This is a genomic window from Agrobacterium sp. 22-210-1, from assembly GCF_053522525.1.
In genome coordinates this window covers 55,282-112,413 of record NZ_JBNWCI010000001.1, presented here as the reverse complement: position 1 = coordinate 112,413, position 57,132 = coordinate 55,282, and the positions used below count along the sequence as shown (strand labels likewise).

The 57,132-nt window shown below is 59.9% G+C and carries 53 protein-coding genes and 1 tRNA gene (2 of these 54 cut by a window edge); 31 read left to right on the top strand and 23 right to left on the bottom strand.

What is annotated here, in order from left to right; genetic code table 11:
- From ACQZ5F_RS00565 to dps, 7 genes are all read left to right on the top strand, one after another.
- Positions 1–1,202, top strand: the 3' portion of a protein-coding gene (locus ACQZ5F_RS00565) for a tripartite tricarboxylate transporter permease (protein ID WP_046801526.1). It extends 316 nt beyond the left edge of the window; the window shows 1,202 of its 1,518 coding nt (coding positions 317–1,518); its start codon lies off the left edge, out of view; the stop codon is at positions 1,200–1,202.
- Between the two features lie 128 nt (positions 1,203–1,330).
- Positions 1,331–1,591: a hypothetical protein gene (locus ACQZ5F_RS00560; RefSeq protein WP_448731039.1), complete on the top strand. Its 261-nt coding sequence runs from the start codon at positions 1,331–1,333 to the stop codon at positions 1,589–1,591.
- A gap of 319 nt (positions 1,592–1,910) precedes the next feature.
- Entirely contained in the window at positions 1,911–2,849 is a 939-nt protein-coding gene (locus ACQZ5F_RS00555) for a siderophore ABC transporter substrate-binding protein (RefSeq protein WP_225246360.1), read from the top strand.
- A 192-nt stretch (positions 2,850–3,041) separates the two neighbouring features.
- Positions 3,042–4,007, top strand: coding sequence for an ABC transporter permease (locus ACQZ5F_RS00550; protein WP_225246359.1), 966 nt, complete (start codon positions 3,042–3,044; stop codon positions 4,005–4,007).
- Positions 4,000–4,968 carry an iron chelate uptake ABC transporter family permease subunit gene (locus ACQZ5F_RS00545; protein WP_225339290.1) on the top strand — a complete coding sequence of 323 codons (969 nt, stop codon included), beginning with the start codon at positions 4,000–4,002 and terminating at the stop codon, positions 4,966–4,968. Before ACQZ5F_RS00550 ends, ACQZ5F_RS00545 begins: the two co-directional genes overlap by 8 nt.
- The gene (locus ACQZ5F_RS00540) at positions 4,965–5,723 is read left to right on the top strand and encodes an iron ABC transporter ATP-binding protein (protein ID WP_225339291.1); all 759 of its coding nucleotides are present in this window, start codon (positions 4,965–4,967) and stop codon (positions 5,721–5,723) included. The genes ACQZ5F_RS00545 and ACQZ5F_RS00540 overlap by 4 nt, the downstream gene beginning before the upstream one ends.
- 122 nt (positions 5,724–5,845) lie before the next feature.
- The gene (gene dps, locus ACQZ5F_RS00535) at positions 5,846–6,334 is read left to right on the top strand and encodes a DNA starvation/stationary phase protection protein Dps (protein ID WP_006312098.1); all 489 of its coding nucleotides are present in this window, start codon (positions 5,846–5,848) and stop codon (positions 6,332–6,334) included.
- A gap of 78 nt (positions 6,335–6,412) precedes the next feature.
- Here the strand turns inward: dps and ACQZ5F_RS00530 are convergent, their stop codons facing one another.
- Positions 6,413–6,634: a hypothetical protein gene (locus tag ACQZ5F_RS00530; RefSeq protein WP_161991265.1), complete on the bottom strand. Its 222-nt coding sequence runs from the start codon at positions 6,632–6,634 to the stop codon at positions 6,413–6,415.
- 373 nt (positions 6,635–7,007) lie between these two features.
- On the opposite strand from ACQZ5F_RS00530, the gene ACQZ5F_RS00525 reads away from it, so the two are divergent.
- Positions 7,008–7,082 (top strand) — tRNA-Gly (locus tag ACQZ5F_RS00525).
- A 151-nt stretch (positions 7,083–7,233) separates the two neighbouring features.
- Here the strand turns inward: ACQZ5F_RS00525 and ACQZ5F_RS00520 are convergent.
- Positions 7,234–8,067 (bottom strand): aldo/keto reductase, encoded by an 834-nt coding sequence (locus ACQZ5F_RS00520; protein ID WP_225339292.1) that lies wholly within the window; start codon positions 8,065–8,067, stop codon positions 7,234–7,236.
- 66 nt (positions 8,068–8,133) lie between these two features.
- The gene (locus ACQZ5F_RS00515; RefSeq protein ID WP_046801533.1) at positions 8,134–9,315 is read right to left on the bottom strand and encodes an MFS transporter; all 1,182 of its coding nucleotides are present in this window, start codon (positions 9,313–9,315) and stop codon (positions 8,134–8,136) included.
- Between ACQZ5F_RS00515 and ACQZ5F_RS00510 the strand changes: the two genes are divergently transcribed.
- Positions 9,314–9,586: a hypothetical protein gene (locus ACQZ5F_RS00510; protein ID WP_225339351.1), complete on the top strand. Its 273-nt coding sequence runs from the start codon at positions 9,314–9,316 to the stop codon at positions 9,584–9,586. The genes ACQZ5F_RS00515 and ACQZ5F_RS00510 overlap by 2 nt on opposite strands.
- Complete coding sequence (locus ACQZ5F_RS00505) at positions 9,505–10,404, top strand: LysR family transcriptional regulator (protein WP_046801609.1); 900 nt, start codon at positions 9,505–9,507, stop codon at positions 10,402–10,404. Before ACQZ5F_RS00510 ends, ACQZ5F_RS00505 begins: the two co-directional genes overlap by 82 nt.
- A 9-nt stretch (positions 10,405–10,413) precedes the next feature.
- Here the strand turns inward: ACQZ5F_RS00505 and ACQZ5F_RS00500 are convergent, their stop codons facing one another.
- On the bottom strand, positions 10,414–11,313 hold the full coding sequence (locus ACQZ5F_RS00500) for a LysR family transcriptional regulator (protein ID WP_225339293.1): 900 nt from the start codon (positions 11,311–11,313) through the stop codon (positions 10,414–10,416).
- Positions 11,314–11,447: 134 nt separating this feature from the next.
- Here ACQZ5F_RS00500 and ACQZ5F_RS00495 point away from each other — a divergent pair, with 134 nt between their 5' ends.
- The 4 genes from ACQZ5F_RS00495 (at position 11,448) to ACQZ5F_RS00480 (ending at position 17,312) form a co-directional block, all read left to right on the top strand.
- Positions 11,448–12,245 carry an alpha/beta hydrolase fold domain-containing protein gene (locus tag ACQZ5F_RS00495; RefSeq protein WP_046801535.1) on the top strand — a complete coding sequence of 266 codons (798 nt, stop codon included), beginning with the start codon at positions 11,448–11,450 and terminating at the stop codon, positions 12,243–12,245.
- Between the two features lie 55 nt (positions 12,246–12,300).
- Positions 12,301–13,491 (top strand): efflux RND transporter periplasmic adaptor subunit, encoded by a 1,191-nt coding sequence (locus ACQZ5F_RS00490; RefSeq protein WP_046801536.1) that lies wholly within the window; start codon positions 12,301–12,303, stop codon positions 13,489–13,491.
- A gap of 131 nt (positions 13,492–13,622) precedes the next feature.
- Positions 13,623–16,817: an efflux RND transporter permease subunit gene (locus tag ACQZ5F_RS00485; RefSeq protein ID WP_046801537.1), complete on the top strand. Its 3,195-nt coding sequence runs from the start codon at positions 13,623–13,625 to the stop codon at positions 16,815–16,817.
- Positions 16,818–17,108: 291 nt separating this feature from the next.
- Positions 17,109–17,312, top strand: a complete 204-nt coding sequence (locus ACQZ5F_RS00480; protein WP_046801538.1) for a hypothetical protein — start codon at positions 17,109–17,111, stop codon at positions 17,310–17,312.
- 49 nt (positions 17,313–17,361) lie between these two features.
- On the opposite strand, the gene ACQZ5F_RS00475 is transcribed toward ACQZ5F_RS00480, so the two are convergent.
- Positions 17,362–18,207, bottom strand: coding sequence for an endonuclease/exonuclease/phosphatase family protein (locus ACQZ5F_RS00475; protein WP_046801539.1), 846 nt, complete (start codon positions 18,205–18,207; stop codon positions 17,362–17,364).
- Between the two features lie 28 nt (positions 18,208–18,235).
- Complete coding sequence (locus ACQZ5F_RS00470) at positions 18,236–19,696, bottom strand: phospholipase D-like domain-containing protein (protein WP_052818253.1); 1,461 nt, start codon at positions 19,694–19,696, stop codon at positions 18,236–18,238.
- Positions 19,697–19,964: 268 nt separating this feature from the next.
- Here ACQZ5F_RS00470 and pdxY point away from each other — a divergent pair, with 268 nt between their 5' ends.
- Positions 19,965–20,840, top strand: a complete 876-nt coding sequence (gene pdxY, locus ACQZ5F_RS00465) for a pyridoxal kinase PdxY (RefSeq protein ID WP_046801610.1) — start codon at positions 19,965–19,967, stop codon at positions 20,838–20,840.
- Positions 20,841–21,014: 174 nt separating this feature from the next.
- A complete protein-coding gene (locus ACQZ5F_RS00460) occupies positions 21,015–21,656 on the top strand; it encodes a carbonic anhydrase (RefSeq protein ID WP_046801541.1) in 642 nt (213 codons plus the stop codon).
- A 190-nt stretch (positions 21,657–21,846) separates the two neighbouring features.
- Here the strand turns inward: ACQZ5F_RS00460 and ACQZ5F_RS00455 are convergent, their stop codons facing one another.
- Positions 21,847–22,662 (bottom strand): lytic murein transglycosylase, encoded by an 816-nt coding sequence (locus ACQZ5F_RS00455; RefSeq protein ID WP_052818254.1) that lies wholly within the window; start codon positions 22,660–22,662, stop codon positions 21,847–21,849.
- Between the two features lie 214 nt (positions 22,663–22,876).
- Positions 22,877–23,911, bottom strand: a complete 1,035-nt coding sequence (locus ACQZ5F_RS00450; RefSeq protein ID WP_046801543.1) for an aspartate-semialdehyde dehydrogenase — start codon at positions 23,909–23,911, stop codon at positions 22,877–22,879.
- Positions 23,912–24,421: 510 nt separating this feature from the next.
- Here ACQZ5F_RS00450 and ACQZ5F_RS00445 point away from each other — a divergent pair.
- The 3 genes from ACQZ5F_RS00445 to ACQZ5F_RS00435 all read left to right on the top strand — a co-directional run bounded on the left by ACQZ5F_RS00445 (position 24,422) and on the right by ACQZ5F_RS00435 (position 29,531).
- The gene (locus ACQZ5F_RS00445) at positions 24,422–26,305 is read left to right on the top strand and encodes an MFS transporter (protein WP_046801545.1); all 1,884 of its coding nucleotides are present in this window, start codon (positions 24,422–24,424) and stop codon (positions 26,303–26,305) included.
- A 197-nt stretch (positions 26,306–26,502) separates the two neighbouring features.
- Complete coding sequence (locus tag ACQZ5F_RS00440) at positions 26,503–28,077, top strand: Re/Si-specific NAD(P)(+) transhydrogenase subunit alpha (protein ID WP_052818257.1); 1,575 nt, start codon at positions 26,503–26,505, stop codon at positions 28,075–28,077.
- Positions 28,078–28,097: 20 nt separating this feature from the next.
- A complete protein-coding gene (locus ACQZ5F_RS00435) occupies positions 28,098–29,531 on the top strand; it encodes an NAD(P)(+) transhydrogenase (Re/Si-specific) subunit beta (RefSeq protein WP_046801547.1) in 1,434 nt (477 codons plus the stop codon).
- 246 nt (positions 29,532–29,777) lie between these two features.
- On the opposite strand, the gene rutF is transcribed toward ACQZ5F_RS00435, so the two are convergent.
- The 7 genes from rutF to ACQZ5F_RS00400 all read right to left on the bottom strand — a co-directional run bounded on the left by rutF (position 29,778) and on the right by ACQZ5F_RS00400 (position 34,998).
- The gene (rutF, locus tag ACQZ5F_RS00430; protein WP_225339294.1) at positions 29,778–30,302 is read right to left on the bottom strand and encodes an NADH-dependent FMN reductase RutF; all 525 of its coding nucleotides are present in this window, start codon (positions 30,300–30,302) and stop codon (positions 29,778–29,780) included.
- A 26-nt stretch (positions 30,303–30,328) separates the two neighbouring features.
- Positions 30,329–30,919, bottom strand: coding sequence for a malonic semialdehyde reductase (locus tag ACQZ5F_RS00425; RefSeq protein ID WP_225339295.1), 591 nt, complete (start codon positions 30,917–30,919; stop codon positions 30,329–30,331).
- 17 nt (positions 30,920–30,936) lie between these two features.
- Positions 30,937–31,728 carry a pyrimidine utilization protein D gene (gene rutD, locus ACQZ5F_RS00420; protein ID WP_225246350.1) on the bottom strand — a complete coding sequence of 264 codons (792 nt, stop codon included), beginning with the start codon at positions 31,726–31,728 and terminating at the stop codon, positions 30,937–30,939.
- A gap of 14 nt (positions 31,729–31,742) precedes the next feature.
- Complete coding sequence (gene rutC, locus ACQZ5F_RS00415; RefSeq protein ID WP_045023399.1) at positions 31,743–32,129, bottom strand: pyrimidine utilization protein C; 387 nt, start codon at positions 32,127–32,129, stop codon at positions 31,743–31,745.
- Between the two features lie 26 nt (positions 32,130–32,155).
- Positions 32,156–32,896: a pyrimidine utilization protein B gene (gene rutB, locus ACQZ5F_RS00410; protein WP_003492071.1), complete on the bottom strand. Its 741-nt coding sequence runs from the start codon at positions 32,894–32,896 to the stop codon at positions 32,156–32,158.
- Positions 32,893–33,984, bottom strand: coding sequence for a pyrimidine utilization protein A (gene rutA / locus ACQZ5F_RS00405; RefSeq protein WP_046801552.1), 1,092 nt, complete (start codon positions 33,982–33,984; stop codon positions 32,893–32,895). Before rutA ends, rutB begins: the two co-directional genes overlap by 4 nt.
- 402 nt (positions 33,985–34,386) lie before the next feature.
- The gene (locus ACQZ5F_RS00400; protein ID WP_225339297.1) at positions 34,387–34,998 is read right to left on the bottom strand and encodes a biliverdin-producing heme oxygenase; all 612 of its coding nucleotides are present in this window, start codon (positions 34,996–34,998) and stop codon (positions 34,387–34,389) included.
- Positions 34,999–35,312: 314 nt separating this feature from the next.
- Here ACQZ5F_RS00400 and ACQZ5F_RS00395 point away from each other — a divergent pair, with 314 nt between their 5' ends.
- From ACQZ5F_RS00395 to ACQZ5F_RS00355, 9 genes are all read left to right on the top strand, one after another.
- Entirely contained in the window at positions 35,313–36,197 is an 885-nt protein-coding gene (locus ACQZ5F_RS00395; protein WP_046801554.1) for a dihydrodipicolinate synthase family protein, read from the top strand.
- Positions 36,198–36,218: 21 nt separating this feature from the next.
- On the top strand, positions 36,219–36,875 hold the full coding sequence (locus ACQZ5F_RS00390; protein WP_225246348.1) for a GntR family transcriptional regulator: 657 nt from the start codon (positions 36,219–36,221) through the stop codon (positions 36,873–36,875).
- Positions 36,876–36,979: 104 nt separating this feature from the next.
- Positions 36,980–38,311 (top strand): ABC transporter substrate-binding protein, encoded by a 1,332-nt coding sequence (locus tag ACQZ5F_RS00385; protein WP_046801556.1) that lies wholly within the window; start codon positions 36,980–36,982, stop codon positions 38,309–38,311.
- Positions 38,311–39,249 (top strand): carbohydrate ABC transporter permease, encoded by a 939-nt coding sequence (locus ACQZ5F_RS00380; protein ID WP_046801557.1) that lies wholly within the window; start codon positions 38,311–38,313, stop codon positions 39,247–39,249. Before ACQZ5F_RS00385 ends, ACQZ5F_RS00380 begins: the two co-directional genes overlap by 1 nt.
- Positions 39,250–39,263: 14 nt before the next feature.
- Positions 39,264–40,085 carry a carbohydrate ABC transporter permease gene (locus ACQZ5F_RS00375; RefSeq protein WP_175414563.1) on the top strand — a complete coding sequence of 274 codons (822 nt, stop codon included), beginning with the start codon at positions 39,264–39,266 and terminating at the stop codon, positions 40,083–40,085.
- Positions 40,086–40,188: 103 nt separating this feature from the next.
- Positions 40,189–41,247: an ABC transporter ATP-binding protein gene (locus ACQZ5F_RS00370; RefSeq protein WP_225339298.1), complete on the top strand. Its 1,059-nt coding sequence runs from the start codon at positions 40,189–40,191 to the stop codon at positions 41,245–41,247.
- Positions 41,248–41,267: 20 nt separating this feature from the next.
- Positions 41,268–42,227 (top strand): sugar kinase, encoded by a 960-nt coding sequence (locus ACQZ5F_RS00365; RefSeq protein ID WP_225339299.1) that lies wholly within the window; start codon positions 41,268–41,270, stop codon positions 42,225–42,227.
- Positions 42,228–42,369: 142 nt separating this feature from the next.
- Positions 42,370–43,428 (top strand): P1 family peptidase, encoded by a 1,059-nt coding sequence (locus tag ACQZ5F_RS00360; protein WP_225339300.1) that lies wholly within the window; start codon positions 42,370–42,372, stop codon positions 43,426–43,428.
- A gap of 20 nt (positions 43,429–43,448) precedes the next feature.
- On the top strand, positions 43,449–44,315 hold the full coding sequence (locus ACQZ5F_RS00355) for a D-amino-acid transaminase (RefSeq protein WP_225339301.1): 867 nt from the start codon (positions 43,449–43,451) through the stop codon (positions 44,313–44,315).
- Positions 44,316–44,322: 7 nt separating this feature from the next.
- Here the strand turns inward: ACQZ5F_RS00355 and ACQZ5F_RS00350 are convergent, their stop codons facing one another.
- The 7 genes from ACQZ5F_RS00350 to ACQZ5F_RS00320 all read right to left on the bottom strand — a co-directional run bounded on the left by ACQZ5F_RS00350 (position 44,323) and on the right by ACQZ5F_RS00320 (position 52,273).
- Positions 44,323–45,219 (bottom strand): LysR substrate-binding domain-containing protein, encoded by an 897-nt coding sequence (locus ACQZ5F_RS00350; protein ID WP_225339302.1) that lies wholly within the window; start codon positions 45,217–45,219, stop codon positions 44,323–44,325.
- A 247-nt stretch (positions 45,220–45,466) separates the two neighbouring features.
- The gene (locus ACQZ5F_RS00345) at positions 45,467–46,978 is read right to left on the bottom strand and encodes a serine hydrolase domain-containing protein (RefSeq protein ID WP_225339303.1); all 1,512 of its coding nucleotides are present in this window, start codon (positions 46,976–46,978) and stop codon (positions 45,467–45,469) included.
- Between the two features lie 213 nt (positions 46,979–47,191).
- Positions 47,192–47,932, bottom strand: a complete 741-nt coding sequence (locus ACQZ5F_RS00340) for an ABC transporter ATP-binding protein (RefSeq protein WP_052818271.1) — start codon at positions 47,930–47,932, stop codon at positions 47,192–47,194.
- Positions 47,929–48,759: an ABC transporter ATP-binding protein gene (locus ACQZ5F_RS00335; RefSeq protein WP_080850903.1), complete on the bottom strand. Its 831-nt coding sequence runs from the start codon at positions 48,757–48,759 to the stop codon at positions 47,929–47,931. The genes ACQZ5F_RS00340 and ACQZ5F_RS00335 overlap by 4 nt, the downstream gene beginning before the upstream one ends.
- 3 nt (positions 48,760–48,762) lie before the next feature.
- On the bottom strand, positions 48,763–49,665 hold the full coding sequence (locus ACQZ5F_RS00330) for an ABC transporter permease (RefSeq protein WP_225339304.1): 903 nt from the start codon (positions 49,663–49,665) through the stop codon (positions 48,763–48,765).
- Positions 49,662–50,675: an ABC transporter permease gene (locus ACQZ5F_RS00325; protein ID WP_046801566.1), complete on the bottom strand. Its 1,014-nt coding sequence runs from the start codon at positions 50,673–50,675 to the stop codon at positions 49,662–49,664. The genes ACQZ5F_RS00330 and ACQZ5F_RS00325 overlap by 4 nt, the downstream gene beginning before the upstream one ends.
- Positions 50,676–50,677: 2 nt before the next feature.
- Entirely contained in the window at positions 50,678–52,273 is a 1,596-nt protein-coding gene (locus ACQZ5F_RS00320) for an ABC transporter substrate-binding protein (protein WP_052818273.1), read from the bottom strand.
- A gap of 234 nt (positions 52,274–52,507) precedes the next feature.
- Here ACQZ5F_RS00320 and ACQZ5F_RS00315 point away from each other — a divergent pair, with 234 nt between their 5' ends.
- Entirely contained in the window at positions 52,508–53,548 is a 1,041-nt protein-coding gene (locus ACQZ5F_RS00315; RefSeq protein ID WP_225339305.1) for a dipeptidase, read from the top strand.
- A gap of 58 nt (positions 53,549–53,606) precedes the next feature.
- Here ACQZ5F_RS00315 and ACQZ5F_RS00310 read toward each other — a convergent pair whose 3' ends face one another.
- Complete coding sequence (locus ACQZ5F_RS00310; protein WP_046801568.1) at positions 53,607–53,900, bottom strand: hypothetical protein; 294 nt, start codon at positions 53,898–53,900, stop codon at positions 53,607–53,609.
- Between the two features lie 277 nt (positions 53,901–54,177).
- On the opposite strand from ACQZ5F_RS00310, the gene mprF reads away from it, so the two are divergent.
- Positions 54,178–56,778: a bifunctional lysylphosphatidylglycerol flippase/synthetase MprF gene (mprF, locus tag ACQZ5F_RS00305; protein ID WP_448731040.1), complete on the top strand. Its 2,601-nt coding sequence runs from the start codon at positions 54,178–54,180 to the stop codon at positions 56,776–56,778.
- A protein-coding gene (locus tag ACQZ5F_RS00300) for a virulence factor (protein ID WP_225339307.1) crosses the window boundary here: on the top strand, positions 56,775–57,132 show its start. 1,013 nt of this gene lie beyond the right edge of the window; 358 of the gene's 1,371 nt are visible here — the first part of the coding sequence; the start codon lies at positions 56,775–56,777; its stop codon lies beyond the right edge, outside the window. The genes mprF and ACQZ5F_RS00300 overlap by 4 nt, the downstream gene beginning before the upstream one ends.

The window sequence follows — 57,132 nt, the reverse complement described above, 5'->3', positions numbered from 1 at the left end:
GCGGCCCGGCGCTGGCCACCGCCGCCATCGGCTCCTTCGTCGCCGGCCTCATCGCCACCATCGCGCTTGCCTTCGTTGCACCCTTTATCGTCAAGCTGGCGCTGGTCTTCGGCCCGCGCGAATATTTCGCGCTGATGGTGCTCGCCTTCGTCACCGTTTCCTCCGCTTTCGGAGATTCGGCGCTGCGCGGCCTCACCTCGCTGTTCATCGGTTTTGCACTTGCCATTGTCGGCATCGACCAGCTGACCGGCCAGACCCGCATGAGCTTCGGCATTCCCGACCTGCTCGACGGTGTGGAAGTGACGACGCTTGCGGTGGCCATGTTCGCCATCGGCGAAACACTGTTCATCGTCGCACAGGGCAATAGCGGCGACGAAAAGGTCGAGGCCGTCAAGGGTTCGGTCTGGATGAGTGCACAGGACTGGGCGCGCTCGTGGAAACCCTGGCTGCGCGGCACGTTGATCGGCTTCCCCATCGGCGCAATGCCTGCCGGTGGCGCTGAAATCGGCACCTTCCTTTCCTACGCCACCGAAAAGAAGCTGACCAAATATCCGGAAGAATTCGGCAACGGCGCCATTGAAGGTGTTGCCGGACCAGAGGCCGCCAACAACGCCTCGGCAGCCGGTACGCTCGTGCCGCTGCTGACGCTCGGCCTGCCGACGACGGCAACCGCCGCCATCATGCTCGCCGGTTTCCAACAGTTCGGCCTGCAGCCCGGCCCGCTGCTGTTCGCTACCAATCCGCAGCTCGTTTGGGGCCTGATCGCCAGCCTGTTCATCGCCAATCTGATGCTTCTGGTGCTCAACCTGCCGCTCGTCGGTCTCTGGGTGAAGCTGCTGACAATTCCGAAGCCCTGGCTCTACGCGGGTATCCTGCTGTTCGCCACGCTCGGCACCATCGGCGCCAACCCCTCAGTGTTCGAACTCGGCATGCTGCTCGCCTTCGGCATCCTCGGCTACATCATGCGTATCTTCGGTTATCCGATTGCGCCGGCTGTCGTCGGCCTGATCCTTGGCCCGCTTGCCGAACAGCAGCTTCGCCGCGCGCTCGCCATCGGCCAGGGCGATCCGACAGTGCTGCTCACCTCGCCCATCGCCGTCGGCCTGTTCGCTGTCGCAGCAGCCGCCTTCATCATCCCGCTGATCATGCGCATCCGCGGCCGTGGCGAGGTGCTGTCGCAGCTTGCCGCCAACGAGGACTGATAACAAAGAGCCTCCCAAGGCAACTGGCCCCGTATCCTCGGATGCGGGGCCTTTTTTATTCACGCCAACGGGATGTGTGGCGCGAACGCGGCCATGATATAACTCCTGTCCAAACGCAGGAGAAAAACATGCGCAAGATCGCGATGATGATGGTTCTGGCCCTTGCCGGCTGCTCCACCGCCGCTCCCGATGTGGAACCCATTCCCGGCAGCATCACCTATGGCGGGCAGCCTCGCACCAAACTCACCAAATCCCCCGTCGGCAGCGCGCTCAGCAACGAATTCGTCATGGATGACGGGCGGTTTGCAATGGAAACCTACCGCGTGCAGCCCGACCGGTCGCTGAAGCTGGAAAGACGCGAAATCATCGGCGACTGGCCGCCGAATTGAGGCGTGCGGACACGGACCGGGTTAGCGACGCGAGCGAAAACGGTGCTTCCGTCATCCTCGGGCTTGTCCCGAGGATCTGCTAACGCGTTGATTTTATTCGACGTGGTTAGATCCTCGGCACAGGGCCGAGGATGACGTCCGGAGAGATTGCAAGCCATGCTCTCCCACCCACACATTTCCCGCTCACCGCAATTCAGAACAATTCTAAAACATATTTTTGATTTCCGCCGACCTTGCCAATAAAGCTGATAGCGAACATCAAGTTAAGCCGACGGAGAGCTTTCCGCCGGTCCAGAACCATATTGCAAGGGACATATTCGTGGCCATCAACTTCACCTTCCCCGTTCGGCTGCTGGCGGCAGCGGCCTTCAGCCTTGGCGCAATGACCGCAGGTGCTGAGGAAATGACGATAAAGCACGCGCAGGGCGAAACCGTGCTGAAAGCGGCACCGAAGAAGGTTCTGGTTCTGGATATTCCCTCGCTCGACAATCTCGATGCGCTGGGCGTCGAGCCAACAGGCGTCGTTGGCTCCAACCTGCCAGCCTATCTGCAGAAATACGCCGACGGCAAATATCTGAAGGTCGGCACGCTGTTTGAGCCCGATTACGAGGCAATCAATGCAGCCGAGGCTGATCTCGTCATCGTCGGCGGCCGTTCGCGGGCGAAATATCCTGACGTTTCGAAGATCACGCCCGCCATCGACATGTCGATCGATTCCAAGGAATTCATCAACAGCGTCAAAGGCAACATCACCAAGCTCGGCGATATCTTCGGCAAGCAGGAAGAGGCAAAGAAGCTCGACGCCGCCCTCGACGAGAAAGTCGCCAGGCTGAAAGAGATCGCCCCGAATTCCGGCACGGCGATGATCCTCCTGACCAATGCCGGCAAGGTCGGCGTTTATGGCCCGAGCTCGCGCACCGGCTGGCTGCACACCGAAATCGGCTTCAAGCCGGTCGCCGCCGACATCGATGACCGCTTCGACCGCGGCGACGTCGTATCCTTCGAATATCTGGCCGAAGTCAATCCCGAGTGGCTGTTCGTGATCGACCGTGACGCCGGCGTCGGCCGTGCCACCGACCCAGGCAAGGCCGCCGCACAGGTGCTGGATAACGAACTGATCCACCAGACCAACGCCTGGAAGAAAAAGCAGATCGTCTATCTCGATCCGCAGGCGGCCTATATCGTCAGCAGCGGTTACACGGCGCTCAACACCCTGCTCGATCAGGTCTACAAGGCCGTCTCAGAGAAGAAATCGTAAAAGCCTCTAGGCATCCGCTTCTGAAGGCTGCTCCATACTCGACGTCATCCTCGGGCTTGACCCGAGGATCCATCGCGCGTCAGGTTGTGGATCCTCGGGTCAAGCCCGAGGATGACCAAGGAGAGGTCGGACACCTGTTCGGCAGCCTGCCAGGCCAGGGGGAGCTTTCACCATTTTCGAAAAACCGCCGACGTGAAATCCCTGTCCCTCATCCTTGCCCTTCTTCTGGCCTTGACGCTCGCCATCGTCAGCCTGTTCGTCGGCGTGAGCAACGTTTCGCTCACAACGCTTTTCGCACCTGATACGAGCGCGGATGCGCTGCGCGTGCTGCTTGTCAGCCGCATTCCGCGCACGCTGGCGCTCATCTTGGCCGGCAGCTCGATGGCGATTGCCGGTCTCATCATGCAGATGCTGGTGCGAAACCGTTTCGTGGAACCTTCAACGGCAGGCACGACCGAATCCGCCGGCCTCGGCCTTCTGGTCGTCACCCTGCTTGCGCCCGAAACGCCGATCTTCGGCAAGATGCTGGTGGCAGCCGTTTTCGCGCTTGCCGGAACAGCGCTTTTCCTGCGTATCCTGAGACAGGTGCCGCTGCGCGACGTACTCCTGGTGCCGCTGATCGGCATCATGCTGGGCGGCGTCATTTCCGCCGTCACCACATTCTTCGCCTATCGTTTCGACCTCCTGCAATCGCTCGGCGCATGGATGACCGGGGATTTTTCCGGCGTGCTGCGCGGCCGGTATGAATTGCTGTGGGTCGGCTTCATCTTCGCGATTGCCGCCTATCTCGCCGCCGACCGTTTTACGGTTGCGGGCATGGGCCGCGATTTCACCACCAATCTCGGTCTGAACTATCGCCGGGTAATGGCGCTCGGCCTCACCATCGTCTCGCTGGTCAGCGCCGTCGTCGTGGTCACCGTCGGCATGATCCCCTTTCTGGGGCTGATCGTGCCAAATGTCGTCAGCCTGATGATCGGCGACAATATGCGCCGCTCCGTGCCCTGGGTGGCAACACTTGGCGCGGTCTTCGTGCTTTCCTGCGACATCATCGGCCGGACGATACGCGCGCCTTACGAAATACCGATCGGAACCGTGGTCGGCGTCATCGGCAGCGCGTTGTTCCTCTATCTCCTGCTGCGGAAACGCCACCATGCGTGAGAGACATCCCGACCGGCGGGCAAAAACCGTTCTGCTCGTGCTTGCGGCATTCGCACTCATCTCCATGGCCGCCTTCATGACACTCGGCGCGAAGGGCAGCTGGAGTTTCGTGCTGAGCTTTCGCGGCATCAAGCTTCTGTCGCTGCTGCTGGTGGCCTATGCCATCGCCGTCTCCACCGTGCTGTTCCAGACGGTCACCAACAACCGCATCCTCACTCCATCAGTGATGGGTTTCGATTCGCTTTACGTGCTGATGCAGACCGGGCTGATCTTCGTCTTCGGTTCGGCAACGGTCGTCATGATCGATCCGCAGCTGAAGTTTCTCACTGAGACCGCCCTGCTCGTCGCCTTTTCCGCCCTGCTTTATCGCTGGCTTTTCGTCGGCGCGGAACGTAGCCTGCATCTCCTCGTACTGGTCGGCATCGTCTTCGGCGTCTTTTTCCGCAGCCTTTCGGGCTTCATGCAGCGCGTGCTCGATCCGAACGAATATACGGTGCTGCAGGATGTGCTCTTCGCCAGCTTCAACTCCATCGATCCGACGCTTCTTGCCGTCTCCGCCATCATCATCGGTGTGGTGACGGCGATCGGCCTCAGGCTGATGCACACGCTTGACGTCCTCTCCCTCGGCCGCGCGACAGCCATCAGCCTCGGCGTCGAATACAAGCGCACGGTCACCGTCATCCTCGTGCTGGTCTCCGTGCTCGTCGCCGTCTCCACAGCGCTCGTCGGCCCGGTCATGTTCTTCGGCCTGCTGGTCGCGGCGCTGGCCCATTATCTCACCGGCAACGGCAAACACGCCTATGTGCTGCCGGCGGCGATCCTCATCGCCGTGATCTGCCTCGTCGGCGGTCAGGTGGTGCTGGAGCGGGTCTTCGCCTTCGATACGGCGCTTTCCATCATCATCGAATTTCTGGGCGGTATCGTCTTTATCGGTCTTATTTTGAAGCGGGGTGCGCGATGATCATCGCCAGTCAGATCAGCAAATCCTATGGCGATAACCTCGTCGTCGATGGTGTCTCCGTCTCCATTCCGGCAGGCGGCGTCACCTCGATCATCGGCCCGAACGGGGCGGGAAAATCAACGCTGCTTTCCATCGTCGCACGGCTTATGTCCATGGACACAGGCACGGTGACGGTCGACGGGCTGGATGTGACCAAGACCGCTTCCGATACGCTGGCAAAGCGGCTCTCGATCCTGCGACAGGACAACCACATCTCCTCGCGCCTGACGGTACGCGATCTCGTCGGTTTCGGCCGTTACCCCTATTCCAAGGGGCGCCCCACCATCGAAGACAAGGTCCACATCGACCGGGCACTGGAATATCTCAATCTCGAACCGCTGGCTGACCGCTTTCTGGACGAACTTTCCGGCGGCCAGCGCCAGCGCGCCTTCGTGGCCATGGTTCTGTGTCAGGACACGGATTATGTGCTGCTCGACGAACCGCTCAACAATCTCGACATGAAACACGCCTCCGGCATGATGAAGATCATGCGCCGCGCCGCCGATGAACTGAAGAAGACCGTGGTTCTGGTGCTGCACGACATCAACTTCGCCTCCTGGTATTCCGACACCATCATCGCCATGCGCGAGGGTCGCATCTGCCATCAGGGACCGGCGCAAGAGATCATCCGCCCCGACATTCTCAAGGACATCTATGACATGCCGATCCGCGTCAATGAGATAGACGGCCGGCGCATCTGCCTGTTTTACGAATGACATGATGATTGTGCAGGATTTTTGCTGTCGCGTTCCCTAACATGGAACAGGGCCACAGGCCCGGACGTTAATCGACGGACTTTTCCAAAGCGGCATTCCGTCCGCAACTTCAGGAGACATCGATGAAGACGCACAAGACGAAGAACGACCTGCCTTCCAACGCCAAGTCGACCGTGATCGGCATTCTGAATGAATCGCTAGCCTCGGTGATCGACCTTGCGCTTGTGACCAAGCAGGCGCACTGGAACCTGAAAGGTCCGCAATTCATCGCCGTCCACGAGCTTCTCGACACCTTCCGCACCCAGCTCGACAATCACGGCGATACGATTGCCGAACGCGTCGTGCAGCTTGGCGGCACGGCCCTCGGCAGCCTGCAAGCCGTCTCTTCAACGACGAAGCTCAAGGCCTATCCGACCGATATCTATAAGATTCACGACCATCTCGACGCTCTGATCGAGCGTTATGGCGAGGTGGCGAACATGATCCGCAAGGCAATCGACGATTCCGACGAGGCCGGTGATCCGACGACGGCCGATATCTTCACCGCCGCCTCGCGCGATCTCGACAAATCGTTGTGGTTCCTCGAAGCACACGTACAGGAAAAGAGCTGAGCCAAAGGCATTTGCAGCCAGCCCATCACAGCAAAGCGCCCGAGAGATTCGGGCGCTTTTTTCGTAAAGATGATGCAATCAATGGCGGCGCAGAACCGCAAGCCCTATGTCGCGCAGCATTTCATGATCCAGAATGCCGCGCTGGGCGCTACGGATCAAAATTGCTGCACACTCATTGGCAACATGGCTGCTGCGATCTTGAAGGCACTCGAAACAAACACCATCGAAAATATTCTGCAGATCGGTGATTTGTTCTGGCGACAATTGTGCGCCGACTCTTTCAAAAGCTGCGTACGACAAGGCTCATCCTCCCGATGATGATATGCCAAGTATCGTTTCTTTTTTCGTGGGCATCAATTTTGTACACCCGAACGAATCACTTGTCGAATCAGATTTTAACCAAATGTAAACAGGTTATTTTCTGCACTGTCGGTTATCCGCGCGCCCTTTGTCGCTGGAATAAAGGTCAGCCGAAACAACGCTTTCGCCCGGCTATGACCGCGTCTGGCGCAGCCTTCGACGCGTGCTTTCGAATAAAGCCGTGACCGGAAGGATTTCCACCGAAACCGCAAAAGAAACTATTGCATTCTAAAATCGATTGAGCGATATAGCACCCGTCGCCGCACTTCGGCGGTCCGCAGTCCAGCGAACTACCCCGGACCAGCGGTTTTGAGCGGGTGTAGCTCAGGGGTAGAGCACAACCTTGCCAAGGTTGGGGTCGAGGGTTCAAATCCCTTCGCCCGCTCCAGTTTTCCAAGATCAACAAAAAAAGATTTGCGCAGGTTGCTGTGCCAGATGGTCATCTTGGCAAGCCCAACGTGCGACCATTTTTGGCATCGTGGCCGTTTCCCGCACATGCATGAAATCGGGAGGAGTTACCCCCTCCCGGCCCTCATGGTTCAGGCAGCTTCATCCCAGACGGGCGCCAGCCCATCCGGCGAAACAATGCGACCATCCGGCCTGGCGAGAGCGCGGATCGCCGCCATTTCATCAGCCGTCAGCGCAAAATCGAAAATCGCGAGGTTTTCATCAACGCGGGCTTCACTGACGGTTTTGGACAGGGCGACAACGCCCTCCTGCTGTACGAGCCAACGCAACACCACCTGCGCCACCGATTTGCCCCGGCTTGCGGCGATATCCTTCAGCACCGGATCGGCAAAGACCTTGCCGTCAGCCATGCCGTAATAACCGGTGACCGACATGCCCGCAGCTTTGGCGGCAGCCATCACCACGTCCTGATCGATATAGGGATGATATTCGATCTGGTTGGTGACGATCGGCGCTTTTGAGAGTTTCACAGCTTCGGCCATCAGTGCCGTATTGAAGTTGGAAACGCCGATATGGCGGACCTTGCCGGCTTGCCGGACCTCATTCAGCGCGCCGATCTGCTCGGAGAGCGCCACCGTCTCGTTCGGCCAGTGCAGAAGCAGCAGATCGACATAATCGGTCCTCAGCTTTTTCAGGCTCTCATCGACCGAGGCGAGGAAGGCATCGTGCCGATAATTCTCGACCCAAACCTTGGTGGTAAGGAAGATATCACCTCGCGCCACGCCGGAGCCGGCAATGGCCTCACCCACTTCGGCCTCATTGCCGTAAATCTGGGCGGTATCGATATGGCGGAAACCCGCTTTCAGCGCATGCGGAACGATGCGCAGGACATCCGGGCCAGGAATGCGGAAGGTGCCGAAGCCGAGCGCCGGAATGGAAGCGCCATTGGCGGTAACATCAAACATATATTTTCTCCTATGATATTGCCCGACCAGCCCGAGGGGAATGGCCGGGAATTGGGTGTGAAAAGCTTAAGCCGTCTTCAGCGTCAGCGCGGCGCGGCGATCAAGAGCGCTGCTCCAGAGGGTCAGGAGCAGGGCGACGGCAACGAGGATGGCGCCGACCCACGGGGTTGCGGCAAGGCCCATCGGCGATTCCACCACCAGACCGCCGAGCCATGCGCCGATGGCGATACCGAGATTGAAAGCGGCGATGTTGAGCGCCGATGCCACATCGACGGCACCGGGGCGATGTTCCTTGGCGAGCTGCACCACATAAAGCTGCAGGCCGGGAACATTGGCGAAGGACAGGAACCCGAGCGCGGCAAGCGTGATGAGCGTCAGCACCGGCGAGACGGCCGTGAAGGAAAAGACGAGCAACACGATGGATTGCGCCAGGAAGAGACCGATCAACGCCTTGACAGGGTTATGGTTGGCGATCTTGCCGCCGCCGATATTGCCGGCCGCAATGGCAATGCCGTAAAGCACCAGAATGAGGCTAACGCTCTTTTCCGAAAAGCCGGTGACATCCTGCAGGATGGGCGCGAGAAAGGTGAAGGCGACAAAGGTGCCGCCATAACCGAGCGCGGTCATGGCAAAGACGATGAGCAGACGGCCGGAACCGAGAACGCGGACCTGATCGAGCAGGCTGGCAGGCGGCGCCTTTTTGAGCGTGTTTGGCAGAAGGGCGGCAATGCCGAAGAAGGCGATGACGCCAAGCCCGGCAACGGCCCAGAAGGTAGCGCGCCAGCCGAACACCTGGCCGATATAGGTGCCGAGCGGAACGCCGGTAACGATGGCGACCGTCAACCCCATGAACATCATGGCAATCGCCGAGCCACGACGGTTTTCCGGCACGAGATCGGCGGCGATGGTCGCTCCGACCGAGAAGAACACGCCATGAGCAAAGGCGGCGATGACGCGGGCGACAAGCAGCATCTCATAACTGGGAGAAAGCGCTGCGGCGCTGTTGCCGATGATGAACAGGGCCATCAGGCCGAGCAGCAGCGGTTTCCTTTCGATCTTGCCGGTCAGCGCCGTCAGGATCGGCGCGCCGAAGGTGACACCCAGCGCGTAGACGCTGACGATGAGGCCGGCAAGCGGCAGGGTAATGTTGAGATCATTTGCCACCGTCGGCAGAAGGCCGACGATGACGAACTCCGTGGTGCCGATCGCATAGGCCGCGATCGTCAGGGCAAATATGGCCAATGGCATGACGAATACCTCTTCGCCCAGCGGGATCGCGGGCGTTCTGGACAGCGGTGCCGTCCGGTTGGATCATTTGAACAGCGGTGCTGTCCGGTTGGATCAAATCTATGGACGCAATATGGGCGAAGGGGACTTGCATGATAATCGGCAAGGTTGGATAAATACCTTTGAATTGATTTCACAGATGGTATGGCGATGGACAATCGGGCCGGAGAAATGGAAGTCTTTGTGGCGGCAGCTGAACTCGGCAGCTTTTCCGCCGCCGGACGTCGGCTGAAACTTTCGCCCTCGGCGGTGAGCAAGCTTGTCACCCGTATCGAAGACCGCCTCGGCACCCGGCTGCTTGCCCGCTCCACCCGGCTAGTCACGCTCACACCGGAAGGCGAAGTCTACCTTTTTCGGGCAAGGCGCATTCTGGCCGACATAGCCGAGACGGAGCAGATCGTGGCGAGCGGCGGCAAGGTGGTGCCGCGCGGCCTTTTGCGCGTCAACGCCACGCTGGGTTTCGGCGAACGTTATCTCCTGCCGCTGGCGCCTGAGTTCCTGTCGCTTTATCCCGAAATCGAGCTGGATATTTCGCTGACCGACGGTGTCATCAGTCTCATCGAGGAGCGCACAGATATCGCCATCCGCTCGGGCGCGATGGGAGATTCATCTCTGAAGGCGAGAAAGCTGAAAGAGGTGCGCCGGATCATCGTCGCCTCCCCCGCTTATATCGAAAAACATGGCATGCCGGAAACACCGCAGGATCTGGCGCAGCATAATTGCTTCAGTTTCAATTTCAGCCGCAGCCTCAACGAATGGCCATTTCGTGACCCCGGTTCGGCGGAAGTCTATCGCCTTCCCGTCACGGGCAATGTCGCGGTCAACAGCGGCATGGCGATGCGAAGGCTCTGCCTGACGGGGTTAGGGCTCGGAAGGGTCGGCGAATTTCATATCGAGCCGGATATAGAGGCGGGCCTGCTCGTGCCGGTGCTGGAAGACTATAATGCCGAGGAGATGGAAGTGATCCACGCGGTTTATGCCGGCCACGAACACCTGGCCGCCCGCGTGCGCGCCTTCATCGATTTTGTCGCCGCAAGGGTCGGGCGGTGATTGACCGCCTCAGACCATGCCGTGCACCAGCTTGGCGAGCCAGTCGACAAAAACCCGCACCTTGTTGGTGACATGCCGGGTCTGCGGATAAACGACATAGATCGGCATGGCTTCGCGCTGCCATTCCGAAAGGACCGGCACCAGTTCGCCACGCGCCAAGTGGTCTTTCACCATGAAGATAGGCAATTGCACGATACCCATGCCCGCCAGCGCGGCGTTGAGATAGGTGCGGCTGTCATTCACCGATACCACATAATTCGGGGTCAGCTCGACGCTGCGCACACCATTGTCGAAGGAGGCCGGCATGATCTGGCCGGTGGTGGCATTGAGGTAACCTACCGAATAGTGATCCTTCTCCAGATCCTCCGGTTCCCGCGGCATGCCGAAATTTTCGATGTAGGATGGCGAGGCAAATGTCTCGAACCGGAGTTCGCCCACTTTACGGGCAATCAGCGACTGATCACGCAGCACGCCGACCCGCAGCGCACAGTCGACATTCTCGGCAATATAGTCGACCAGCCGGTCGCCGACGCCGAGATCGAGACGGATTTGCGGATAACGCTGGTAAAATTCGCAAAGATGTGGGATAACCACGAGGTCCGCGAAGACACCGGCCATTTCCACCCGCAACCGGCCGGAAGGCTGCACCTGTGCGCTGGACATGCTACCGTCCAGTTCTTCTACTTCCGATAAAATCTGTGAGGCTCGCTCATAATAGAGAGCGCCGTCCGTCGTCAGCATCACCCGCCGCGTGGTGCGGTTGAGAAGCGTGGTCTGCAGATGCGCCTCCAGCGCCTGCACCATGTTGGTCACGGTAGTTTTGGGCATGTTCAGCGCGGTGGCGGCGCGGCTGAAATTGCCGGTCTCGACGACGCGCGTGAAGACCCGCATGGCGGAAAGCTGATCCATCTAGCTATTATCCACTTTTTTGGAATAGTGTTTTCATTTTGACGTACTTGATCGTTTTCTCTCGAACAATAATATGAATTTCAGATTTTGCAAATATGGTGAACTGCCGATGGCGGTACACGGGACCGGATCAAATGAAGGCGCATTGGGAAAACATCGAATGCTGTGGGGGCCCCGCATCCCAGCTTTCCGTGCGCCGTTATGAGAGCGCCGGCCTGTGCAGCCACCCGCCCGTGATCCTTTATCTGCGCGGCGGTTCGTTTCTGGAAAAGGGCGGCAATTGCCCGGAACTTCCGGTAGCCCAGGCCTTAGCGGAAAGCGGTGCCATCGTTGTCGAGGCTGACTATAGCAAGCCATCCGGCAACGAGTTTCCGATGGCGATGGATTGCGCTTTTGAGGCGCTCGACCATCTGAGCCGGGACCGCAAACATTATGGCAGCGCGAAATCGCTGCTGTTCGTGGCCGGCGAAGAGGCGGGCGGCAATGTGGCGGCGGGACTTGCCCTTAAGGCCCGTGACCGCATGCCCGGCAAACTCGCAGGTCAGATTCTTCTGTCGCCCATGATCGACCCGATGATGACGACGGAATCCTTTCGCGACGCGGACAGGATCGGCATGCGTGAGCGCTGGGCGGATGGCTGGAGCCACTATCTTGCCAAGGCGTGCGGGTTTTTCCACCCCTATGCCGCGCCCTGCCAGTGTACGCGGCTGAACCGGGTGGCGCCGGCGCTGATCTTTACCGCCGAGGACGACCCTCTGCGCGACGAAACGGTCGGTTATGCCGACAGGCTCATCGCCTCCGGTGTCAGCGTCCGCCAGCATGTTTTCCCCTCCGGCGTTGGCTGGACGGGGCTTTATCAAGGAGAGGGCGGCGGATGGGTCTCATCCGTCTGTTCGGAATTCAAGACCTTCGTTGACCAGTTGAAACACTGATACCGCATTTATTCAGAAACTGACCGGCTCCTGATCGGGAGCCAAGGAGAAACCCATGACGCTGAACACAAAGCGCCGGGCCCTGACGGGCGCCGGTATCGGACTTGCTATGTCCGTTGCAGCCGCAGCACTGTTTTTCGATCTCCCCACCAGCCGCGATGCCACGGCCGCCTCCACACCTGCCGAGACGCCGGCAATTCCGGTCACCGTCGCCAAGGTGGAAAGCCGTGACGTCATGCGCTGGGAAGAGTTTTCCGGCCGTCTCGAAGCCGTCGAGCGGGTGCAGATCCGCTCCCGCGTCGCAGGCCAGATCAAGGCTGTTCATTTCCGCGAAGGTGCGCTGGTGAAAGAAGGCGATCCCCTCTTCACCATCGACCCCGCCCCCTATCAGGCCGCCGTTGCGGGCGCTGAAGGACAGGTCGCCTCCGCTGAAGCCAAGGTTAGCCTTGCGAAGACGGAACTCGACCGTGGCCGCCGGCTTTCCGATAACCGCACCATCTCCCAGAGCGATCTCGACCAGCGTCAAAGCTCGTTTGCGGATGCGCAAGCCCAGCTTCGCGCCGCCCGCGCAGCCCTGACGACGGCTGAGCTCGATCTCGGTTATACCGAAATCCTCGCACCGGTTTCCGGTCGTGTCGGCCGCATCGAAATCACCGCCGGCAACCTCGTCGCCGCCGGCTCGACTTCGCCTGCACTGACGACGCTGGTTTCGGTCAACCCGATCTATGCCAGCTTCAATGCCAGCGAAGGCGTGGTGGCCAAGGCGCTTGCCGAACTGCCGCAGACGGACGGCGCCCTGCCGGCTCTCGAACAGATCCCAGTGGAAATCGGCACGCTTTCGGATGAGGGCACGCCGATCAAGGGCACGCTGCACCTGATCGACAACCAGGTGGATTCGGCAAGCGGCACCATCGGTGTCCGCGCCGTCTTCGAAAATCCTGATGGCAGGCTCATCCCCGGCCAGTTCGTGCGGGTGCGCATGGGTGAACCGAAGCCGGAAAACCGCATCGTCATCAGCGATCGCGCCATCGGCACGGATCAGGACAAGCGTTTCGTCTTCGTGGTCGATGCCGAAAACAAGGTGAGCTACCGCCAGATCAAGCCGGGCGCACCGGCCGATGGCCAGCGCATCATCGAAAGCGGCCTTGCCGCCGGTGATACGATCGTCGTCAACGGCCTGCAGCGTATTCGCCCCGGCGCAACCATCGCACCGCAGACGGAAGACAAGGTTGCTGCCTCGCAGTAACCCGCCTCTTTGATCAGTAAGCGTCCCGCGCTTTCGCGAGACGCCCCTTCAGACAGAACCGGCCTTCACCGGCGGCAGGATTGCCGCCGGAACGGCCTTCGCATTCCCAAAGACCCGGAGAGGGACTGGATATGAATATTTCCAGATTTTTTGTCGACCGGCCGGTATTTGCTGCCGTGCTTTCGGTCCTGATTGTGGTGGCAGGCCTTCTCGGCATGCGCGCCCTGCCGATTTCGGAATATCCCGAAGTCGTTCCGCCATCCGTCGTCGTGCGCGCCACCTATCCCGGCGCGAACCCGACCGTTATCGCCGAAACCGTCGCGACACCGCTGGAAGAACAGATCAACGGCGTCGAGGACATGCTCTATATGGGCAGCCAGGCGACGTCCGACGGCGTGCTGACGCTGACCGTGACCTTCAAGCTCGGCACCGACCCTGACAAGGCGCAGCAGCTGGTGCAGAACCGCGTATCGCAGGCCGAACCGCGCCTGCCGGCGGAAGTTCGCGCCCTCGGCATCACCACCGTCAAGAGCTCGCCCGACTTCATCATGGTCGTCAACCTCGTCTCGAAGACCGACGCCTATGACATCACCTATCTGCGTAACTACGCGACGCTGAACGTCAAGGATCGCCTCGCCCGCATCGAAGGTGTCGGCCAGGTGCAGGTCTTTGGCGCAGGTGACTATTCCATGCGCGTCTGGCTCGACCCGCAGAAGGTCGCCGAGCACGATCTGGCCGCCAGCGACGTTTCCGACGCCATCCGCCAGCAGAACGTGCAGGCCGCAGCCGGCGTCATCGGCGCTTCCCCAAGCCCTAATGGTGTCGACCTGCAGCTCAACGTCAATGCGCAGGGCCGTCTGACCACACCGGAAGAATTCGGCAACATCATCGTCAAGAGCGGCGCGAACGGTGAAATCACCCGCCTGCGTGACGTCGCCCGCATCGAGCTTGGCGCGGCCGATTACACGCTGCGTTCGCTGCTCGACGGTGAACCCGCCGTGGCTGTCGCCGTCCTCCAGGCACCCGGCTCCAACGCCATCGAAATCGCCGACAATGTCCGTGCCACGATGGACAATCTGCAGCTGGCAATGCCTGATGGCGTAAAATACGAGATCGTCTACGACACGACGAAATTCGTACGCTCCTCCATCGAGAAGGTTGTTGACACACTCCTCGAGGCCGTTGGCCTCGTGGTGCTTGTCGTCATCCTCTTCCTGCAGACCTGGCGCGCATCGATCATTCCGCTGATCGCCGTTCCGGTCTCGATCATCGGCACCTTCGCCGTCATGTATGCCTTCGGCTTCTCCATCAACGCCCTGACCCTGTTCGGCCTTGTGCTCGCCATCGGCATCGTGGTGGATGACGCCATCGTGGTTGTGGAAAACGTCGAGCGAAACATTGAAAACGGGCTCTCGCCGCGTGACGCCACCTACAAGGCGATGCGGGAAGTGTCCGGCCCGATCATCGCAATCGCGCTGGTTCTGGTCGCCGTTTTCGTGCCGCTTGCCTTCATCTCCGGCCTGTCGGGCCAGTTCTACCGGCAGTTCGCACTGACCATCGCCATCTCCACCGTCATTTCGGCCATCAACTCGCTGACGCTGTCGCCCGCTCTTGCAGCTCTGCTGCTGAAGGAACACGGCGCACCGAAAGACTGGCTGACCCGCTTCATGGACAAAATCCTTGGCTGGTTCTTCCGCGGCTTCAACCGCGCCTTCGGCGCCGCCTCCAACGGCTACGGCAAGACCGTCGGCGGGCTGGTGACGCGCAAGAGCCTTGTCATGATCGTCTATATGGCGCTGGTGGCCGCCACCTATGGCATGTTCACGACAGTGCCGAGCGGCTTCGTGCCGGCGCAGGACAAGCAATACCTGATCGGTTTTGCCCAGCTTCCTGATGGCGCGACGCTTGACCGCACGGAAAACGTCATCAAGCGCATGAGCGACATCGCCCTGGAAACACCCGGCGTCAGCCACGCCATCGCCTTCCCCGGCCTGTCGATCAATGGCTTCACCATCGGCTCCAATTCCGGCATCGTTTTTGCGGTTCTCGATGACTTCGAAAAGCGCAAGACGCCGGAACTGTCCGGCAATGCCATCGCCATGCAGCTGAACCAGAAATATGCGGGCATTCAGGATGCCTTCATCGCCATGTTCCCGCCGCCGCCGGTCAACGGTCTCGGCCAGACGGGCGGTTTCAAGCTGCAGATCGAAGACCGCGCCGGTTACGGCTACCAGACGCTCGATGAAGCGGCGAAAGCGGTGATCGGCAAGGCCTATCAGACGCCGGAGCTGGCGGGCATCTTCTCCAGCTACCAGATCAATGTGCCGCAGCTCTTCGCCGATCTCGACCGCGCCAAGGCGGAACAGCTGGGCGTCTCCGTCAGCGACGTCTTCCAGACGCTGCAGATTTATCTCGGCTCGCTCTATGTCAACGACTTCAATGCTTTCGGACGGACATACAGCGTTCGAGTGCAGGCAGATTCGCAGTTCCGCGCTCATGCGGAAGATATCGGCCGCCTGAAGGTTCGCTCCGCGACCGGCCAGATGATCCCGCTGTCGACACTGCTGAAGGTGGATGCAACGACAGGACCGGAGCGCACCAACCGTTACAACGGCTTCCTTGCCGCCGATATCAACGGCGGTCCGGCGCCGGGCTTCTCCTCTGGACAGGCACAGGCGGCCATGGAGAAAATCCTTGCCGAAACCCTGCCCGCGGGCGTCGACTACGAGTGGACCGACCTGACCTACCAGCAGATTCTCGCCGGCAATTCCAGCATCGTGGTATTCCCGCTGGCGCTGCTGCTCGTCTATCTCGTGCTCGCCGCGCAATATGAAAGCCTCACATTGCCGATTGCGATCATCCTGATCGTCCCGCTCGGTGTGCTTGCGGCCCTTACAGGCGTCTGGCTGACGGGAGGGGATAATAACATCTTTACGCAGATCGGCCTTGTCGTCCTTGTCGGTCTCTCGGCGAAGAACGCGATCCTGATCGTGGAATTCGCCCGGGAGCTGGAATTTGAAGGACGAACGCCGCTTCAGGCGGCCATCGAGGCAAGCCGGCTTCGCCTGCGCCCGATCCTGATGACCTCACTCGCCTTCATCATGGGCGTGGTGCCGCTGGTCGTCTCCACCGGTGCGGGTGCGGAAATGCGTGCGGCCATGGGTGTCGCGGTATTCTCCGGCATGATCGGCGTGACGTTCTTCGGCATCTTCATGACACCGGTATTCTATGTGCTGGTGCGCAAGCTGGCGGGCAACCGTCCGCTCATCCAGCACAAGCAGGAAGAACCGGCCAATTCGGACTACAAGCTCGAAAAGGCCGGCTGAAACCTTACCTCCCATCCACCGCCACCTTCGACGCAAGCCCGCCGCGCATCATCAGATGCGCGGCGTTTTTTATGGACGGAAATGTTTATGCAACCCTCCTGAAATGGAATCAGTTTCAAATGCTTAACTGGAATAAGCACCTATATTGCACCGCGTTAGAACTGAGAAAAATCAATATAGCTTCACCAATCGCCGGGAACCCGAAGAAACAATGCTGTTTTATGCTTTGTATTTTGTGGTAATTTCCAAGAACTGGGTGATTCGGACTAAATGATTTAGTTCAGGGGCGACATGATGGAGCAGGACTACGAAAACTGGGCAACAACCGTTGCCTATTCTATAGTGATGCATGAGGGTCTTGATCTCGCGCTTGCCGCGCAGAATCTCGACCGGTGCAAGACCAGAAACAATCGAGAGCGACTGATGGAAGCCATTCGCACGTCATTGCTGGAAGCGCGCTCGCGCAACCACATGGCGGCGGCGCAGCGGCTTTAACCCGACCCTGCCTCAGCCTCGGCGAGCGACGTGCCATGTCGTGGCGGGATCAGGCCTGAAGCAGGTCTGTCCGGACCGCGGCTTTCAGCGGCAGGTGATCTGAAGCGACACGCGCCAGCGCACTGTCATGCGCCTCCACCTGCTCGACCAGACCTTCCCGATTGGCGATGATCCTGTCGAGCGCCAGCACCGGCAGGTTGGAGGGAAAACTCGGCACCGCCGGCGGCAGCGCGCCGAAAGCATCCCGAAACGTGTTGAGCGACGAGCCGTTGCCGAGCCGCCATTCGTTCAGGTCTCCCATGAGGACGGTCGCGCATTCGTTGCGCGCTTCCAGAAGGCCGATCAATGCCTTCGCCTGCTGGGCACGGGAATGCCGCAGCAGGCCAAAATGGGCGGCGATGACGCGCAGCGTGCCGCCACTTTTCAGATCCAGCTCCACGACAAGCGCACCGCGTGGCTCCAGCCCCGGCAGTTTCAGCGTATGCACGTCCCTGACGGCACCTTCCCTGAACAGCACGACATTGCCGTGCCACCCGTGCGCCTTCACCCCTGCCTGCACCGGCACGGGAATAAGCCCGCTTTCCCGCTCCAGCCGGGCAAGATCAAGCAGGCCGGTGCGCTCGCCAAAACGGCTGTCCGCCTCCTGAAGGGCAATGATATCAGCACCGATTTCCTGAATGACGCGGCTGGTGCGATCAGGATCGAACTTGCGGTCGCGGCCGACGCATTTATGCACATTGTACGAAGCAATGACGGGGAAGGAATGATCTTTCGCCGCCTGCACCGCTTTCTGCCGCTGACGATGGTCGCGCAGCGACTGCATGACGAAGGCGGGCAAACTGCTATTTGCCGCCAGGGCCGTTTTTTCGCTGTTCAGCAAACCGTTTTTCTTCACGCGTCAATGTCTCCGCATATCCAAGGCTCTAAAGATAGGGCGAAGCGAGCCAGAGGACACGCTCCACGAAACGAACAACGAATGGCCGCCCATTCAGTTCGCTGAGCCGCACCGGCAAGGCGGTCGCACGCGCATCCCGGATGCGCGCCCCGATCACCCCGGCAAACGCCTCATCCATAACTTCGAGATCGATCTCGAAGTTCAATCGCAGCGAACGTGGATCGAGATTGGAGGAACCGATATAGGTCCAGCGCTCGTCGATCACCAGAAGCTTGGAATGATTGAAAGCCCCCGTCGCTCGCCAGATGCGGCAATAATTCTTCAGCATCTGGTCGAACTGCGCCGTCATCGCCCTGTCCACAAGCACCAGATTGTTGCTTTTGGGCACGATGATATCGACCACCACTCCCCGCCTTGCTGCGGTTATGAGTGCCGAAATAAGCTCCCGATCGGGGAGAAAATAGGGCGACATGATAAGAATGGAGGAACGGGCGACGGAAAACGCACCCATCAGCATCTTGTGACTGGTCTCGATGCTTTTATCCGGCCCCGAGGAGGAAACCCGGGCGACGATCTGCGAACCCGGCACACCGTCGGGAATGGCGATATCCCAGACCGGCGTGTCCAGAAGTTCTTTCGTGGTGAAACGCCAGTCCTCCGCCGCAATGGAGAAAAAATCCGAAACCACCGGCCCGGTAATCTTGAAATGGGTATCGTGCGACTGCTTCCCGCCACCGAATTCCAGCGTGAAACCCTCACGGATATTCATGCCGCCGCTAAAGGCGATGCGCCCGTCTACCACCAGGATCTTGCGGTGGGTGCGCAGATTGGCATAGGGCAGCCGAAGCCCCATGATGACATTGCCGTTGAAGACATCGGCGATGATGCCCTTGTCCCGGAGCGTCGGCAGGATGCTCGGCACGGAATATCGCGCCCCCACGGCATCGATGAGCACCCTCACTTCCACGCCGCGCAGTTTTGCCTGCTCGAGCGCCGCGACGAAGCGGGAACCGATCCTGTCATTGTCGAAAATATATGTTTCGAGAATGATCGACCGCTTCGCCTCGCCGATCGCCTCCAGCATGGCGGCATAGGCGACGTCACCCGTCACAAGCGGCTCGATGGCGTTGCCGGTCGTCAGCGCGTGGCGTGTCACCCGGTCGCCCAGCGTCTTCATCGCTTCAAAACGGCGGCCAAACCGCGTGGCGACCAGTTCTGCGTCCGCATCGAAACGAGCCACGCGATCCATGATCTCGTCCTGCATGAAGGACCGCTGCTGCGTGATGTTCGACCGGCGAATGCGGTTGATACCGGCAATGGCATAGATGACCGCGCCGACGATGGGCGACAGCACGATGACGCCCACCCAGCCCAGCGCGGAACGGACCTCCTCCTTCGTCATCGTGGCATGTACGGCCGCCACGGTTCCCATCAAAATGGAAAGGACGGCAAGGATATGGGGCCAATAGGCGATGACGAGATCGAGCATATTACAACTATAGGGCATCAGACCGAAAAGTGTAACGCGCTTTTCGGAGGACCCAGTGCGCCAATAAAACGCACCTCGCCCATCGCGCAATGACAGGAAGGCAACCCGGCAGCGCAAGAACGCCCGCCCCCGCCCATCCTTTTGCGGGACAGACCATTGCGGGATTAACGGTGGAAACCGGCCTTGCGATATGTCATGAGAGCGCATCTTGATCTCTAGGCAGGGGCACTTGCGCGCTTCTGCGACATTTGAAAGCAAGAAGGCCGTGATGCAGGAAAATACACAGGGCGCCGTCATCGTCATTTCCAGCCACGTCATGCGTGGATCGGTCGGCAATCGCGCCGCGGTCTTCGCGCTGGAAACCCTCGGTTATCCGGTATGGGCAGTGCCCACCATCGTCATGCCCTGGCATCCCGGTCATGGCCCATCCACGCGGATGCGCTTTCAGGACGACGACTTCGACAAGGCCATGAGCGACCTTGAGAACGCCAAATGGGTCGGCGAGGTCAAGGCTGTTCTCACCGGTTATTTCGGCAGTGCAGCACAGGTGCGCTCCGTCGCAAGGCTGATCCGCAACCTGAAGGAAAAGAACCCGTCGCTGATTTACGCCTGTGACCCGGTCATGGGCGATCTGGGCGGGCTTTACATTCCTCTTGAGACCGCCGAAGCCATTCGCGACCACCTCATCCCGCTTGCCACCGTCGCAACACCGAACCGCTATGAACTGGCCTGGATGAGCGGCGCCGAACTTGAAACCAACAATGCCATCATGGATGCGGCGCTGGCACTCGGCCCGCCGAAAATGCTGGTCACCTCCGCCGTGCCGATGATGGCGGGTGGCACCGGCAATCTTTATCTCAGCGGCCGGCACGCCCTGCTTGCCGAACATCGCGCCATCGAGAATGCGCCGAACGGGCTTGGCGACCTGATGTCGGCGCTGTTCCTCGCCCGCCTGCTGGAAGGCCTGGATGATGAAAAGGCGCTGCAGCTGGCCACCGCCAGCGTGTTTGAAATTCTGGCCCGCACGAAAAAACGCGAGATGAACGAACTGACGCTGGAGACCGATTCTTCAAGTCTTTCCACACCCATGGCCATGGTGCAGATGCGTCATCTCTTGCATCCTTCACGCAGCAAGCGCAAATAGCGGCTAGAGCATTTCCAGGAAAAGTGGCCCTCGGTTTTCCGTCCGGAAATGCGGCAACAGGAAGTTGGAGCGGTTTCGCGGTTCGAAGAAAAGCGAAAATGCTCTAAAGGATTGGTCTTCAACGCGCCAGGTTCGCCCCGTGATCTTGGTCCAAGCATAACGGTACTGCGATAGATGAAAGATTTTCCGGAAACTCTTCTGAACGGCTACAAGAACTTCATGAGCGGCCGCTATGTCGACGAGCGCGAAAGATACCGCGTTCTGGCCGATACCGGACAGAAACCGCAAACCCTGTTCATTGCCTGTTGTGACTCCCGTTCGGCGCCGGAAACCATTTTCGATTGCGGACCGGGAGAGCTTTTCGTTGTCCGCAACGTCGCCAACATGGTGCCGCCTTTCGAGCCTGACGGACAATACCACGCCACCTCGGCAGCCATCGAATATGCCGTGCAGGTTCTGAAGGTGAAGGACATCGTCGTCATGGGCCACGGCCGCTGCGGCGGCATTCAGGCAGCACTAGATCCCAATCTCGAGCCGCTGTCCCCCGGTGACTTCATCGGCAAATGGATGAACATGGTCAAATCAGCGGCCGAGCAAATCCAGAGCAACGATGTCATGACCGCCTCCGAGCGCCAGACCGCACTGGAACGCGTCTCCATCCGCACGTCCCTCGCCAACCTGCGCGGTTTCCCCTTCGTCAAGGCGCAGGAAACCGCCGGCAAGGTGAAGCTGCACGGCGCGTGGTTCGATATTTCGACCGGCGAATTGTGGGTGATGGACGGCAAAACCGGCGACTTTCGCCGCCCGGATTTGTGATTGAAGCGGGCTGTACTACTGGGCCCCTTTTGGGGGCCGCTCCGGTAACTCCCGTCATCCTCGGGCTTGTCCCGAGGATCTAACCACCTCGCACAAATCGGAACGTTGCAGATCCTCGGGACAAGCCCGAGGATGACGTCAAGAATGCGGATAAGGCCTTGTGATCACAAGGCCTGTCAAACCAACGACCTTATTGGCCGTCGATCGCCTTGCCGATGAAGGCAATGGCCTGCTGGTAGACGCTTGCGGCGTTCCAGCCCTGGATGGCGGCATAATTCGCCTGTCCCTGTTGATAACCTGCACCACGCTGCCAGCCATGGCCGACAAGGAAATTGGCGGTGGATGCCAGCGCATCGGCGCGCGAACCGACGAGATCGATGCGGCCGTCGCGGTCGAAATCCACGCCGTAACGCACGACGTTCAGCGGCAGGAACTGCGTCTGGCCGATTTCACCATGGGCGGCACCCTTGGCGTTGACGTTGAGCGAACCGCTGCCGACGAGCTTCAGCGCCGCATAAAGCTGCTCGGTGAAATAATCCGAACGGCGGCAATCGAAGGAGAGCGTCGCCACGGCAGAAAGCGTGTGCTGGTTGCCCATGAAGCCGCCAAAGCCGGTTTCCATGCCCCAGATGGCCAGAAGCGGGCCGGCCGGAACGCCGTAAGCCTTCTCGATCGAAGCGAAGAGAGAAGCGTTGTTCTTCTTCATGGTCTTGCCGCGCGAAATGATCGTCTGGCCGCCGCGCTTTTGCATGAATTGTTCGAAGGACAGCTTGAAGCTGTGCTGGCCGCGATCGGCGCGGATGGTCGCCTGATTGTAGGACACGCCGGAGAAGGCGCGGTCGAGCACCGAAGCGCTGACACCGCGGCCCGCCGCTTCCTGCTTGAAGGCGCCGACCCAGGCATCGAAGCCTGCCGAAGTGTTGCCGCATTGCGCAGCCATAACCGGCGTCGCTGCCAAAACCGAGACCATGGCCACACCAGCCAGAATTGCCTTCATTGCCCGCATCAAAATCTGCCTTCGATATCCTTTGGGGAATTTATCCCGAGAACCAACACGTTGCCGTTGTAGGGGGTCGGGTGCCAAATTGTCTTTTGGCGGCTTAAATTGCCTTTCGGCAGCAAGGCCTGCAAATAAACTGGCCGTGATCGTCACCAATGGAAAACCCGTCTGCCCCACACAGAACAGACGGGTTATACTTAACGAACCTTAAAAAATCGTATCACGCAGCCGCCTTGCGGGGCTTGATGAGACCACGATTGACCAGAAGTTCGGCGATCTGGATGGCATTGAGAGCAGCGCCCTTGCGCAGATTGTCCGAAACGACCCAGATGTTGAGGCCGTTTTCAACCGTTGCATCTTCACGGATACGCGAAATATAGGTCGCATCTTCACCGGCGGATTCAACCGGCGTGATGTAGCCGCCATTTTCATGCTTGTCGATGACGAGGCAACCCGGCGCTTCGCGCAGGATGTCACGCGCCTGATCGGCGGTGATCTCGTTTTCAAACTCGATATTGACCGATTCCGAATGGCCGATGAAGACAGGAACGCGCACGGCCGTGCAGGTTACCTTGATCTTCGGGTCGAGCATCTTCTTGGTTTCGGCCAGAACCTTCCACTCTTCCTTGGTGTAGCCGTCTTCCATGAAAACGTCGATATGCGGGATGACGTTGAAGGCGATGCGCTTGGTGAACTTCTTGGTTTCGACCGGATCGGCAACGAAAACGGCGCGGGTCTGCTGGAACAGCTCGTCCATGCCTTCCTTGCCGGCGCCGGAAACCGACTGGTAGGTGGAAACGACGACGCGCTTGATCTTGGCGAAGTCATGCAGCGGCTTCAGCGCGACGACGAGCTGGGCCGTGGAGCAATTGGGGTTGGCGATGATGTTCTTACGGGTAAAACCCTCAACCGCATCGGCATTGACTTCCGGAACGATCAGCGGAACGTCCTGATCGTAACGCCATGCGGACGAGTTATCGATGACGACGCAACCCTGCTGGCCGATCTTCGGCGACCACTTCTTGGACACATCGCCGCCGGCCGACATCAGGCAAATATCCGTGTCGGAAAAATCGTAATTCTCGAGATTGGAAACCTTCAGCGTGCGGTCGCCATAGGAGACTTCCGTGCCCTGCGAACGGGCGGAAGCGAGCGGCACGATCTCATCGGCCGGAAAGCCGCGTTCGGCCAGGATATTGAGCATTTCGCGACCGACGTTGCCGGTGGCGCCTGCAATTGCAACTTTGAAACCCATGATCAAGCTCTCTTTCTGTCTCTCCTCTTTTGGGTGAGGTGGGGAAACCGCATCGCATCGCGGCTTCCTCGATCCCCAGCCAAACCGGGGAGAGAGCGGCGGGCCAGAGACGTCAGACGGTTTTAATCGTCGTTTTGGCCGTAATTCGGATGGAATAAGAAAGACGCGGATCATCGCCGGCGGATTGTGCCGGTCCTTCCATGACAATCATGTCTGCAACATGCCTGCGCAAGGTGATGCTCCTTCTTCGCGAGAAGCTATTAGAAGGTTTCTCAGTTGTGTCAAGAAAAAAGGCATGTTTCGCTCCGCCCGCTCCCGGCCGGCAAAAACCGCTCTGCGACATTTTCGCACGTTATACATTAGACTAAAGTCATAATCCGAAAGCATCGCTCTTATTGGGGTTAATTTTCTGTCACTCTGATGTCATGCGCATTGCACCCGAAAGGGGAGCCCGGAGGAGAGAGACGGGCTCTGCACTGCGCCGATTGGGACATCTGTGGAGGACAGACAATGGCAAATGTTGCAGCCGTGAGCAGCCCCGCCCGTCCAATGACGGGCGAGGAGAAGAAGGTGATTTTCGCCTCTTCTCTCGGAACGGTTTTCGAATGGTACGACTTCTATCTATACGGCTCGCTCGCGATCTATATCGGCGCGAACTTCTTCAGCCAATATCCGGAAACGACGCGCAACATCTTCGCGCTTCTGGCCTTTGCCGCCGGCTTCCTCGTGCGCCCCTTCGGCGCGCTGGTGTTTGGGCGTCTCGGCGATATCGTCGGCCGTAAATACACCTTCCTCATCACCATTCTCATCATGGGTGTTTCCACCTTCCTCGTCGGTGTCCTGCCCAGTGCATCGCAGATCGGTATCGCCGCTCCGATCATCCTCATCATCCTGCGCATGCTGCAGGGTCTGGCGCTCGGCGGTGAATATGGCGGTGCCGCAACTTACGTGGCCGAACACGCCCCGAACGGCCGCAGAGGCTATTACACTTCGTGGATCCAGACGACCGCGACGCTCGGCCTGTTCCTGTCGCTGGTGGTCATTCTCGGCGTACAGTTCGCGCTCGGTAAGGAAGCCTTCGCCGCCTGGGGCTGGCGCATTCCTTTCCTCGTTTCGGTTCTGCTGCTCGGCGTATCAGTCTGGATTCGTCTGAAAATGAACGAATCCCCCGCCTTCAAGAAAATGAAGGAAGAGGGCAAGACCTCGAAGGCCCCGCTCAGCGAAGCCTTCGGCCAGTGGAAGAACGCCAAGATCGCCCTGCTTGCCCTCGTCGGCGCCGTCATCGGTCAGGCCGTCGTCTGGTACACCGGCCAGTTCTACGCGCTGTTCTTCCTGCAGAGCATTCTGAAGGTGGACGGCCAGTCAGCCAACATCATGGTTGCGGCCGCCCTCATCCTCGGCACGGGTTTCTTCGTGCTCTTCGGCTGGCTTTCCGACAAGATCGGCCGCAAGCCAATCATCATGGCCGGCCTCGTTCTGGCGATGCTGACCTACTTCCCGCTGTTCAAGGCGCTCACCTGGGCGGGTAACCCGGCACTCGCGGAAGCGCAATCCACCGTCCGCGCCACCGTGACCGCCGCCCCCGGCGACTGCAAATTCCAGTTCAACCCGACGGGTACTGCGAAATTCACCACATCCTGCGATATCGCCACCTCGTTCCTGACCCGCAACTCCGTGCCCTATGACGTGGTTGCCGGAACGGCCGGCCAGCCGGCGAGCGTCAAGCTCGGCGACGCCACCATCGCCAGCTACGACGCGATCGCAGCCGGTGCGGATGCCGCGGCCAAGGACAAGGCCTTCCAGAAGCAGGTCAACATCGCACTGCATGACAGCGGCTATCCGCTGGTGCGCGGCGCAGCGCAGGTTCCGGACGCAAAACTGGACGCCTTCATCGCCGCAAACCCGGAACTCAGCCTCAATGCTGAAGCCGTTCGTGCCACCGACAAGAAGATGGTGGCAACCGACAAGCTGGTGGCGGACAAGCTGCTGACACCGGCCGAGACCGGCGGTGCCGCCGAGATGGCCGTCTACACCATTGCCGGTGGCGGCGCCTTCGCCATGGTGGCCGATCCAGCCGCTGTGAACTGGGTCGTCATCATTGCCGTCCTTACCGTCCTCGTCATCTATGTGACGATGGTCTATGGCCCGATCGCGGCGCTCCTGGTCGAACTGTTCCCGACCCGCATCCGCTACTCCGGCATGTCGCTGCCCTATCACATCGGCAACGGCTGGTTTGGTGGCCTTCTGCCCGCCACCGCCTTCGCGATGAGCGCGGCGAAGGGCGACATCTATTACGGTCTCTGGTACCCGATCGTCTTTGCTGGCATCACGCTGGTCATCGGCCTGCTGTTCCTGCCGGAAACCAAGGATCGCGACATCCACACCATGGATTGATCACCATCCTGATCGACACTTTCGGAACCCGGTGCGCAGGCACCGGGTTTTTTTATTGCGTGACAAGCCGGCATATCGACAGAGCCTGTCGCAGCGGGCTGTCATTCCGTCGCAGGCAAGACAAAATCAATATGGAGACAAAGCCCCCCTGAATAGGCTATGACCCCCCTATATTATCAGGCACAGGGAGAGCCATTTTGAAGATCGGGACGCCCAAGGAATTATATGAAGGCGAGGCGCGCGTCGGCATGACGCCCGACAGCGCCCAGGCATTGCAGAAACTCGGATATGATTGCATCCTCGAAACCGGTGCAGGCAAGGCGGCGGGATTTTCCGACGACGCCTATCGCGCAGCCGGCGTCACCGTCGTCGATAGCGCGGATGCGCTTTACGCCGGATCCGACATCATCGCCAAGGTTCGTCCGCCGGAAACGTCGGAGATTGATCGCCTGTCTTCGGACAAGACGCTGATCTCGTTCTTCTATCCCGCCCAGAACAAGGACCTTCTGGAGCAGGCCAAGGAAAAGGGCGCCAATGTCATCGCCATGGACATGGTGCCGCGCATTTCCCGCGCCCAGAAGATGGACGCGCTGTCTTCCATGGCCAATATCGCCGGTTATCGCGCCGTGATCGAAGCCGGCAATAATTTCGGCCGCTTCTTCACCGGTCAGGTCACCGCCGCCGGCAAGGTTCCGCCCGCCAAGGTGCTGGTGATCGGTGCCGGCGTTGCCGGTCTTGCGGCCATCGGCACGGCCACCTCGCTCGGCGCCATCACCTATGCCTTCGACGTTCGCCCCGAGGTGGCCGAGCAGATCGAATCCATGGGCGCGCAATTCGTCTATCTCGATTTCGCCGACCAGCAGCAGGATGGTGCCGCCACCGGCGGTTATGCCGCCCCCTCCTCGCCGGAATTCCGCGAGAAGCAGCTGGAGAAGTTCCGCGAGCTCGCACCGCAGATCGATATCGTCATCACCACGGCGCTCATTCCGGGTCGTGACGCCCCGAAACTGTGGCTCGCCGACATGGTGGCGATGATGAAGCCGGGTTCCGTTATCATCGACCTCGCGGCCGAGCGCGGCGGCAATTGCGATCTGACGGTGCCTGACCAGCGCGTGGTGTCCGACAATGGCGTCATCGTCATCGGCTATACGGATTTTCCAAGCCGCATGGCGGCGCAGGCCTCGACGCTCTACGCCACCAACATCCGCCACATGATGACCGATCTGACGCCCGCCAAGGACGGCAAGCCGGTTCACAACATGGAAGACGATGTCATCCGTGGCGCCACCGTCACCTATCAGGGCGAGATAACATTCCCGCCGCCGCCGCCGAAAATCCAGGCGATTGCCGCGCAGAAACCGAAGGAAAGAGCCAAAGAGCTTTCGCCCGAGGAAAAGCACGCGAAAGAACGGGCCGAGTTCAAGGCGCAGACGAAAAACCAGGTCGGGCTGCTCGTCATCGGCACGGCACTGCTGCTTCTCGTCGGTCTGTTTGCACCGGCAAGCTTCATGAGCCACTTCATCGTCTTCGTGCTCGCCTGCTTCATCGGCTTCCAGGTGATCTGGAATGTCAGCCACTCGCTGCACACGCCGCTGATGGCGGTGACAAATGCCATTTCCGGCATCGTCATTCTGGGCGCGCTGCTGCAGATCGGCTCCGGCAACTGGCTGGTGGTGATCCTTGCCTCGCTTTCCGTCCTGATCGCGACGATCAACATCGTCGGCGGTTTCCTCGTGACACGGCGCATGCTCGCCATGTTCCAGAAGTCCTGAGCGTGCGGGGATCTTTTTAAATGACCATTGGTATCGTTTCCGCGGCCTATGTTGCCGCAGCCGTTCTTTTCATCCTTTCACTTGGCGGCCTTTCCGGCCAGGAAAGCGCCAAACGCGCCGTCTGGTACGGCATAACGGGCATGGGGCTTGCCGCCGCCGCCACGGTCTTCGGACCTGATGTCGGCATAGGCTTCATCGTCCTGTTGATGATCGCGGGTGGCTCCGTCCTCGGTTATTACGTCGCAAGCCGCGTACAGATGACCGAAATGCCGCAGCTTGTGGCAGCCCTTCACTCCTTCGTTGGCCTTGCCGCCGTCTTCATCGGCTTCAACGCCCATATCGAGGAAGCGCATGTCGCCTCGCTCGATGAGGCGGCGCGCGCGCTGCTGACAGGCTTTTCCGCCATCCTCGCCCATAAGACGCCTGTCGAACTGGCGATCATGAAGGTCGAGGTCTTCCTCGGCGTCTTCATCGGCGCGGTCACCTTCACCGGCTCCGTCGTCGCCTTCGGCAAGCTTGCCGGCAAGGTGGACGGCAAGGCGAAGAAACTGCCGGGTGGACATGTTCTTAATGCCGGCGCCGCGATCCTGTCGCTCGTGCTGCTCATCATGTATTGCAACGGCGCGGGCGCATGGTCGCTGGTGCTGATGACGCTGCTGGCCTTCTTCATCGGTTACCACCTGATCATGGGCATCGGCGGCGCCGACATGCCTGTCGTCGTCTCGATGCTGAACAGCTATTCCGGCTGGGCGGCAGCAGCCATCGGCTTCACGCTCGGCAACGATCTGCTGATCGTCACCGGTGCGCTGGTCGGCTCTTCGGGTGCAATTCTGTCCTACATCATGTGCAAGGCCATGAACCGCTCCTTCGTTTCGGTCATCCTCGGTGGCTTCGGCGGCACGACGGGTCCGGCGATGGAAATCGAGGGCGAGCAGGTCGCCATCGACGCCGAAGGTGTCGCAGCGGCATTGAACGATGCCGACAGCGTCATCATCGTGCCCGGTTACGGCATGGCGGTGGCGCAGGCGCAAAGCGCGGTCTCCGAACTCACCCGCAAGCTGCGCGCCGACGGCAAGACCGTACGCTTCGCCATCCACCCGGTGGCGGGCCGCCTTCCCGGCCACATGAACGTGCTGCTCGCCGAAGCCAAGGTGCCTTACGACATCGTGCTGGAAATGGACGAGATCAATGACGATTTCCCCAATACCGACGTCGTCATCGTCATCGGCTCCAACGACATCGTCAATCCGGCGGCGCAGGACGATCCAAACTCACCCATCGCCGGCATGCCGGTTCTGGAAGTGTGGAAATCGAAGCTCGTCATCGTCTCCAAGCGTGGCCAGGGCACGGGTTACTCCGGTATCGAGAACCCGCTGTTCTACAAGGACAATACGCGGATGTTCTACGGCGATGCGAAGAAATCGATCAACGACCTTCTGCCGCTGATCAAGTAAATGACAAGGGCGTTTCCGAAAGACCGGAAACGCCCTTCGAATTTCTGAGAAACGACGATACGTTTCGTCCGTCATGCCGGACTTGATCCGGCATCCAGCCACGGCGCGTCAGCGCCGTGAAAAGAGTGTTACGCGATCAAGGACTTGATCGCGCTGGACCCCGGAACTAGTCCGGGGTGACGGTGTGCGGATGCTATGGCCGCGCCAAACAGAACCGTTCCGCGGGATGTTGTCGATAGACCGCGCTCAAAGCACCCGGTAACGCCGGTTGAAATACATCAGCGCCTCATCGCCCGCATTAATCTTCATATCGACGACATCGCAGATCAGAATATCATGCGTGCCGCCATCATGGGCTTCGCGGATGCGGCAGTCGAAAGAGACGAGCGCGTCTTCCAGAACGGGTGCGCCGGTTTCAAGCACGCCCCAGCTGCCGGCAGCAAAACGTTCATCGGCGGGTGTCTTGCCACCAAAAAGCGTGCTCAGCACCTCGTGATGCGCGGCGAGCGTGTTGACGCAGATGACACCGTTTGTCTTCACCACCTTATAGGCTGAAGCATTGCGGTTGAGGCAGACGAGAAGCGTGGGCGGATTGTCGGAAACGCTGCAAACGGCGGTTGCTGCAAAGCCCGCACGACCAGCGGCACCATTGGTAGTCACGATGTTGACCGCCGCACCGAGCCGCGCCATGGCGTTTCTGTATTCGAGGCTGCGCTCCTGTGCAGTCTTCGTCTCCATTTCCGCTTCCTTTTCAAGAGACATCATCTGCATCTAACCCATCCTTCCTTAACAGGCCATCAAGCCAGCACACAGGCGTCTTCAAAGCCAAGCCGCGGCAGCCTGCCGAAGAGCTTCGACGGATCGCCATGACCGAGATTGATCAGGAAATTGGATTTCCACGTCGTGCCGGCAAAAAACGCCGCATCCACCTTGCCCTTGTCGAAACCGGACATGGCCCCGGTATCCAGCCCCAAGGCCCGGGCCGCGAGAATGAGATAACCCGCCTGCAGGGTGCCGTTGCGAAAGGCCGTTTCCTCGGCGACAGCAGGGCTGGACGTGAACCACGAACGGGCATCGGCATGGGGAAACAGCACCGGCAGTTTCTCGTAAAATTCACTATCGATGGCGGCGATGACGGTCACGGGTGCCGCCATGGTCTTTTCAAGATTGCCGGAAGACAGCGCCGGTCTAAGCTTTTCCTTCGCTTCCGGGCTGCGCACGAACACGAAGCGGCCGGGCGAGCAATTGGCCGAAGTCGGCCCCATCTTCGTCAGATCGTACAGCGCGCCTAGCGTCTCGTCGCTGACCGGCTTGTCTGTCCAGCCATTGTGGGTGCGTGCTTCGGTGAAGAGCGTTGCAAGTGCCTTGTCGTCGAGTGCTGTCGTCATTGTCCTAAAAAATCCCGTCAGAATGTTCGTGTTGCCGGTAGCAGAAACTGCAAAAGTCGTGCGTTGAAAAGGTCAGGTTCGGTAATATTGACCGCATGTGCCCCGAAATCGAGAAGGCAGAGTTCGCCCTGCGGCAAACCCTCAACGAGACGCAGGGAGCGGGTATAGGGCACCAGAAGATCGTCTTTCGTGCCCACCACCAGAACCGGATTGCCGACATCGCCAAGTCGACGGTCGACATCAAAAGCCCGAAGCGCCGCAATACGCCGCAGCACATTCGCCCTGCCCTGAAAATGCGCGACGCCATGCACGTCGTCGCGGGCCAGCCGTTCCTGATGTTCCGACATCCAGGCGGCCGGATAAAGAAACAGCGGCTGGGCTTTGACGAATGCCTCGACACCGGATTTCTCCAGAAGCTCGATCCGCACATCGAAGCAGCGCCCGGAATGCGGATCGGCCTTGCTCCACGCATTGATGAGAACCAGCCTGTCGATGAGACCGGGTTGGCGCAGCGCGATATCGAGACCGATCAAACCGCCAAGCGCGTGGCCCATGAAGTGGAATGTTTCGAGGTTCAGCGCCGAGACGATTTCCAGCACATCATCCGCCATCGCCGATATGCCGCCATCCAGCGGCACCTCGCCGCCGGTCCTACCGGTTCCGCGATGGTCATAGGTGACGATCCGGAAATGATCGGCAAGGGCTTCGATCTGCGGTGCCCAATAGGCGCCCGATCCGCCCAGTCCCGATGACAGCAGGATGGTGGGCGCTTCAGGGTCGGTGCGGCCATGAACCTCGAAATGCATCATCGTGCCGTTTCGCCTTATTTGCCGATATGGGCGACGGTGGCGATTTCCACCAGCGCGTCGGGCTTCACGAGGCCGCACTGGATGCAATACCGCGCCGGCTTGTCGCCGGGGAAATATTCGGCATAGACCGTGTTGACGGCCTGATAATTCGCCCAGTCGGTGATGAAGATATGGTTCATCGTCACATCCTCCATCGTGCCGCCGGCGGTTTCGATGACGGACTTGATGGTTTCGAGAACATGGCGGGTCTGCGCACTGGCATCGCCCACATGCACGACATTATTGTCCTTGTCGAAGGGCAGCGTGCCCGAAACGTAGACCACGCCATCGGCAAGGGTTCCCGGCGAAAAGGGAGCGATGGGTTTGCTGGTACCGGCAGGCACGATAATCTTTTTCGGCATTTCGTTCTCCTCTTTGTGGTTGGATATCAAGCGCTGACGGGTGCGGCCTGCGAGATGACACCGCAGAAATCATTGACGGTGGCGACCCAGCCGAAAAATTTCTCGACATTGTAGACCGTCGCCTGCTGGATATAGTCCGGACCCAGATGATGCGTGGCGTCCTCCAGCATCACTCCGAAATATTCGAGATGGAAGGCATCGCGCAGCGAGCTTTCCACGCAGACATTGGTGGCGATGCCGACAAAGACCAGATTGCGGATGCCGCGGGCGCGCAAAACGCTGTCCATATTGGTGTTGAAGAAACCGCTGTAACGCGTCTTCGGCACCAGAATATCGCCCGGCTGCGGTTGCAACTCATCGACAATGGCATAATCCCACGTGCCCTTGGCCAAAAGCTGGCCCTGCAGCTCCGGCCTCTTGCGCATGGTCTTCAGGGCGTTGGACTTGTGCCAGTTGGGCGAACCCGGCCCGCCCGCCTCAACATAATCCTTGTCCCAGCCATTTTGGAAATAAATGACCTGAACACCCGCCGCCCGCGCCGCATCCAGCGTCTTCTTGATGTTGGCAATGGTGCCCTTGGCCCCTGATATATCGAACCCGGCCAGATCGACATAACCGCCCTCTGTCGAATAGGCGTTCTGCATGTCGACCACGACAACGGCGGTCTCGCTGGGTTTCAGGGTAATCGGCTCCGGCCTTGCGGGAAGCGTGACACTTTCCGAACGGCTTTCCGGCCCCTTGTAACCCGCCACGACGGCTTCGCTCATTCCGCAGCCTCCAGTCCGGCCTGAACATGCGCCCGGCTCTTCATCAGCGGTTGCACATATTTGCCGAATTTTTCGACGCCTTCGAGGAAGTCGTCGAAAGTCAGCATCACGCCGCCCGTTCCCGGCACTTCGCTCATTTCATCCAGCATGGCCGCCACTTCCTCATAGGAACCGATCAACGTTCCCATGTTGATGTTGACCGCCGAGACCGGGTTGGACATGTGCCGCACATTGGTATCGGAGCCTGATTTGGTGTCGACGGCGCTTTGCAGGCCGAGCCACTTGATGGCATCCTCATCCGCACCCGCCTTGTAATGCTCCCACTTCGCCCAGGCATCCTCGGATTTTTCCTCGGCAAGCACCATCGTCAGCACGACGGACTTGACCTCGCGGCCGGACTTTTCCGTTGCCGCCAAAAGCCGCTCGTTGGTGGGCGCGAAGGCCTTCGGCGTATTGACGCCGACACCGAAGCAGAAGCTGTAATCGGCGAACTTGGCCGAGAACGCCATGCCGGAATTGGAAGAGCCGGCGCAGATGAGCTTAACATCGCCCTGCGGCACCGGCTTCATGCGGCAATCCTCCATCTTGAAGAACTTGCCGTTGAAATCCGATTGCCCGTCCGTCAGCAACTCTTTCAGAACGGTGGTGTATTCGCCGAGATATTCGTAGCGATCACCGAAATAATCATCGCCCGGCCAGAGCCCCATCTGGCTATATTCCGGACGCTGCCAGCCGGTAATCAGGTTGATGCCGAAACGGCCGCCGGAAATGGAATCGATCGTCGTCGCCATGCGGGCAACAATGGCCGGCGGCATGACCAGCGTGGCGGCCGTGCCGAACAGCTTGATCTTGGAGGTGACGGCGGCAAGGCCCGCCATCAGCGTGAAGGATTCCAGATTATAGTCCCAGAATTCGGTCTTGCCGCCGAAGCCGCGCAGCTTGATCATCGACAGCGCAAAGTCGAAGCCATATTGCTCCGCCTTCAGCGTGATTGCCTTGTTCAAGTCGAAGCTCGGCTTGTATTGCGGCGCGTTTTCAGAAAGAAGCCACCCATTGTTCCCGATCGGGATAAAAACACCAACTTCCATTTTGCTGTTCCCTTTTTACGTCAGGTGTCTCCTGACTTGACAAAAGAGTAGCAGGTTCCGTGCCAGACCAAATAAAATAATTTTATCAAATGGATAAAATTTTGGGGCGGGCGGAGCCTTGACCAAAAGATAAAAAATTTATCATTTGGTCAAAATATTTGCCTGTTTATTCGGCAGAAGTGAATGCAAGAGTCGTATGATTGGAAGTTGTAGAAATGGTCCTGAAAGTGCGGTGAGGCGCGCTTCACACTCCTCGTCATCCTCGGGCTTGTCCCGAGGATCTATCCACGTCAAATAAAATCAATCGGTTGTAGATCCTCGGGACAAGCCCGAGGATGACGGCGTTGGGTTTTCGAAATAGCGATCAATCTTGGATAGCTCTTCAAGAGCTATGCCAAAACCTCAACCCAGCCGCTGCTGCGCATAGGCATGTACGGCTCGGAACGCAGCCTCGGCACCCGCGACAACCCGCTCTTCCTCCTCAACCGTCAGCGCAATTTCATCGAGTGCTGCGGTGAACGTGCGCCAGTGCAGGCCGCGTCCTTCCGGTGCTCCGGCCAGATGGCGCGCGCCGAATTCTTCGGTCAGGCCAAGCTTGGCCGCATCTTTCAGCAGGAAAGCCGCACCGAGATTGGAGCCTTCGACCACATAAAGCCAGCCCATCGCCTCCGGCAGATCGAACGGCGTTTCACCGGTGAAACGCGCGGCCTTGGCTTCCGGAATAGCAAGATCGAGATCGGCAAGGTCCTGCTCGATCATGGCGAGACGGCGGCGGCCTTTGAGATCGGGAAGCAGGCCATCAAGCGTGGCATTGGAAAAGAAAACGTCGAGGTCGCGATGGAAAAGATATTGGGTTTCGACGAATTTGCCGAAGTTTTCCCGGCTCTCGAACGGCTTGGATGCCATGATGAAGGTATCGAGATCGCCATGGGCGCCACGCGTCGCCGCCTTCAGGCGCTTGACGCGGCTCTGTTCAATCTCTGCTACAGGCGCTGTCTGCTCCGCAATGGTCATGGTGATGGTCCCTTTATCCCTATATTCAGACTGCCTGATAAAAATCTTTACTCCAACAGTCAAATTTTATTTTCGCATTTTTTCGTGACCCCTGGGCAGAGAAAACCTGCGGGCAAAAGTGGCAGGAAACGGCATCCGCGCCAATCATCGGCAATGGCCCCATCCTCGACCACAAACAGACAAGGCACCCGCCGCGTCGAAAAGCGAATTCCTCCCCCCGGACCCGAACGTTACAAATCACGTTACAATTACTGCTTTACAACTAACATGTCAGTATGCCATCAATCTGCGGTCACCTTGGAGGAGCATCTTAATTGACCCAGAAATTCGGCCTTTCAGCAGCCCTGACGACACCGTTCAAAGCGGATGGAAACGTCGATATCGATGCGATGATCGCGCATGCCCGCCGCTGCCTTGCAAATGGCTGCGACAGCGTGACACTGTTCGGCACCACCGGCGAGGGGTGCTCGGTCGGCAGCCGTGAACGGCAGATCATTCTTTCCCGTTTCATTGAAGCCGGCATTGAACCCTCCCGCCTCGTCACCGGCGTTCTGGTGGATTCCATCGAGGATGCGGCCGAACAATCGGCGGAAGCGTTGAGCGCGGGCGCTCGCAATATCCTTCTCGCCCCGCCTTCCTATTTCAAGAATGTCAGCGATGACGGGCTGTTTGCCTGGTTCTCTGCCGTTTTTGCAAAAATCGGCAAGGATGCCCGTGACATTCTCGTCTACAACATTCCGTCCGTGACCATGGTGACATTGTCGGTCGAGCTGGTGGGACGGCTGAGAGAAGCCTTCCCCGGCATCGTCACCGGCGTCAAGGATTCCTCCGGCAACTGGAGCCATACCGAGCGTCTGCTGAAGGAGCACGGCGACCTCGCCATCCTGATCGGCGATGAGCGCGATCTCGCCAGGGGCGTTCGCCTCGGCGGTCAGGGCGCGATATCAGGCGTTGCCAATTTCCTGACGCAGGAAGTGCGTGCCATGGCCGTTGACGGCAAGGACGACAAGCGCATCGTCGATCTTGTTGTGGAACTTCTGAAATTTCCGGTTACGCCTGCCGTCAAGGTGCTGGTATCACACACGACAGGCGAAAATATCTGGGCGGATGTGCGCGCACCGCTCGTTACGATTTCAGCTGAAGACCGGCGGCGGATCGAAGGCGCTTTCGATGCGCTGTTTCGCAAACAGGCCGCTTGAGCAGGCCTTGAAAGGTTGAGCATGGACGATACCGGCGAACAGACATTGCGGGAACGGGCGTATGAAAGCTTTACGCATCACCTTCTCTCGCGTGATGTTCGCCCGGGGCAATTCATCTCGCAACGCCGCCTCGTGGAACTGACGGGTCTGCCGCTGGGGGCGATCCGGGAGGCAATTCCGCGGCTGGAAGCGGAAGGGCTGATCAAGACCGTGCCGCAACGGGGCTTGCAGGTCGCCCATATCGACATCAACCTCATCCGCGAGGCGTTTCAGTTCCGTATCTTTCTCGAAAAGGAGGCCGTGGCGCTGTTTACCCGTTCCGCTTCCGACGAAACTATCGCCAAGCTTCTGAAACAGCATCGCGATATCGCCGAAGCGGCTGAAAATAGCGGCGAATCGCCGGAGCTCGATCAGCATGCGCAACAGGTGGACTGGGGCATGCACGATGCCTTCATCGATGCGCTCGGCAATTCGATCATCTCGAACGCCTATCGCGTCAACTCCATCAAGATGCGCCTCATCAATCAGGAGCGCTTCCGCATCGCCGGCCATGTGAAGTCGGTGATGAAGGAACATCTCGCCATTCTCGAAGCCATCGAGAGGCGATCCGTCGAAGACGCCGTGGAGCGTCTGACCGCCCATATCCGCAACGCAAGGGACAGGGCGCTGGCGGTTTAGGGCAATTCTGGCAGGGACTAAAGAGGATCCTGCGCCGGAATTGCATGAAAATAAGCAACAAGCCGGGGTGAGGAGAATTTCCGGCTAACTGGAGGAGAACTGACATGACGCATTCATTGCTCAACCCCACGCGTCGCGCCTTTCTGGCAGGCACGGCCGCGATTGGCGGCAGCGCGATGCTTGGCATTCGCCCGGCATCGGCGGCGGTGAACTGGAAAAAACACGCCGGCACCACGCTTGAAGTCAACCTCGTCAAAAGCCCGCGCAGCGAAACGCTGATCAAATATCTCGGCGAATTCGAAGAGCTGACCGGCATCAAGGTCAATGCCGAAGCAACGCCGGAACAGCAGCAGCGCCAGAAGGTCGTCATCGAGCTTTCTTCCGGCAAGCCCAGCTTCGATGTGGTGCATCTGAGCTATCACGTGCAGAAACGCCAGTTTGAAAAGGGCAAGTGGCTGGCCGATATCAGCGGTTTCCTGAAGGACCCGTCGCTGACCGATCCGTCGCTGGTCGAGAAGGATTTCGCCGAGGCCGGCATGCTGTTTGCCAAGGATAGCGACGGCGTGCTGCGCTCGCTGCCCTTCTCGGTGGATTACTGGATTGTCTACTGGAACAAGGACCTCTTCGAAGCCAAGGGCCTGAAATACCCCGAGACCTTCGAAGAACTGGTGACGGCGGCGGAAAAGATCACCGACCCCGCAACCAACACCTATGGTTTCGTGGCGCGTGGCCTGAAGAACGCCAACACCCCGGTCTGGACCTCGCTGATGCTGGGTTACGGCGCCAAGCCCATCAGTGCGGACGGAAAGATCGACACCGAATCCAAGGAAGCGGTGGAAGCTGCAAAACTCTATCAGCGCCTGATGACCAAAGCCGCGCCTCCCGGCGTTTCCGGCTTCAACTGGGCGGAAGCGCAGTCGGCCTTCCTGCAGGGCAAGATCGGCATGTGGTTCGACGGCGTCGGCTTTGCGCCGCCGATCGAGAATCCGGAAAAATCCCGCGTGGTCGGCAAGGTCGGTTACGGCGTCATGCCGAAGGGCCCGGCAACCCAGGCCGCCGGCACCTTCGGCGATGGTCTAGGCGTCGTCGAAGCGAGCAGCAAGAAGGAAGCCGCCTATCTCTTCTGCCAATGGGCGATCTCGCATGAAATGGGCGCGCGTCTCTTGCAGGCGGGTGCGGGCGTTCCCTTCCGCCAGTCCATTCTCGAAGACCAGAAGGTGCGCGAAGGCGTGAAGATGCCGGCCGCCTGGCTGGATGCGGTCGTCGGTTCCGGCAAGGTCTCGCAGCTTGCCCTTCCCGTCATCATTCCGGTGACGGAATTCCGCGACATCTACGGGGTCGGCCTCACCAACATGATCGGCGGCGCGGACCCCGCAGCTGAGCTGAAAAAGGCGACGGAACAGTTCGCACCCGTTCTGGCGCGTAGCGAGGGATAATGGCCTCCGTGAGCATCGAAAACACCAAGACAGGCGCAAGCCGGAAAGAAGGGAGCAGGCCGGCAAGGCTTGCTCCCAACTACTGGCCCTTCGTCATACCGGCACTTGTCGTCATTCTGGCGGTGATCGTTTTTCCATGGGTCTTCACACTCTGGATGAGCGCGCATCGCTGGACGCTTGGGCAGGAGCAGAGCTTTATCGGTTTCGAGAATTATATAAGGCTCGCCAGCGATATCAGGTTCTGGGAATCACTCTGGCACACGCTCATCTATACCGTGCTGTCGGTGGTCGCCCCGCTCATCCTCGGAACATTGGCGGCGCTGGTTTTCGATGCGCAGTTTCCGCTGCGCGGTTTCCTGCGCGGCGTCTTCGTCATGCCGATGATGGCGACCCCGGTCGCCATCGCGCTCGTCTGGACCATGATGTTCCACCCGCAGCTGGGCGTCCTGAACTACCTGCTGTCCTTCATCCACATCGGCCCACTGGAATGGATCTACAACCAGTCCACCGTCATTCCTTCGCTGGTGCTGGTGGAAACATGGCAATGGACACCGCTCGTCATGCTGATCGTGCTCGGCGGGCTGGCCGCAGTACCCCGCGAACCCTATGAGAGCGCCGAAATCGACGGCGCCAATGCCTGGCAGAAATTCCGTTACCTGACGATGCCGATGATCGCACCGTTCCTGATGATCGCCGTCATCATCCGCTCCATCGATGCCGTCAAAAGCTTCGACATCATCTATGCGATGACTCAAGGCGGGCCCGGCACGGCGTCGGAAACCATCAACATCTATCTCTACAATACGGCATTCGCCTATTACGACATCGGTTACGGCTCAGCCATGGCCGTCGTCTTCTTCATCATCATCGTGGCGCTGTCCTTCGTGCTTCTGATGGTGCGCCAGCGCTCGCAATGGAACGAGATGGAGGATCGCTGATGTCCGCTAAAATCCTGAAACGCAAAAACATCGATCGCATCGGCCTGTTCTTCGTGGCGCTGGTGATGATCTCGCCGGTCATCCTGTTCTTCATCTGGATGATCTCGCTGTCGCTGAAATATGAAATCGACAACGGCGCCTATCCGCCGATCCTCATTCCCGAACGTTTCGCCTGGTCGAACTATGTGAAGGTGTTCGAGGAGAATAATTTCTTCCTCTATTTCTGGAATTCGGTCCTCGTCACCGGTGCAGCCACCATTCTGGCACTGGTGATCGGCGTGCCCGCCGGTTACGGGATTGCGCGACTGAAGGCGGAAAAATCCGCTGTCGTCATCATGATCGCCCGCATGACGCCCGGCCTCTCCTTCCTCATTCCGCTGTTCCTGCTGTTCCAATGGCTGAACCTCTTGGGCACGCTCTGGCCGCAGATCATCATCCATCTGGTGGTGACCGTGCCGATCGTCGTCTGGATCATGATCGGTTATTTCGAGACCACGCCGAAGGAGCTGGAAGAAGCGGCAAGCATCGATGGCGCATCCTCCTGGCAGGTGTTCCGGCTGGTGGCACTGCCGATTGCCAAACCCGGCATCGTCGTCTCCTTCATTCTTGCGGTCATCTTCTCGTGGAACAACTTCGTCTTCGGCATCGTGCTGGCCAGCCGTGAAACGCGCACCCTGCCGGTCGCGGTCTACAACATGCTGTCATTCGAACAGGTGAGCTGGGGTCCGCTTGCCGCCGCAGCGCTCATCGTCACGCTGCCGGTGCTGCTGCTGACCATGTTCGCACAGAAACAGATCGTGGCGGGCCTGACCGCCGGCGCCGTCAAGGGCGGCTGAACCAACCAATCAGGGCATTCCATGCCCTTACTCTTTTAACGCAATTCCGGACGCAAAACCGCGACGCACTTTTGCTGGAATTGCTCGTAACGGGAACCTGCATATGGCACCGGTCAATATTCAAAATGTCCAGAAGCGCTTCGGCTCGGTCAACGTCATCCACGGCATCGATATCGATATCAAGGATGGCGAATTCGTCGTCCTCGTCGGCCCTTCCGGCTGCGGCAAGTCCACCCTGCTGCGCATGATCGCCGGGCTGGAGGAGTTGAGCGACGGCGAAATCCACATCGGCGCGCGCGAGGTCAGTCACCTGCCCGCCCGCGACCGCGATATCGCCATGGTCTTCCAGAACTACGCGCTTTATCCGCACATGACGGTGAAGGATAATATGGGCTTCGCGCTGAAGCTGAAGAAGGTCAGCGCCGAGGAAACCAAGGCCAAGGTCGACAGGGCCGCCGCCATTCTCGGGCTGGAAAAGCTGCTGGACCGTTATCCGCGCCAGCTTTCCGGCGGCCAGCGCCAGCGTGTCGCCATGGGCCGCGCGCTGGTGCGCGACCCGCAGGTCTTCCTGTTCGACGAGCCGCTTTCCAACCTCGACGCCAAGCTGCGCGTGCAGATGCGCGGCGAGATCAAGGCCATGCACCAGCGCATCGGCACGACCACCATTTACGTCACCCATGACCAGGTGGAAGCCATGACCATGGCCGACAAGATCGTGGTGCTGCATGACGGCGTCATCGAGCAGATCGGCGCGCCGCTCGAGCTTTACGACAATCCCGCCAATCTCTTCGTTGCCGGTTTCATCGGTTCGCCGGCCATGAATTTTATTCGCGGCCGGGTGGAGGAAGGCGTCTTCCGCACCGCAAAGGGCCTCAGCCTGCCGCTGCCCGCCAATGCCGATATCGGCAAGCTCGGCGGCCGTGACCTCGTCTACGGCGTGCGGCCGGAACATATCCGTGCCGCCGAGACTGGCATCGAGGGCCGTGTCGAACTGGTTGAAGGCACCGGCTCGGAAATCTACGCCAAGCTCAATTGCAAGGGCGACGAAATCGCCTGCCTGTTCCGCGAGCGCCTCAATGTCCGCTTCGGCGACACGATCCACATTGCCATCAATCCGGCAACGGTGCATCTGTTCGACAAGGATAGCGGCAAGCGTATCTGAACACGGCAGGAGCGAAGAGAATGGTGAAGGAACCGGACGGCAAACATGTGCTCTGCGTGGGTGCCGCCGTGCTGGACACCCTGTTCCGCGTGCACGACATGCCCAAGGGCGAAGGCAAGGTCCTGCCCTACGAGATGCTGCAGATTGCCGAAGGCATGGCGTCGAGCGCCGCCTATGCCGTGCATCGCATGGGCGGCCGCGCCAGCCTGTGGGGTGCGGTGGGAGATGACGAGACCGGCGCCCGCATCCTGCGCGATCTCGCCGAAAGCGGTATCGATGTTTCAGGCATGACCCTTGCCGCCGGCGCGCGCTCGGCACTGTCGACGATCATCATCGATGACCGCGGCGAGCGGCTGATCGTGCCTTTCTATGATCATCGGCTGCACGAGAAAAAACGCTCCTGCACGCCGGAAGATATTGCCCCTTTCGACGCGGTTCTGGTGGATGTGCGCTGGCCGGAACTGGCGCTTGATGTGCTGACTGTGGCGCGTGCGCTTGGCAAACCCGCCATTCTGGATGGCGACGTTGCACCGGTCGAAACCCTTGAGAAGCTGGCCCCCGCCGCAACCCATATCGTCTTTTCCGAACCCGCCGCCGCCCGGCTGACCGGGCTTGAAACGGTGAAAGACATGCTGCCGGTGCTGCATTCCCGCTATCCGCAGACCTTCATCGCCGTCACCGCCGGTCCGCAAGGCTGCTGGTGGACGGAGGCCGGCGATCCCACGGTGCATTTCCAATCAACGATGCAGGTCAAGGCGGTGGACACGTTGGCGGCGGGCGATATCTTCCACGGCACCTTTGCGCTGGCGATGGCTGAGGGTATGGAAAGCCGTGCGGCCATCCGGCTCTCCTCCGTTGCCGCCGCGCTGAAATGCACGATCTTCGGCGGCCGCATCGGCGCACCCACGCGCGAAGAGACAGAGGAAGCCATGCGGCAATGGCTGGAGCGTGAAAGCGAAACCGCGCTGCGCGCCTCCTGAGCGCATCCATTGCCCGAATAAAACTATTCCATTTTTGCGATGCCGTTTCGCGGAGAACTAGGCTAACGTTCGGACAGGCAAAGCTTTTCGCAAGCCGCGCCCGCACCAATTTCAGCCTGCATTCCGCAAAAGTGATCGCCCGATGCATCAGACGACCCGCCCGAGACTGCGCGATATCGGTTTCCGGCCCGGCCATTTCGAGACCGGCCCGCTCAACGCCATCACCGATGTCGAAGGCGTGACCATCGGCCATTCGACCGTCATCGAAGGCGACACGATCCGCACCGGCGCAACCGCGATCCTTCCGCATGGCGGCAATCTCTTTCAGGACAAGGTGCCCGCCGCCTTCGCCGTCTATAACGGCTTCGGCAAATTTGCCGGCTCCACCCAGGTCGAGGAACTCGGCGAACTCGAAACACCTGTTATCCTCACCAATACGCTGGCGACAGGCCGGGCCATCGAGGCAATCAACCGCCATACGCTGGCGCAGCCGGGCAATGAAAAGGTGGTGTCGATCAATGCCGTCGTCGGCGAGACCAACGACTCCCGCCTGAACGACATCCGCGCCGGACGCCCGACCGTCGAGGAAATCTCGGCCGCGTTGAAAAACGCCGCCACAGGCCCCGTGGCCGAGGGCGGCGTGGGTGCCGGAACCGGCACCGTGGCCTTCGGCATGAAGGGCGGCATCGGCACTGCATCCCGCATCGTCACCATCGCCGGAAAGACCTATACGCTCGGCATTCTCGTCCAGTCCAATTACGGCGGCCATCTGCTGGTCTGCGGCACGCCCTATGTCAGCCCTGACCATAAGGACAAGGACGGCTCGATCGTCATCATTGCCGCCACCGACGCGCCGCTCTCCTCCCGCAATCTGAAACGCCTGGCGGCCAGAAGCTTTGGTGGACTGGCACGCACGGGTGCAGCACTCAGCAATGGCTCCGGCGATTACGCTCTGGCCTTTTCCACCGATGAGCGCCTGCGCCGCACGCCTGCGCGCCGCAAGGCCGTCGCAGACTATCCAGAGCTTTCCAACGATGCGATTTCGCCGCTCTTCGAAGCCGCGATAGAGGCAACGGAGGAGGCGATCCTCAACTCGCTCTGCGCGGCCAATACGACCACGGGCTTCAATGCCGGCACCGGCAAGGCCTCCACGGTCGAGGCCATTTCCATCGACGCCCTTAAAACCCTTCTTTCAGCCTGACTTTTCCAGACGGAGTTTTCATGACTAGCCCATCCGGTCGCATCGTTTACGTCAACGGCGAATTCCTGCCCGAAGCGGACGCCCGCCTTTCCATCTTCGACCGCGGTTTCCTGTTCGGCGACGGCATTTATGAAGTCACCTCGGTTCTGGAAGGCAAGCTGATCGACAGCGACCTGCACATGGCCCGGCTGGAACGCAGCGCCCGTGAAATCGACGTGCCGCTGCCGGTCACCACGAAAGAGATCGTCGCGGCCGAACGCCGCCTGATCGCCGACAACAACCTCGTCGAAGGCATGATCTACCTGCAGCTGACGCGTGGCGCCGAAGACCGCAATTTCCTGTTCTCCGCCGATCTGAAGCCGACGCTGGTCATGTTCACCCAGGCCAAGAGGCTGATCGGCACACCGGTCGAGGACGCCGGCATCGCCGTCAAGTCCGTTCCCGATCAGCGCTGGGAACGCCGCGACATCAAGACTGTCTGCCTGTTGCCGCAGGTCATGGCAAAGCGCATCGCCAAGGCCGAGGGCTGTGACGAAGCCTGGATGATCGAGGATGGTTTCGTCACCGAAGGCGCCTCCTCCACCGCCTATATCATCACCGGCGACAAGAAGATCATCACCCGCGGCAACAGCAACAAGACCCTGCCCGGCTGCACCCGCCTCGCCGCCCTGCAACTGGCCAAAGAAGCCGGCTTCATGCTGGAAGAGCGGCCCTTCACGCTGGAAGAGGCGCTGAATGCCGATGAAGCCTGCCTGACGAGCGCCTCCAACTTCGTGGTCTCGGTGACGAAGATCGACGGCAAGCCAGTGGGTAACGGCAAGCCCGGCCCCCTCGTCAGCCGTCTGCGCGCGCTCTATCTGGAAAACGCCCGCCGCACAGCGATTTAAGCAAACATCAGCCTTCGAGAACCGCCCATATACGCTCGACAACGGGCCGGCGGTTCTCCTTGGAACGATAAAGACGGATATCGACGGCAATATCGAAACTGTCATCGGCGGCACGCACCAGCGCGCCGCTGTCCAGCTCGTGCCGCATCAGGCTTTCCGGCACCCAGGCGACACCCCAGCCGGCCATCGCCATGGCTTTCAGCCCCACCGACATGCTGCCCTCATGCACCCGCTCGAATTGCGGCAGGCGCGCGCTCAGCAGATCGCGCAGCAACGGCCCGAAGAAAGAGGCCTTTTCATAATCCAGATAGGCAAAGGGTTTCCGTGCATTTTCCACGAGTTCATGCAGCGGTGAACCATTTTTCGCCGGCGCGGAAACGGGAATGATGTTTTCCGCACCCAGCACGCGGAACTCAAAGGTCTGCGCATCGAGCAGCATCGGCACTTCGGGATGGGCATAGGTCAGAAGGAAATCGCTCTGCCCGTCCACCAGCGAATTGAGGTTTTCCTCCATACTCCCGGAATCAGGCCTCAGAACCGAAAATAGCGGCCCCGCCTTTTCGTTCACCCGTTTCAGCCAGTCGGGAAAGAAGGTGAAGGACAGGGTATGCAACGCCGTCAGCCGCACCGTTTTGGCATCGGCCCCCTCTTCCTGAAGAAGCATGCGCCGGGCATGATAAAGCTGCTTCAGCGTTTCCTGCGCCACCGGCACGAATTTCACGCCCGCTTCGGTCAGCCGGGAAGGATAGGAAGCGCGGTCAACCAGCGTCGCCCCCACCCAGGCTTCCAGCTGCTTGATACGCCGGCTGAAAGCGGATTGCGTCACATGCCGCTCATCCGCCGCCTTCGAGAAATTGAGCGTTCCGGCCAGCGCCAGGAAATCCTCGAGCCATTTGACTTCCAAGGGCCTGTTCTCCCACAAAGATGTTGTCCCGGCCTTCAACCGGAACATGGGGTCTTTATTAGGAGCAATAAGGGCTGATTGAAACCCTTTAGAAAACTTCGGGCCGTTTAGGAAACTGACGAGGGGCCGCTTGCGTCATCCTCGGGCTTGACCCGAGGATCCACAACCACGCGCGACAATGGATCCTCGGGTCACGCCCGAGGATGACGTCGCGTTTGCGGGACACGATGGGATCGGTTTCAGACCGTTAGCGGCTTCGCGAATATTCGATCATCCGCGCCCGGCTGGAAACCAGCTCGATCCGGTCATCGCCCAGACGATTGAGGCAAACGCGCTTCGTCCATGGCCCGTCAATCAGCGTGAAGAGGAAACGACCATTGCCGAGCGCCTTCAAGGGCATGCAGCGGCGCGTGGGGCCGATGCCCATCGTCAGCAACGAGCCGCTGATCGAAAATTCGGCGCCCTCATCGGAGCGCCATGATCCCGAAAGATCATCCGGCACGGCATGATCGCCGACCGGCAGGAAACGGCGGGCGGCGTGACCGGCCTCACCGACAATGGCGTCACCGTCTAACCTGAGACGCATCGGAGAAGATGCGGAGCGGGAAGAGACCCAGCCATCGACATCTTCATAAAGCGTGTCGTCGCCATCGATGAAGGTGGAGGTGCTGCCCTTGATTTCCAGCCACCACGGCCCGCTTTCGGTCACGTAAAGGCCTTCCGGCAGGCTGGCGGCCGGCTTGGGCAAAGGCTGGCCGGTGAGGGCCGCCATGCTTTCAAGCGCGATCTTGAAGCCATTGGTATCCTCACGGTTCGACACCACGACAAAACCCGTGCCGCTTTCCGGATCGAGCAGGAAATAGGTCTTGTAGCCCGGATGCGAACCGCCATGGCCGACGAAACGCCTGTCCCCGAGATGCGACCAGCGCAGGCCGAGGCCATATTCGCTCATCCGCCCATCGGCGAGCGGCCGCTCAGCCGAAAGCGCGTCAAGAACATCCGCGAAGCTGCCCTCGCCGCGCATCAGACCCTGCAACCAACGGGTAAGTGCTTCGGCACTGCCCGCAAGGCTGCCGGAAGCGGAAATATGCAGGCCGGCCGCCGAAAGCTGCCAGTTGTCTTCAGCCTTCCAGTAACCCGGCACGAGGCCATCGACCGGATCGTTCCAGATATCCGGCGCCTTCAGGAACACGCCGAAGGGGCCGGCAATCTGCGTCTGCACGAAATCATCGAAACGGAACCCCCGGCGCTCCAGCGCCGCTTCCACCAGACGATAACCGGTATTGGAATAGGACACCTCGCTGCCGGCATCGAAATTCAGCCGGGTCAACCGCGACAGGTATTCGAGAAGCGGGCCGGCCTTCGTCTCGGTGTATACGGAAAGGCCAAGCAGTGAGAGGCATTCCCGCGTATCCGGCAGGCCGCCGCTCATATCCAGCGCCTGCCCCACCGTCACCTCGCTGAGCGGCGACTGCAACTCCGGCAGATGCTTGCCGAGTGGGTCGTCAAGTCCGATCAGATCGGAATGGGCAAGCACCATGGCGCAGAAAGCGTGTTTGGTGACGGAGGCATAACGCACCACGCTCTGCGACGTGAAAGGCGCAAAGGTCGAAAGGCTTTCGACACCGCCCGCATGTGCGAAACGGATGCCGTTGAGATCGAAACCGATGACCGCCCCGCCCGGCTCGTTGCCCGCCCATTGCGAGACGAAGGTCTCGGCAAGCGTTGAAGCGGCGTTCCAGTCGAATTGCTGTGGCATGGTTCGGTCTCGTATCTTCGTTTTGACGCGTCTGGCCTCGACGTCACCGCTTGTTTCTTCTCCCCAAGGGGGGAGAAGGTGGCCCAAAGGGTCGGATGAGGGGGCAACGTTGCCGGATTTCGGAGAGCTTGCCCCCGCATCCCGCTGCCGCGACCTTCTCCCCCTCGGGGAGAAGAAGCGAGCGGCACCCGCTCGATCTATGGCAACATGGACTTAGGCCGGCTCTTCCAGCCGGATGCTCAGGCTGCGCAGCTCTTCCGTATGCGGATGTTTGGTGCGCCCCTCGCGCAGATCACCCGCGCTCAATTGCTCCACCATTTCCCCGTTCAGCATCACGCCAACCTGCGGGCAGAGATGTGCGATGACAGCCAGATTGTGGCTGACGAGAATATAGGTGAGGTTGCGGGCCACGCGCAGGTCCTGCAACAGGTTCAGGATTTCCGCCTGCACCGAAACATCGAGCGCCGAGGTCGGCTCATCGAGCAGCAGAACCTGCGGATCGGCGATCAGCGCGCGCGCAATCGCCACGCGCTGGCGCTGGCCGCCCGAGAGCTGGTGCGGAAAGCGGAAACGCACCGCCTGCGGCAGCGCGACGTCCGACAAAGCCTGCTGGATGCGCTTTTCAATATTGTCCATGCCATGCACCAGCGGCAATTCGCTGAGAATACGGTCGATGGTCTGGCGCGGATGCAGTGAGCCATAGGGGTCCTGAAACACCATCTGCACCTGCCGGAAGAATTCCGGCGTACGACGCAGCGGTGCATCCTTGCCGGCAAAGGCGATGCGGCCTTCCCAGCTTTCATTGAGGCCGGCCATGGCGCGCAGGATGGTGGACTTGCCCGAGCCGCTTTCGCCGACTATGCCGAAGCTGCCGCCCTTTTCCACCGAAAAGGACACGCCCTTCACAACTTCGCGGTCGCCGAACTTGATACGGAGGTTTTCGACATCGATCATTGGCTGGACCACGCTGCATCACGGTTGAGAACGGGAAGACGCTCGCGCGGATGCGTCAGCGAGGGAATGCAGTTCAGAAGACCCTGCGTGTAAGGATGTTGGGCTTTCAGAAGCTCGGAAGCCTTAAGCTCCTCCATCACCCGGCCGGAATACATCACGGCGACGCGGTCGCAGAAATGCGAAACGAGCGGCAGATCGTGGCTGATGAGAATGAGACCCATGCCGCGTTCCGACACCAGCTCCTCGATCAGCCGCAGGATTTCCGCCTGCACCGTGGCGTCAAGCGCGCTGGTCGGTTCGTCAGCGATCAGCAGTTCCGGATCGGGCGCCAGCATCATGGCGATCATCACGCGCTGGCCCATGCCGCCGGAAACCTCATGCGCATAAGAGGAAGCGACCTGACGCGGATTGCGGATCTTCACCTGATCGAGCAGGGCGATTGCCGCTTCCATGGCGGCGCGCTTGCTGCCGCCCTTATGAGCCCGCCATGCTTCTGCGATCTGCGCACCCATGGTCTTCACCGGGTTCAGCGAATATTTCGGGTCCTGCAGGATAAAGCCCGCGCGCTTGCCGCGGATCTGTCGCATCTGCCTTTCGCTCGCGGACAGCACGTCGATGCCGTCGAAGGCAAGCTTGTCAGCACGGATATCCGCATTGGAGGGCAAAAGCTTCATCAGCGCACGCGCCGTCAGGCTCTTGCCGGAACCGGATTCGCCGACGATGCCGAGCTTTTCGGTGCCAAGCTTCATGGAAACACCACGCACCGCCTCGAAACGGCTGGTGCGGGTCTGGAATGCGATCTTCAGATTTTCGATTTCGACCAGCATGGCTCAATGTCCCTTCGGGTCGAGAACGTCGCGCAGGCCATCGCCAAGGAAGTTGAAGGCGAGCGAAACGAGGAAGATGGCGATCCCGGGAATGGTGGCGACCCACCATTGCTCGAAGATGAAGCGCTTGGCGGTGGCGATCATCGCGCCCCATTCCGGCGAAGGCGGCTGCGCGCCCATGCCGAGGAAGCCGAGGCTGGCGGCGGTGATGATGATCGAGCTCATGTCGAGCGTGATGCGCACGATAAGGCTCGGCACGCAGAGCGGCGCGATGTGACGCGCAATGATGCGCCAGGCGGAAGCGCCGGTCAGGCGGTAGGCCGCAACGAAATCGCTGCCGCGCACCGTCATGGTTTCGGCGCGAGCAAGACGTGCATAGGGCGGCCATGCGGTGAGCGCGATGGCGAGAATGGCGCTTTCAACGCCGGGCTTCAGTGCCGCAACAAAGGCGAGCGCGAGGATGAGGCGCGGAAAGGCCAGGAACACATCCGTCACCCGCATCAGCACCGTATCGACAATGCCGCCGAAATAACCGGCGATGCAGCCAATGGCGAGACCGATCGGTGCAACGAGAACGACGACGGCGATGACCATGCCGAGCGTGACGCGGCCGCCGTAAAGAATGCGCGAGAGAATATCGCGTCCCAGCTCATCCGTGCCGAACCAGTGCGTGGCATCCGGAAACGCAAGGCGGTTGCCGAGGTTCTGCGCCGCCGGATCGTAAGGCGCGATGAACGGCGCCAGCAGCGACAGCGCGATGAAGAGGACGATGATGGTCAGGCCGATCACCGCCAGCGGGTTGGACTTGAGGTTGAGCCAGATGCGGTACCGGTTTCCCCAGGCAGCCTGTGTGCGGGAATGCGGCGTCTCATCCAGCGCCCAGTTTCTGAAATTAGCTAACATCATCGAACGCGAGGATCCATAACTCTGTAAAGCACGTCTGCGAGCAGGTTGAGGGCGACATAGATGAAGCCGATCAACAGGGTTGCTCCGACGACCGGGTTCATGTCCGCGTTCATGAGCGAGACGGTGAGGTATTGGCCAAGGCCCGGCCAGCTGAAGACGGTTTCCGTCACCACGGCACCTTCGAGAAGCCCGGCATAGGTGAGTGCGAGAACCGTGACGAGCTGCACGGCAACCGTCGGGAAGGCGTGCCCCCAGATGACGGTCATGGCCGAAAGCCCCTTGGCGCGGGCGGTGATGACATATTCACCCTTCAGCGCATCGATCATGAAGGCTCGCGTCATGCGGGTGATATAGGCCATGCTGAAATAGGCAAGGATGCAGACGGGCTGCACCATATGGGCGATGGCGTCATAAAAGGCGTCCCAATCGCCGGCAAGCAGCGTGTCGACCGTCATCAGGCCGGTAATCTGCGTAATCATGCCATCATAGATGATGTCCTGACGACCCGGTCCGGGTGCGACGCCAAGCGTGGCGTAAAAGACGAGCAGCGAAATCAGCGCCAGCATGAAGACCGGCACGGAGTGACCGGCAAGGCAGACGACGCGGATCACCTGGTCGGTCAGCTTGCCCTGCTTCACGGCGGCCCAGACACCGAGCGGAATGCCGATCAGCGCTGCAAGGATGAGGGCTGCGGTGGCAAGTTCGAAGGTGGCGGGGAAGACGCGCTTGATATCGATCCAGACCGGATTGCGGGTCAGGATCGAATTGCCGAAATCGCCATGCAGAACCTGCGAGACATAATGGAAGAATTGCACGACCAGCGGCTGGTCAAGACCCATTTCGGCCCGCACCCGCACGATGACGTCTTCGGGCGCGTTGTCGCCGACCGCCGCGATGACGGGATCGACGGGCATGACGCGCCCGATCATGAAGGTGATGACCATCAAACCGAACAGCGTCAGAATGACGCTGCCCAGTATCGACGATATGCTTTTAACGCGCTTGTTCAATGTCACGCTTTCTTCGCATCGTGGTAGGAATTGCCCTCGGAGAGAACGCCGAGTTCGAAGCCGGAAACGCCCTTGCGGAAAGCCGCCGTCTTCGTGGTCTGGAACATGAACACGAAGGGGCTGTTTTCCATGTGCTCGCGCTGCAGGGCTTCGTAAAGCTCCACGCGCTTTGCCGGGTCCTTCTCGTCGCGGGCGGCTTCCGCCTTGGCGGCGAAGTCGTCGTTCTTGAAGCGCGAACGCCACAGGAAGGGCTTCGACTTGGCGTCGTCGCCATTGTCCTTGTTGATGTTGAAGACATCGGCGTTGGAATGCGGATCGAAATAATCCGTGCCCCATGCGGAAAGCGCCATCTGGTGTTCGCGGGCGCGCATCTTGGTCAGAACCTGACGGTTTTCAGCCGATTGAAGACGAACCTTGATGCCGATATCGGCAAGGTTTGCCTGGATGGCCTGCGCCAGATCCGGATAGGGCTGTGCGGAATAGTGATCCATGCTGATTTCGAAACCGTCGGCAAGGCCGGCTTCCGCCATCAGAGCCTTGGCCTTTTCGACATCGCGCTGGTACGGAATGTCGTTAACGGCGCCCGGGAAACCTTCCGGCTCGAAGCTCTGGTGCACTTCGTGGGTCAGCGGCACGATGTTTTCCTGCATGCCCTTGTAGTCCAGCGCCCACTTGATCGCCTGCCAGACCTGCGGCTTGGCGAGGTTCTCATTGCCCTGGTTGAGCGAGATCAGAACCAGCGAAGCGATGCTCTTGCGCTCCAGCTCGATGTTCTCATCGTTCTTGACGGTACGCAGCTGCTCCGACGTCAGGTCGCGGGCAATGTCGATATCGCCCTTCTGCAGCATCAGCAGCTGCGAAGACGGATCGGTGACGTGGCGCAGCACGATGCGCTTGATATTGCCCTTGTAAGGACCGTTCGGATTGACGGTGAGCGCGACGCTTTCGCTCGGCTTCCAGGCCTGCAGAACGAAATCGCCCGAACCGGCGCTGTTCTTCTGCAGCCAGCCATTGCCGAGGTCTTCGCCGGAAGCATTGGCGAGAACCGCCTTCTTTTCGACGATGGCGCCGATATTCGCGGAGAGGCAATAAAGCAGGAAGGAGATGGCGGTCGGCTTTGCCGTCGTCAGCTTCACCGTCTTGTCGTCGGCGGCAACGATGGTCGTTTCGGCATTCTCAGGCGTGAAGCCGAACTGGCTGATGATGAAGGCCGGGCTCTTGTTCATCTTGATGGCGCGCTGCAGCGAGAAGGCAACGTCTTCCGCGGTCACTTTCGCGCCGCTGGAGAAGGTCGCTTCGTCACCGATCACAAAGGTGAAGACCTTGCTGTCCGCATCGGCTTCCCAGGATTTCGCGATGACCGGATCAACCTTGGTGGAATCCTCACGGTTGGCGCGCACCAGCTTCTGATACATGTTGGAGATGATTTCACCGCCGACGGCTTCGAAACCTTCATGCGGGTCAAGGCTCGTCATATTGTCCAGCTGCTGGGCGACAACCAGAATATCCTTGGGCGTCGCGGCAAAGGCCGGAATGCGCGCATAAGACAGGAACGGAACGGCAGCGCCGGCAATCAGCAGGTTGCGTCTTGAAATCATCGAAAATCCCCTTTCGGACCTTATTTTTCGGAAACGGTGTGGGTTTGCCCCAATCCAGTCATTTTTTTTATGTTTTCCCGCGATTACCACGAGCAAACGAGGCCCGACCAATTCCAAATTTGGCAGAGCCTATGCATGGATTGCATTTGCTCCCGCCTTGACCTTTCCTCTACCAATTCCCAAAACTCCCCCGATGGCGCGCCCGCGCCGACCCATTTCCGAAGGTGAATGACCATGACCGATGAAAAAACCGTCCCCGTCTTCGACGGCCACAACGATGTGCTGCTGCGGTTATGGCGATCGGGCAACGCTTCTCCCGAAACGCTTCTCATCGAAGGGGATACGGTTGGCCACATCGACCTGCCACGCGCCAGGAAGGGCGGGCTGGCCGGCGGCCTCTGCGCCATTTACGTGCCGTCGCCGAGCATGGAGAAAGATGCGAACGGTGATTTTTCGACACCGTCAGAAGCCGACGCGCTGAAGGCGACGCTCGCCATGGCCGGCCTGCTGTTCCGCGCCGAGAAACAGTCCGCCGGCGCACTCAAGGTTTGCCGCACTGCCGCCGATATCCGCAGCGCCATGGCAGAGGGTGCTTTTGCCTCGGTTTTCCATATCGAGGGCGCGGAAGCGATCGGCGCTGATCTGGATGTGCTGCACGTGCTCTACGAGGCGGGCCTTCGCACGCTCGGACCGGTCTGGAGCCGCCCGAACATCTTCGCTTATGGCGTTCCCTTCCGTTTCCCCTCGACACCGGATATCGGCCCCGGCCTCACCGATGCCGGCAAGCGGCTGGTGAGGACCTGCAACGAACTCAAGATCATGGTCGACCTGTCGCACATGAATGAGCAGGGTTTCTGGGATATCGCCAAGATATCAGACGCGCCGCTGGTGGCGTCGCATTCCAACGCCTATGCAATCTGCAACCACAGCCGCAACCTGACGGACCGCCAGCTGGACGCCATCCGCGACACGGGCGGTCTTGCCGGCATCAATTTCGGCGTTTTGTTCCTGCGCCAGGACGGCGTGAAGAACCCCAATACCGATCTTGGCGAACTTGTCCGCCACGTTGACTATATCGTCAACCGCATCGGCATCGATCACGTAGCGCTCGGTTCGGATTTCGACGGCACCACCATTCCCGCCGCCATGAAGGATGCGGGCGATCTGCAATTGTTGGTCGAAGCCCTGCGCAAGGGCGGTTATGACGACGAGGCGCTTGCCAAGATCTGCCACGCCAACTGGGTCCGCGTACTGGAAAAGACCTGGGGCGCGTAAGGCTCAGCATAAAATCCACCTCCGGCGCACAGCGCCGGAGATATGAAGCGGCAGGCCCTTAAGCTTTTGCCGCTTTTTTCTTGCCGCTCGCACGGAACGCCAGAAGCCCGGCAACGACACCGATCATCGCCCATTTCATCGGCAATACATCCGCCGTCTCGCTGCGGATCGGCAACACAGTCACTGTGCCCGGACGGGATTCATAACCCATCTGCCCTTTTGCCTTGGCCTCGGCAATCTGCTGCGGCGAAACGACCCATTCGGCACCGCGCATCTTGTCCACTGCCATGTATCCGCCGCCCGCCGCGAGGGCGACGACGAGCGAAAGCGCTATTCTTGTGGGCGTGTTCATCTGCATCTCCTTCAATCAAAAGGAGCGTGTAATGGCATCAAACGCAACCACCAAGCAACCGCAGCGGTCAATTTTGTGTCTTTCGGAACAATCCGGCAAATCATGCATTTCATAGTTGCATTTTTGCCCTTGAAATTGGCGAAATTCACCAAGGAGCGGGCCAAACTCTACATCGACACTTCATGCTTTTCTGCTAATCACATTTCCTCAACCGAAACGAATTAGCGACACATTCCTGTGGTTCGCCAAGCTTGGGAACGGGCGCTGGATAAAGCAAATGGCAGACAAGAGCGAAATCACACAAACCGATGTCGCGGAATCCGCGGTTGAAAGCTTTCTTGCCCGAAACCGCCCCTATCTGACCGCGATCGCCATCACGCTCGTCTTCGTGATGATGACCTTCGCCATCTATCACCTGACCTCCGAAGTGCGTTATGACGACGTCATCGACGCACTGACGCAGACCTCCGCCTCTGCGGTTCTGCTTGCCATTTTCTTCACGGCGCTCAGCTTTCTGGCGCTGATATTCTACGACGCCAATGCGATCGAATATATCGGCCGCAAGCTGCCGTTTCCGCCCATGGCGGCGACTGCTTTTGCCGCCTATGCCATCGGCAATACCGCCGGTTTCGGCCCCTTGAGCGGTGGCGCGATCCGCTTTCGCGCCTATTCCCGGATGGGCCTGTCGCCCAGCGAAATCGCCCGCGTCATCGCCTTTGTCACGTTATCCTTCGGGCTTGGGCTGCTTTCGGTCAGTGCCATCTCCACCTTCATCGTCGCACCACGCATCGCCGCCATCATCGGCGTTGACGCCCTGATCCTCAGAGGGGCGGCGCTCGCCGTCATCGCGGTGCTTGTCGTTGCGGCCTATGTCGGCCGCAACGGCCACACGATCAAGCTTGGCGCATGGCGTCTGCGCCTCCCGGACAGCCGCACATCGTCGCGCCAGTTCCTCGTCTCGGCTTTCGATATCGCCGCCTCCGCTTCCGTGCTTTATGTGCTGTTGCCCGACACCCATCTCGGCTGGCCGACATTCTTTGCGATCTATGCCACCGCCGTCGGCCTCGGCGTCCTCAGCCATGTGCCGGCCGGTCTCGGCGTCTTTGAAACAGTGATGGTCGCGGGGCTTGGCAACGCCATCAGCGTCGACCAGCTACTCGGAAGCCTCGTTCTATACCGCGTGATTTATCACGTCCTGCCGCTGGTGGTCGCCATTCTGGTGATGCTCATCTCGGAGATGAAGCAGTTCGCCGCAAAGCCTGTTGTCTCCGATATCAGCCAGCTTGCCGTGCGCCTTGCCCCGCCGCTGCTGTCGACCTTCGCCATGATCCTCGGCACCATGCTGATCTTTTCGAGCGTGACGCCGACGCCGGACAGCAATCTGGATTTCCTGTCCAATTTCGTGCCGCTGCCGATCATCGAAGCCGCGCATTTTCTCACCAGCATTCTCGGCCTCGTGCTCGTCGTCGCCTCACGTGGCCTCGGGCAGCGGCTGGACGGCGCCTGGTGGATCGCCCTCGTCGCCGCCTCGCTGGCGCTGGTTCTTTCGCTCCTCAAGGCCATCGCCGTCTTTGAAGCCGCGATCCTCGGCGTCTTCATCATCGCACTCGCCGCCAATATGCGCAGCTTCAACCGCCATGCTTCCCTGGTCAAACAGGCGCTGGGGCCAAGCTGGCTCGCCGCCATGGCCGTCATCGTCGCCGGCGCGGCAACCATTCTGCTCTTTGTCTATCGCGATACGGATTACAGCCAGACCTTGTGGTGGCAGTTCGAATTCTCTGAAGAAGCACCGCGCGGTTTGCGCGCCCTTCTCGGTCTCGTGCTCGCCTCATCCACGATCGCCATCTTCAGCCTCATGCGGCCGGTGGCCTACAGGCCGGATGCGATCGAGGCAGAAGACGTGGTAAACGCAACCGGCATCGTCATGAAACAGGACGCCGCCGACGCCAACCTCGTGCGCATGGGCGACAAACACGTGATGTTCTCCGAGAGCGGCAACGCCTTCATCATGTACGGCATTCAGGGCCGTTCCTGGATCGCCTTTGCCGATCCGGTCGGCGACGAGGAGGATTTCCCCGATCTCGTCTGGCAATTCGTCGAAGCCGCCCGTTCGGCGGGCGCACGCGCCGCCTTTTACCAGATTTCACCTTTCCTGCTCTCCCATTGCGCCGATGCCGGCCTGCGCGCTTTCAAGCTCGGCGAACTGGCGCTCGTCGATCTCACCGCATTCGAACTGAAGGGCGGCAAGCTCGCCACCCTTCGCCAGTCCCTGAGCCGCGGCGCACGCGACGGGCTGACCTTCGAGGTTGTCGAACAAGTCAAGGTGCCGGATATTCTCAATGAGTTGAGACAGGTCTCCGATGGCTGGCTTGCGCACCACAACACGAGGGAAAAACGCTTCTCCCTCGGCGCCTTCGAACCGGACTACATCCTCTCCCAGCCCGTTGCCATTCTTCGGAAAGATGGAAAGATCACCGCCTTTGCCAATCTGATGGTGACGGAAACGAAAAAGGAAGCCACCGTCGATCTCATGCGATTTTCGGCGGATGCGCCGCGCGGCGCGATGGATTTCCTCTTCGTCAGTATCATGCAATATCTGCGTGAGGCGGGCTATGAGAGCTTCAATCTCGGCATGGCGCCCATGTCCGGCATGTCGAAGCGCGATGCAGCACCCGTCTGGGATCGCATTGGCAGCACGCTGTTCGAACACGGCGAACGTTTCTACAACTTCAAGGGACTTCGTGCGTTCAAGACGAAGTTCCACCCGAAATGGGAACCGCGTTACCTTGCCGTTCAGAACGGCGCAGACGCCGCACTGGCGCTGATGGACGCAACGGTTCTGATCAGCGGCGGCGTCAGAGGAGTGATCGGAAAATGAGAAAATCCACCATGATGAAGGCGGCCCTCGCCGCTTCCGCCTTGTTCGCCTCCACCTCCGTTTTTGCGCAGGACAAGCCGGCCTATGAGACCGGCATGATCCCGGCCGAGCACATCATGGTGCCCGACAGCGAAATTCTCGCCAGCGTCTTCCTGATTTCCGACTCGGACGGATGGACCAATGCCGACGAAGAGCGCGCCAAGGCGCTGGTTGCAAAGGGTGCCGCCGTGGTCGGCATCGACTTCAAGGAATATCTGAAGGCGCTCGAAGCCGATGACGACGAGTGCATCTATATGATCTCGGACATCGAGTCGCTGTCGCAGCAGATCCAGCGCACCGCCGGCACCAGCAGCT

What these genes read in the sequence shown, in the direction of transcription:
- ACQZ5F_RS00315 (WP_225339305.1), top strand. Translation starts at nt 52,508, where the DNA reads ATGACCGATGAAAAAACCGTCCCCGTCTTCGACGGCCACAACGATGTG.
- ACQZ5F_RS00510 (WP_225339351.1), top strand. Translation starts at nt 9,314, where the DNA reads ATGACGAATACCTCTTCGCCCAGCGGGATCGCGGGCGTTCTGGACAGC.
- ACQZ5F_RS00500 (WP_225339293.1), bottom strand. Translation starts at nt 11,313, where the DNA reads ATGGATCAGCTTTCCGCCATGCGGGTCTTCACGCGCGTCGTCGAGACC.
- dps (WP_006312098.1), top strand. Translation starts at nt 5,846, where the DNA reads ATGAAGACGCACAAGACGAAGAACGACCTGCCTTCCAACGCCAAGTCG.
- rutC (WP_045023399.1), bottom strand. Translation starts at nt 32,129, where the DNA reads ATGCCGAAAAAGATTATCGTGCCTGCCGGTACCAGCAAACCCATCGCT.
- ACQZ5F_RS00460 (WP_046801541.1), top strand. Translation starts at nt 21,015, where the DNA reads ATGAAAGATTTTCCGGAAACTCTTCTGAACGGCTACAAGAACTTCATG.
- rutA (WP_046801552.1), bottom strand. Translation starts at nt 33,984, where the DNA reads ATGGAAGTTGGTGTTTTTATCCCGATCGGGAACAATGGGTGGCTTCTT.
- ACQZ5F_RS00380 (WP_046801557.1), top strand. Translation starts at nt 38,311, where the DNA reads ATGGCCTCCGTGAGCATCGAAAACACCAAGACAGGCGCAAGCCGGAAA.
- ACQZ5F_RS00370 (WP_225339298.1), top strand. Translation starts at nt 40,189, where the DNA reads ATGGCACCGGTCAATATTCAAAATGTCCAGAAGCGCTTCGGCTCGGTC.
- ACQZ5F_RS00445 (WP_046801545.1), top strand. Translation starts at nt 24,422, where the DNA reads ATGGCAAATGTTGCAGCCGTGAGCAGCCCCGCCCGTCCAATGACGGGC.
- ACQZ5F_RS00490 (WP_046801536.1), top strand. Translation starts at nt 12,301, where the DNA reads ATGACGCTGAACACAAAGCGCCGGGCCCTGACGGGCGCCGGTATCGGA.
- ACQZ5F_RS00385 (WP_046801556.1), top strand. Translation starts at nt 36,980, where the DNA reads ATGACGCATTCATTGCTCAACCCCACGCGTCGCGCCTTTCTGGCAGGC.
- rutD (WP_225246350.1), bottom strand. Translation starts at nt 31,728, where the DNA reads ATGATGCATTTCGAGGTTCATGGCCGCACCGACCCTGAAGCGCCCACC.
- ACQZ5F_RS00545 (WP_225339290.1), top strand. Translation starts at nt 4,000, where the DNA reads ATGCGTGAGAGACATCCCGACCGGCGGGCAAAAACCGTTCTGCTCGTG.
- ACQZ5F_RS00425 (WP_225339295.1), bottom strand. Translation starts at nt 30,919, where the DNA reads ATGACGACAGCACTCGACGACAAGGCACTTGCAACGCTCTTCACCGAA.
- ACQZ5F_RS00360 (WP_225339300.1), top strand. Translation starts at nt 42,370, where the DNA reads ATGCATCAGACGACCCGCCCGAGACTGCGCGATATCGGTTTCCGGCCC.
- ACQZ5F_RS00480 (WP_046801538.1), top strand. Translation starts at nt 17,109, where the DNA reads ATGATGGAGCAGGACTACGAAAACTGGGCAACAACCGTTGCCTATTCT.
- mprF (WP_448731040.1), top strand. Translation starts at nt 54,178, where the DNA reads ATGGCAGACAAGAGCGAAATCACACAAACCGATGTCGCGGAATCCGCG.
- ACQZ5F_RS00450 (WP_046801543.1), bottom strand. Translation starts at nt 23,911, where the DNA reads ATGGGTTTCAAAGTTGCAATTGCAGGCGCCACCGGCAACGTCGGTCGC.
- ACQZ5F_RS00485 (WP_046801537.1), top strand. Translation starts at nt 13,623, where the DNA reads ATGAATATTTCCAGATTTTTTGTCGACCGGCCGGTATTTGCTGCCGTG.
- ACQZ5F_RS00345 (WP_225339303.1), bottom strand. Translation starts at nt 46,978, where the DNA reads ATGCCACAGCAATTCGACTGGAACGCCGCTTCAACGCTTGCCGAGACC.
- ACQZ5F_RS00400 (WP_225339297.1), bottom strand. Translation starts at nt 34,998, where the DNA reads ATGACCATTGCGGAGCAGACAGCGCCTGTAGCAGAGATTGAACAGAGC.
- rutB (WP_003492071.1), bottom strand. Translation starts at nt 32,896, where the DNA reads ATGAGCGAAGCCGTCGTGGCGGGTTACAAGGGGCCGGAAAGCCGTTCG.
- ACQZ5F_RS00540 (WP_225339291.1), top strand. Translation starts at nt 4,965, where the DNA reads ATGATCATCGCCAGTCAGATCAGCAAATCCTATGGCGATAACCTCGTC.
- ACQZ5F_RS00330 (WP_225339304.1), bottom strand. Translation starts at nt 49,665, where the DNA reads ATGATGTTAGCTAATTTCAGAAACTGGGCGCTGGATGAGACGCCGCAT.
- rutF (WP_225339294.1), bottom strand. Translation starts at nt 30,302, where the DNA reads ATGCAGATGATGTCTCTTGAAAAGGAAGCGGAAATGGAGACGAAGACT.
- ACQZ5F_RS00470 (WP_052818253.1), bottom strand. Translation starts at nt 19,696, where the DNA reads ATGCTCGATCTCGTCATCGCCTATTGGCCCCATATCCTTGCCGTCCTT.
- ACQZ5F_RS00435 (WP_046801547.1), top strand. Translation starts at nt 28,098, where the DNA reads ATGACCATTGGTATCGTTTCCGCGGCCTATGTTGCCGCAGCCGTTCTT.
- ACQZ5F_RS00455 (WP_052818254.1), bottom strand. Translation starts at nt 22,662, where the DNA reads ATGCGGGCAATGAAGGCAATTCTGGCTGGTGTGGCCATGGTCTCGGTT.
- ACQZ5F_RS00310 (WP_046801568.1), bottom strand. Translation starts at nt 53,900, where the DNA reads ATGAACACGCCCACAAGAATAGCGCTTTCGCTCGTCGTCGCCCTCGCG.
- pdxY (WP_046801610.1), top strand. Translation starts at nt 19,965, where the DNA reads ATGCAGGAAAATACACAGGGCGCCGTCATCGTCATTTCCAGCCACGTC.
- ACQZ5F_RS00520 (WP_225339292.1), bottom strand. Translation starts at nt 8,067, where the DNA reads ATGTTTGATGTTACCGCCAATGGCGCTTCCATTCCGGCGCTCGGCTTC.
- ACQZ5F_RS00340 (WP_052818271.1), bottom strand. Translation starts at nt 47,932, where the DNA reads ATGATCGATGTCGAAAACCTCCGTATCAAGTTCGGCGACCGCGAAGTT.
- ACQZ5F_RS00390 (WP_225246348.1), top strand. Translation starts at nt 36,219, where the DNA reads ATGGACGATACCGGCGAACAGACATTGCGGGAACGGGCGTATGAAAGC.
- ACQZ5F_RS00560 (WP_448731039.1), top strand. Translation starts at nt 1,331, where the DNA reads ATGCGCAAGATCGCGATGATGATGGTTCTGGCCCTTGCCGGCTGCTCC.
- ACQZ5F_RS00320 (WP_052818273.1), bottom strand. Translation starts at nt 52,273, where the DNA reads ATGATTTCAAGACGCAACCTGCTGATTGCCGGCGCTGCCGTTCCGTTC.
- ACQZ5F_RS00335 (WP_080850903.1), bottom strand. Translation starts at nt 48,759, where the DNA reads ATGCTGGTCGAAATCGAAAATCTGAAGATCGCATTCCAGACCCGCACC.
- ACQZ5F_RS00515 (WP_046801533.1), bottom strand. Translation starts at nt 9,315, where the DNA reads ATGCCATTGGCCATATTTGCCCTGACGATCGCGGCCTATGCGATCGGC.
- ACQZ5F_RS00505 (WP_046801609.1), top strand. Translation starts at nt 9,505, where the DNA reads ATGGACAATCGGGCCGGAGAAATGGAAGTCTTTGTGGCGGCAGCTGAA.
- ACQZ5F_RS00495 (WP_046801535.1), top strand. Translation starts at nt 11,448, where the DNA reads ATGAAGGCGCATTGGGAAAACATCGAATGCTGTGGGGGCCCCGCATCC.
- ACQZ5F_RS00355 (WP_225339301.1), top strand. Translation starts at nt 43,449, where the DNA reads ATGACTAGCCCATCCGGTCGCATCGTTTACGTCAACGGCGAATTCCTG.
- ACQZ5F_RS00365 (WP_225339299.1), top strand. Translation starts at nt 41,268, where the DNA reads ATGGTGAAGGAACCGGACGGCAAACATGTGCTCTGCGTGGGTGCCGCC.